The organism is Streptomyces sp. NPDC020996 (genome assembly GCF_040641355.1).
In the GTDB taxonomy this organism is placed as follows: Bacteria; Actinomycetota; Actinomycetes; order Streptomycetales; family Streptomycetaceae; genus Streptomyces.
The window spans coordinates 9,375-67,045 of sequence record NZ_JBFADM010000011.1; the positions used below are offsets into that span (position 1 = coordinate 9,375).

37 protein-coding genes and 1 pseudogene (1 of these 38 only partly in view) are annotated in these 57,671 nt (G+C 74.9%); 26 read left to right on the forward strand and 12 right to left on the reverse strand.

The features are described 5' to 3' along the window. Positions 1-190 precede the first annotated feature (190 nt). Positions 191-1,384 carry an MBL fold metallo-hydrolase gene (locus AB0G63_RS10705; RefSeq protein ID WP_360747469.1) on the forward strand — a complete coding sequence of 398 codons (1,194 nt, stop codon included), beginning with the start codon at positions 191-193 and terminating at the stop codon, positions 1,382-1,384. A 164-nt stretch (positions 1,385-1,548) separates the two neighbouring features. On the opposite strand, the pseudogene AB0G63_RS10710 reads toward AB0G63_RS10705, so the two are convergent. Continuing rightward, positions 1,549-1,783: pseudogene (locus AB0G63_RS10710) on the reverse strand (IS5/IS1182 family transposase); the annotation flags it as partial. A gap of 848 nt (positions 1,784-2,631) precedes the next feature. Here AB0G63_RS10710 and AB0G63_RS10715 point away from each other — a divergent pair. Beyond that, positions 2,632-4,188 (forward strand): ABC transporter substrate-binding protein, encoded by a 1,557-nt coding sequence (locus AB0G63_RS10715; RefSeq protein ID WP_360747472.1) that lies wholly within the window; start codon positions 2,632-2,634, stop codon positions 4,186-4,188. 148 nt (positions 4,189-4,336) lie between these two features. Here AB0G63_RS10715 and AB0G63_RS10720 read toward each other — a convergent pair whose 3' ends face one another. After that, a complete protein-coding gene (locus AB0G63_RS10720) occupies positions 4,337-5,887 on the reverse strand; it encodes a N,N-dimethylformamidase beta subunit family domain-containing protein (RefSeq protein ID WP_360747475.1) in 1,551 nt (516 codons plus the stop codon). A 425-nt stretch (positions 5,888-6,312) separates the two neighbouring features. Between AB0G63_RS10720 and AB0G63_RS10725 the strand changes: the two genes are divergently transcribed. The 4 genes from AB0G63_RS10725 (at position 6,313) to AB0G63_RS10740 (ending at position 22,663) form a co-directional block, all read left to right on the forward strand. Beyond that, positions 6,313-12,567: an amino acid adenylation domain-containing protein gene (locus tag AB0G63_RS10725; protein WP_360747478.1), complete on the forward strand. Its 6,255-nt coding sequence runs from the start codon at positions 6,313-6,315 to the stop codon at positions 12,565-12,567. 51 nt (positions 12,568-12,618) lie between these two features. Continuing rightward, entirely contained in the window at positions 12,619-19,968 is a 7,350-nt protein-coding gene (locus AB0G63_RS10730; protein WP_360747481.1) for an amino acid adenylation domain-containing protein, read from the forward strand. After that, a complete protein-coding gene (locus AB0G63_RS10735) occupies positions 19,965-21,350 on the forward strand; it encodes a cytochrome P450 (protein ID WP_360747484.1) in 1,386 nt (461 codons plus the stop codon). Before AB0G63_RS10730 ends, AB0G63_RS10735 begins: the two co-directional genes overlap by 4 nt. Positions 21,351-21,412: 62 nt before the next feature. Then, positions 21,413-22,663 carry an MFS transporter gene (locus AB0G63_RS10740; protein WP_360747486.1) on the forward strand — a complete coding sequence of 417 codons (1,251 nt, stop codon included), beginning with the start codon at positions 21,413-21,415 and terminating at the stop codon, positions 22,661-22,663. A 206-nt stretch (positions 22,664-22,869) separates the two neighbouring features. On the opposite strand, the gene AB0G63_RS10745 is transcribed toward AB0G63_RS10740, so the two are convergent. The 4 genes from AB0G63_RS10745 to AB0G63_RS10760 form a co-directional block, all read right to left on the reverse strand. Beyond that, on the reverse strand, positions 22,870-23,703 hold the full coding sequence (locus tag AB0G63_RS10745; RefSeq protein ID WP_360747489.1) for an oxidoreductase: 834 nt from the start codon (positions 23,701-23,703) through the stop codon (positions 22,870-22,872). Positions 23,704-24,018: 315 nt separating this feature from the next. Then, complete coding sequence (locus tag AB0G63_RS10750; protein WP_360747492.1) at positions 24,019-26,934, reverse strand: AAA family ATPase; 2,916 nt, start codon at positions 26,932-26,934, stop codon at positions 24,019-24,021. 179 nt (positions 26,935-27,113) lie between these two features. Continuing rightward, positions 27,114-27,311 (reverse strand): hypothetical protein, encoded by a 198-nt coding sequence (locus AB0G63_RS10755; RefSeq protein WP_360747495.1) that lies wholly within the window; start codon positions 27,309-27,311, stop codon positions 27,114-27,116. Positions 27,312-27,425: 114 nt separating this feature from the next. Continuing rightward, positions 27,426-30,593, reverse strand: coding sequence for a type 2 lanthipeptide synthetase LanM family protein (locus tag AB0G63_RS10760; protein ID WP_360747498.1), 3,168 nt, complete (start codon positions 30,591-30,593; stop codon positions 27,426-27,428). A gap of 530 nt (positions 30,594-31,123) precedes the next feature. Here AB0G63_RS10760 and AB0G63_RS10765 point away from each other — a divergent pair. Both AB0G63_RS10765 and AB0G63_RS10770 read left to right on the forward strand, forming a co-directional pair. Beyond that, entirely contained in the window at positions 31,124-31,735 is a 612-nt protein-coding gene (locus tag AB0G63_RS10765) for a response regulator transcription factor (protein WP_360747501.1), read from the forward strand. Next, positions 31,732-32,454 carry a LuxR C-terminal-related transcriptional regulator gene (locus AB0G63_RS10770; protein ID WP_360747504.1) on the forward strand — a complete coding sequence of 241 codons (723 nt, stop codon included), beginning with the start codon at positions 31,732-31,734 and terminating at the stop codon, positions 32,452-32,454. Before AB0G63_RS10765 ends, AB0G63_RS10770 begins: the two co-directional genes overlap by 4 nt. A gap of 188 nt (positions 32,455-32,642) precedes the next feature. Here the strand turns inward: AB0G63_RS10770 and AB0G63_RS10775 are convergent, their stop codons facing one another. From AB0G63_RS10775 to AB0G63_RS10785, 3 genes are all read right to left on the reverse strand, one after another. Further along, positions 32,643-33,383: a peptidase E gene (locus AB0G63_RS10775; protein WP_360747507.1), complete on the reverse strand. Its 741-nt coding sequence runs from the start codon at positions 33,381-33,383 to the stop codon at positions 32,643-32,645. A 140-nt stretch (positions 33,384-33,523) separates the two neighbouring features. Next, the gene (locus AB0G63_RS10780) at positions 33,524-34,306 is read right to left on the reverse strand and encodes a 4'-phosphopantetheinyl transferase superfamily protein (protein WP_360747510.1); all 783 of its coding nucleotides are present in this window, start codon (positions 34,304-34,306) and stop codon (positions 33,524-33,526) included. Continuing rightward, positions 34,299-34,487, reverse strand: a complete 189-nt coding sequence (locus AB0G63_RS10785; protein ID WP_360747833.1) for an MbtH family NRPS accessory protein — start codon at positions 34,485-34,487, stop codon at positions 34,299-34,301. Before AB0G63_RS10785 ends, AB0G63_RS10780 begins: the two co-directional genes overlap by 8 nt. A gap of 394 nt (positions 34,488-34,881) precedes the next feature. On the opposite strand from AB0G63_RS10785, the gene AB0G63_RS10790 reads away from it, so the two are divergent. The 11 genes from AB0G63_RS10790 to AB0G63_RS10840 all read left to right on the forward strand — a co-directional run bounded on the left by AB0G63_RS10790 (position 34,882) and on the right by AB0G63_RS10840 (position 48,123). After that, on the forward strand, positions 34,882-37,206 hold the full coding sequence (locus AB0G63_RS10790) for a lantibiotic dehydratase (RefSeq protein ID WP_360747513.1): 2,325 nt from the start codon (positions 34,882-34,884) through the stop codon (positions 37,204-37,206). After that, a complete protein-coding gene (locus AB0G63_RS10795) occupies positions 37,206-38,705 on the forward strand; it encodes an amino acid adenylation domain-containing protein (protein WP_360747515.1) in 1,500 nt (499 codons plus the stop codon). The genes AB0G63_RS10790 and AB0G63_RS10795 overlap by 1 nt, the downstream gene beginning before the upstream one ends. Continuing rightward, positions 38,702-39,820, forward strand: a complete 1,119-nt coding sequence (locus tag AB0G63_RS10800) for a pyridoxal-phosphate dependent enzyme (RefSeq protein ID WP_360747518.1) — start codon at positions 38,702-38,704, stop codon at positions 39,818-39,820. Before AB0G63_RS10795 ends, AB0G63_RS10800 begins: the two co-directional genes overlap by 4 nt. 32 nt (positions 39,821-39,852) lie before the next feature. Continuing rightward, positions 39,853-40,119, forward strand: a complete 267-nt coding sequence (locus tag AB0G63_RS10805) for an acyl carrier protein (protein ID WP_360747521.1) — start codon at positions 39,853-39,855, stop codon at positions 40,117-40,119. 108 nt (positions 40,120-40,227) lie between these two features. Continuing rightward, positions 40,228-42,582, forward strand: coding sequence for a lantibiotic dehydratase (locus tag AB0G63_RS10810; RefSeq protein WP_360747524.1), 2,355 nt, complete (start codon positions 40,228-40,230; stop codon positions 42,580-42,582). Positions 42,583-42,674: 92 nt separating this feature from the next. Further along, complete coding sequence (locus AB0G63_RS10815; protein ID WP_360747527.1) at positions 42,675-43,499, forward strand: DUF429 domain-containing protein; 825 nt, start codon at positions 42,675-42,677, stop codon at positions 43,497-43,499. Positions 43,500-43,978: 479 nt separating this feature from the next. Then, complete coding sequence (locus tag AB0G63_RS10820; protein ID WP_360747530.1) at positions 43,979-46,015, forward strand: ATP-binding protein; 2,037 nt, start codon at positions 43,979-43,981, stop codon at positions 46,013-46,015. Positions 46,016-46,098: 83 nt separating this feature from the next. Beyond that, positions 46,099-46,533 (forward strand): roadblock/LC7 domain-containing protein, encoded by a 435-nt coding sequence (locus AB0G63_RS10825; RefSeq protein WP_360747533.1) that lies wholly within the window; start codon positions 46,099-46,101, stop codon positions 46,531-46,533. Positions 46,534-46,535: 2 nt separating this feature from the next. Next, entirely contained in the window at positions 46,536-46,907 is a 372-nt protein-coding gene (locus tag AB0G63_RS10830) for a DUF742 domain-containing protein (protein ID WP_360747836.1), read from the forward strand. Continuing rightward, a complete protein-coding gene (locus AB0G63_RS10835; RefSeq protein WP_360747536.1) occupies positions 46,885-47,484 on the forward strand; it encodes an ATP/GTP-binding protein in 600 nt (199 codons plus the stop codon). The genes AB0G63_RS10830 and AB0G63_RS10835 overlap by 23 nt, the downstream gene beginning before the upstream one ends. A gap of 60 nt (positions 47,485-47,544) precedes the next feature. Continuing rightward, a complete protein-coding gene (locus AB0G63_RS10840) occupies positions 47,545-48,123 on the forward strand; it encodes a GAF domain-containing protein (RefSeq protein ID WP_360747539.1) in 579 nt (192 codons plus the stop codon). Positions 48,124-48,174: 51 nt separating this feature from the next. On the opposite strand, the gene AB0G63_RS10845 is transcribed toward AB0G63_RS10840, so the two are convergent. Next, entirely contained in the window at positions 48,175-48,825 is a 651-nt protein-coding gene (locus AB0G63_RS10845) for a GPP34 family phosphoprotein (protein ID WP_360747542.1), read from the reverse strand. A gap of 833 nt (positions 48,826-49,658) precedes the next feature. Between AB0G63_RS10845 and tdh the strand changes: the two genes are divergently transcribed. The 7 genes from tdh (at position 49,659) to AB0G63_RS10880 (ending at position 56,017) form a co-directional block, all read left to right on the forward strand. After that, positions 49,659-50,687 (forward strand): L-threonine 3-dehydrogenase, encoded by a 1,029-nt coding sequence (tdh, locus tag AB0G63_RS10850; protein ID WP_360747544.1) that lies wholly within the window; start codon positions 49,659-49,661, stop codon positions 50,685-50,687. 53 nt (positions 50,688-50,740) lie between these two features. After that, positions 50,741-51,934 carry a glycine C-acetyltransferase gene (locus AB0G63_RS10855; RefSeq protein ID WP_360747547.1) on the forward strand — a complete coding sequence of 398 codons (1,194 nt, stop codon included), beginning with the start codon at positions 50,741-50,743 and terminating at the stop codon, positions 51,932-51,934. Between the two features lie 72 nt (positions 51,935-52,006). Next, positions 52,007-52,909, forward strand: coding sequence for a LysR family transcriptional regulator (locus AB0G63_RS10860; protein WP_360747550.1), 903 nt, complete (start codon positions 52,007-52,009; stop codon positions 52,907-52,909). Positions 52,910-52,989: 80 nt separating this feature from the next. After that, positions 52,990-54,363: a radical SAM protein gene (locus tag AB0G63_RS10865; protein WP_360747553.1), complete on the forward strand. Its 1,374-nt coding sequence runs from the start codon at positions 52,990-52,992 to the stop codon at positions 54,361-54,363. 128 nt (positions 54,364-54,491) lie between these two features. After that, positions 54,492-55,076 carry an XRE family transcriptional regulator gene (locus AB0G63_RS10870; protein ID WP_360747556.1) on the forward strand — a complete coding sequence of 195 codons (585 nt, stop codon included), beginning with the start codon at positions 54,492-54,494 and terminating at the stop codon, positions 55,074-55,076. Continuing rightward, complete coding sequence (locus AB0G63_RS10875) at positions 55,073-55,615, forward strand: GNAT family N-acetyltransferase (RefSeq protein WP_360747559.1); 543 nt, start codon at positions 55,073-55,075, stop codon at positions 55,613-55,615. The genes AB0G63_RS10870 and AB0G63_RS10875 overlap by 4 nt, the downstream gene beginning before the upstream one ends. A 42-nt stretch (positions 55,616-55,657) precedes the next feature. Beyond that, positions 55,658-56,017 (forward strand): MmcQ/YjbR family DNA-binding protein, encoded by a 360-nt coding sequence (locus tag AB0G63_RS10880; protein WP_360747561.1) that lies wholly within the window; start codon positions 55,658-55,660, stop codon positions 56,015-56,017. A 237-nt stretch (positions 56,018-56,254) separates the two neighbouring features. Here the strand turns inward: AB0G63_RS10880 and AB0G63_RS10885 are convergent, their stop codons facing one another. Both AB0G63_RS10885 and AB0G63_RS10890 read right to left on the reverse strand, forming a co-directional pair. Continuing rightward, on the reverse strand, positions 56,255-57,175 hold the full coding sequence (locus AB0G63_RS10885; protein ID WP_360747564.1) for a transketolase: 921 nt from the start codon (positions 57,173-57,175) through the stop codon (positions 56,255-56,257). A 23-nt stretch (positions 57,176-57,198) separates the two neighbouring features. After that, positions 57,199-57,671: the 3' portion of a transketolase gene (locus AB0G63_RS10890; protein WP_360747567.1), read on the reverse strand. The gene runs 235 nt beyond the window's last position; 473 of the gene's 708 nt are visible here — the last part of the coding sequence; the start codon falls outside the window, past its right edge; the stop codon is at positions 57,199-57,201.

Here is a 57,671-nt window from a genome sequence, read left to right on the forward strand (position 1 = left end):
CGGGAACCTGCCGACGTGGAGCCGGCGGCCGCCCCCGACTGAAGCCGGCAGCGCCGGGGGGGGCCGGTCCGTACCGGCCGCCGCCGCATCTTTGGTCTTTCCTTGGAAAGCCCCCGCCGGGCCCGGCGAACAAAGCGTTGTCGGCGGGGCCGACCATAATGGAAGGCCTCCGATCCGACCTGGAGGTCCCGTGTCCGGTTCCCGTCCCCTGAGCTCCGGGCTCCGTGCGCTGCGGCCCGCGGCCTTCGGCGCGGACCCGAGCGGTGAGCGACTCGCGCGCATCCGCAGATCACCGCACTTCAAGGACGGCGTCTTCCAGAACCCCGGGGGCGTCGCGCGCACCCGGCCCTCCGGTTCGACGCTCGACTTCGCGAAGGTCTTCTTCGACAGGGACGAGCGGCCCCGCCGCGCTCCCCGGGGCACCGTCCCGGTGCACCCCACCACACTCGCCGACATCGCCGCGCCGCCCGCCACCGGACTCAGGGTGACCTGGATGGGCCACTCCGGCGTGCTCGCCGAGATCGACGGCCGACGGGTGCTGTTCGACCCGGTGTGGGGTGCGCGCTGCTCCCCGTTCTCCTTCGTCGGTCCCCGGCGGCTGCACCCGATGCCGTTGCCGCTGGCCGCCCTCGGCCCGGTCGACGTCGTCGTCATCTCGCACGACCACTACGACCACCTGGACATGCCCACGATCAAGGCGCTGGCGGGCACGGACACCCTGTTCGCCGTGCCGCTCGGCGTCGGCGCCCACCTCGAGCACTGGGGCGTCTCCGCGACCCGGCTGCGCGAGCTGGACTGGCACGAGGAGACGAGGGTGGGCGGGCTCACGCTCACCGCCACCCCGGCCCGCCACTTCTGCGGCCGCGGCCTGCGCAACACCCAGCACACCCTGTGGGCGTCCTGGGCCGTCGCCGGCGAGGAGCACCGGATCTACCACAGCGGCGACACCGGCTACTTCGAGGGCTTCAGGGACATCGGCGCCGCGCACGGCCCGTTCGACGTCACGATGATCCAGGTCGGCGCGTACAGCGAGTTCTGGCCGGACATCCACATGACGCCCGAGGAGGGCCTGCGGGCCCACCTGGACCTCCAGGGCGGCGCCCCGCACGGGGTGCTGCTGCCGATCCACTGGGGCACCTTCAACCTCGCCCCGCACGCCTGGGCCGAGCCGGGGGAGTGGACGCTGGCCGCGGCCGAGGAGGTCGGCCAGGCGGTGGCGTTCCCGCGGCCGGGTGAGCCGTTCGAGCCGACGGGGAAGCTGCCGGTGGAGGCGTGGTGGCGGGCGGTGTCCGGTCCGATCGCCCGTCCGTGGCGCCGTCCCCGGAGCGGTCAGGGTGTGGTCGAGACGAGCAGGGGCGATCTCGACCTTGCGGGTGAGCGGTGACGTCGGTCGGGGACGAGCTCGGCCAGATGGCACGGATGCTGGAGCGCCCCGAAGGTCCCTCCTCGGGCTGTCGTCCGCACCCGCATTGTGCCGCGCTGAGCTTGCACGAGGGGCGGCCTGGGCAGTGCTCGGCCGCGCTGCCCGGCCGGTGAGCGTTTCCGTCCTCACTCCGAGCCGGCCAGGTGAATGGTGAGGACGGCCCGGACGAGTTTGTGATCCGGCTGGGCTGGTTGAGCACCGCGGCTTGCGAAGGAGCCGCCAGGACTTGAGGGTGGCGACGGACTGCTCGACAGGAGCGCAGATCTTCGCGTGGGACCGGTCCACCGCCTTCTGGCCTGCGGACAGGGTCTCCCACCTGCCCCAGTACGGGGCGCGGACCGTGCCGCCGACGCCCCGGTAGGCCGGCCGCCCATCGGGCCCCGGTCGCCATGATCCTCCGCAAGCGCCAACCGCCTTTATGCCGTAAGAATCGTCGCACCGGAAATATCCCCGCTCGCCTGTCACGGCTCAGCGTCGTGAAAGCGCAACGCGACCGCGTCCGCCTTGAACCGCGGCGGACAGTTCACCATGACCACGAGATGTCCGTTCTCAGATCCTCAGGATCCAGTGTCTCGTGTCTCCGAGATCAGGGGTCAAGGCCCGTGGGCCCCGCCATGGCAATAGTCCCGGTCATAACAGAACCATCAGGCCCGGCATAAGACTTCACGGAAGGAGTGCGACCGGGCCCCACAGGAATCGGCGCACACACATAATTCGCTTGCCGTTTCCGCCACACAGCGAGGTGTACTGATGGATCTGGAGCTGCGCCGCCTGCGCATGCTGTGCGTAATCCGGGACTCCGGGAGCGTAGGGCGCGCAGCGCACCGGTGGTCCCGGCACTGCTGGACGTCCTGCGCGGCCTCTGCCCGGGCTTGAAGGTGTCCGTCTGCGGCCTGTATGCCACCGGTGACCTCCTCCGGGTGTCGGAGGCCGGTGAGCTCGACGCCGCATCAGGTGTCCCGTCGCCGGATTCCTGGTCGAACCATTGGCCGGAGATCAGCGGCATCTGCCGATCTGCCGCACTAAAGCCGTGGACGGCCCCGTGGCCGAACCTGCGCATCACCACGCCGCCCGTGTCCACCGAAACCTGTTGGCACGAGTTCCACACTGCAGAAATGGGCCGCATCCGGGCTGGGTGAAACCGTGAGGCGAATCCGGTGAGCTCCCGTTTCGATGGTGAACTTGAGACCCGGAGAGGACAAATACCGATGAGAACGGCCCGTATACGCATCCTTGCCTGCTTGCTCGCACTCACAGGAGTCGCAGCAACAGGCTGGCTACTGCTGCCGTCGGACGAGCAACCGGGAAAGGTGATCAAGGTCGGCACGACGGACGCCGCCACGTCCCTCGACCCGGCCGGCGGCTACGACGCCGGCTCCCTGGCCCTGTACAGCAACGTTTTTCAGACGCTGCTGACCCTCGAGACCGGCGGCGCCGAGCCCGTACCGGACGCGGCCAAGAGCTGCGCCTTCGTCGCCGCGGACCTGCGCACCTACCGCTGCGAACTGCGCGACGGGATCACCTTCCCCAGCGGACGCCCCATGACGGCCGAGGACGTGAAGTTCTCCTTCGAACGCGTCAAGAAGATCAACTCCGACGTCGGCCCGTCGGCCCTGCTCGACACCCTCACCTCGGTAGAGGCCGAAGGACGCATCGTCACCTTCAACCTGTCCGCCCCGGACACCACGTTCCCCTTCAAGGTGGCCACCGGGGCGGGCTCGATCGTCGACTCGACCAAATACCCGGACGACGCCCTGCGCGCCGGTAACGAGGTCGACGGCACGGGCCCGTACACCCTGAGCTCATACGTCAAGGGCGAAAAGGTGGTGCTGTCGCCCAACGCCCACTACAAGGGCGCCGCGAAGGGGTCCGGCCGGCCCGTCGAACTGCGCTACTACAGCACTCCCGGCGCCCTCGACAGCGCCTGGAAGAGCCGCAAGATCGACGTCGCCACCCGGCAACTGCCCCCCAAAACCCTCGCCGACCTGGATCCCAGCGACCCCGGACAACACGTATCGGAAACCACCAGCTCCGAAATCCGCAACCTCTATCTCAACGTCAGAGAAGGGAAACCGCTGCACGACCTCAGGGTCCGGCAAGCCCTGGCCTGGCTGATCGACCGTCCCCGACTCGCGGCCACCCTCTACGGGGGCACCGTCGACCCGCTCTACTCACTCATCCCTGCGGGCCTCATCGGCCACACCACCTCCTTCTTCGACCGCTATTCCAGTCCGGACATCGGCAAGGCGCGTCAACTGCTCACCGAGGCCGGTGTGACCCTGCCGGTGCACTTCACCTACAGCTATGCCGAGGGCCGCGGTGCCGCCGCCGAAGAGGCCGCGGAAATCAAACGGCAGCTCGAGACCGGCGGCCTGTTCAGAGTCAAACTCAAGGGTCACCACTGGACCGAGTTCCAGAAGCGCTGGGCGGGCGGCACGCTCGACGCCTACGCGGTCGGCTGGGTCGCCGACTACCCCGACCCGGACACCTTCGGCAGCCAGCTCGTCGGCACAGGCGGCACGATGAACACCGGTTACAGCAGCAGGACCGTGGACCGGACAATCGCCGTGAGCCAAGGCTACGCCGACCGGGCGAAGGCCGACGGCACCCTGACAAAGCTGCAAGAGACAATCGCTCACGATGTCCCGGTCATCCCCCTGTGGCAGGCGAAGGAGTACGTCGTCACCAGTGAAGACGTCGGCGGCGGCCAGTACTTGTTGGACGGCACGGGCGCATTCCGCCTGTGGCGCCTGACCTGGCTCTGACCATCAAGGTGCCGATCTGCATGCTCCCGTTCATCGACAGCCGCACCTGGGGGCCCGGAGTTGCGGATCGCGGTCGTCATCTGGACCGAGCGGACCTGCCACCGGCGCCGACGGCAACGACGCCTGGGCGCGTGACCGAGCCGGGCGGTCAGCTTCCGTAGATACGGCTCACGTTGTCGCGCGGGGCGGGCCGGGACCTGCGGGCCGGTCCCGTGGCGAAGCCGTTCAGCACGTTCTGCGTGACCTTGGTGACGAACTGCCTGGTGCGGGTGTCCATCGAGTGGTCGCGGCCGCCCTCGGCGGTCCCGGCCATCAGGCCCTCCACCCAGCGCATCGTTCCCGTCGCGAAGACTCCCGCGCCGCTGGGCGCCGTGTAGTACGCCGAGTCCGAGTGGCTGTGGCGGCCCTTGCACACCAGCGGGGAGTGGGCCACGATCTCGATCGGTGCCGGAGTCGGGAAGCCCGGGTCGACCCGGTCGTACTCGACCCCGACCAGGTGCGCGAAGCGGTCGCCCTTCCGCACCCCGGTGCCCCGGAAGACCCAGTGCCCGGCGTTCTCCACCCGGTAGGGCGCGTCGGTGGGGAAGCCCTCGTAGATCACGCCGGTCAGCGAGGACTCCGGGTCGGCACCGGGCCCGGCGCGGAAGTCGGTGGTGGCCATCGTCGGGTGCCGCTCGAGGTACGGGTCGAGGCGGTAGTCGGTCTTGTAGCAGACCACCGTGCGGATGTCGCCGCGCGGGCCGGGCTCCAGACGGATCCGCCGGAAGCAGGTGTTGGCGCCGAGGAAGGCCAGGTTGGTGCCCGCGTCACGGGCCGCCGTGACGTACCGGCGCTGCTCCGGCGTCCAGTACTCGTCGTGGCCGAGTGTCACCACCGTCCTCGCACCGCGCAGCACCCGGGGGTCGAGGTGGACGTCGACGCCGGTGGTGTACGCCAGCGGTATGCCCAGCCGCTCGGCCAGGACCACCGCCGCCCGCTCGTAGACCAGGAACTTCTCCGCGCCGGTCCCGTCGTACGGCCGGTCGAAGCTGACCGCCAGTGACCGGGAGGCGTACGAGCCGTCCGCGCCCGCGTAGAGGCTGTAACCGCCCCACCGGTTGTACGCCTGCCACGTCGCCGGGGCGTGCACGAGCAGGGTCCGGCCCACGGCCGTGGCGGAGCGGACGATCAGCGGGACGTAGCGCTGGTGGCCGCTGTCGGCGTCCAGCCGCAGCAGGTAGGCGCCCTCCGGCCAGCCTTGGGTGTTGACCGTCAGGCTGCGCTCCCAGCCGGCCCGCACGGTCCGGGTGTCCCGGCTCACCTTGCTGCCGCTCTGGATCCGCCCGCTGATCCGGCCGGACCGCCAGACCAGCCCGGCCTGCGCACCGCCGTACCAGCCCACCCGGAACGCCGAGACGCGGAAATTCGGTGCGGTGGTCGACACGGACAACCCGAACTCCTCACCGGGCCGGACGCTGATCCTGTCCGCGTACCCCTGGACCGCGTCGGCCGGACCGGCCGACGCGATCTGCCAGCCGGGCTCCGCCGCGACGCTTCGCCGCGCCGCACCGGGCGGGTGGGCACTCGGCGCGGCACGATCGCAGCCGCTCAGTACGGCGGCCGTCATCCCGGCGGCGCCCGCCGCCGCGGCACCGAGCAAGCGCCGCCGGCGAAGACCACCGGGACCCTGACGAGCCCGGCCGTCCGGATTGTCAGTCATCGCACCGATCCCGTCCGTTCCGTGCGCTTTCGTCCTGCCGCGACAGCCCGATCCTGTGTCAGCGCACACCACCGGGCAAACCCTGTCCGAGCCGTCCCGGCTGCGCGGCAGGCGCTGACCGGCTGGCCGGAGCCGGGCGTGGGCCTGCCGGTTCACCCCTTCGGCCGCTGCCCGGTCGGCGCAGGCACGACCGGAGCGGTGCCGTGGCCGGTCCCGCTGCCCACCGCAGCCCGCGCGGTAGGCAGGCCGCGCCGCCGGCGCACGAATCCCGGGCGCTGCCCGGCCGGAACGGCAGCCCGGTCTGCCGGTGGTGCTGCGTCTTCTTCCCTATGGGCCGCGCCGGGCCGGCGGCAGTCTGCTGCCACGACTCGGCTGGGAGGCTCACAGTGACAACAGGCCCGGCCCCCAAGGGGGCACCGAACTACGTGGACACCCGCACGGCATCCTTCGCCCAGCGCCGGCTGTGGTTCCTGGACCAGCTGGCGGGCTCCTCCACCGGATCGATGCTCCCGCTGGTGCTGCGGCTGCGCGGCCCCCTGGACGCGGGCCGGCTGGAGCGGTCGCTGTCCGGGATCGTGGACCGGCACGAGGTGCTGCGCACCCGGTTCACCGCCGTCGACGGCGAGCCGGTGCCGGTCGTCGACCCGCCGGCGGGCGTGATCCTCGAACACACCGAGGCGACCGGCCCGGCCGACCTGTTCGACCGCTGCCTCGGCCGCCCCGTGGACCTGTCCGCGCAGGCCCCGATCCGGGCGACGCTGGCCCGGGTGGCGCCCGAGGAGCACCTGCTGCTCGTCGAGGTGCACCACATCGCCGTGGACGGCTGGTCGTGGGGCGTCCTGCTGGACGAACTCGCCGCAGGCTACCGCGGCGAACCGGTCGCCCCGCCCGCGCTGCGGTACGCCGACCTCGCCCGCGCACAGGCCGAACGCCTCTCCGGCGAGCGCCTGGAGCGCCTGCTCGCGCACTGGCGGGACCGGCTCGCCGGGCTCGGTCCGCTCGACCTGCCCACCGACCGGCCACGCCCCCGCGTCTGGGACGGCTCCGGCGACGTCGTCCGCTTCGACCTGCCCGCCGACCTGGTCGCCGCCGTCGACGCGCTGGCCCGGTCCCGGCGCGCCACCCGCTACATGCTGCTGCTCACCGCCTACCAGGCCCTCCTCGGCCACTGGTCGGGCCGTACCGACGTCGCCGTGTGCAGCACGCTCGCCGACCGCGCCCAGCGCGGCGCCGACACGCTGATCGGCCCGCTCGTCAACACCGTCGTCCTGCGCACCGACCTGTCCGGCAGGCCCGGCTTCGCCGCGCTGCTCGACCGGGTGCGCGCCCGGGTCCCGGCCGACCTCGCGCACGCCGAGGCCCCCTTCGACCTCGTCGTCGGCGCACTCGGCGGCTCCCGCGACCTGTCCCGGCACCCGCTCGCCCAGGCGTCGTTCACCCTGCTCAACAACCCGATCCGCCCGATAAGGATGCCCGGCCTCGAGGTGACCCTCGTCGAGCCGCCGCTCGCCGAGACCCCGCTGGACGTCTTCCTGGACCTGACCCTGCGCACGGACGGCAGCATCGCCGCCGTCCTGCAGTACGCCACCGCGCTGTTCGACGCCGGCACGATGCGCGCCTTCGCCCGCGCCTACCCGGCGCTGCTGCGGGCCGTCCTGGCCGACCCCCACGCCCCCGTGCAGGACCTGGTCCGCGCCCTGCCCACCGGACCCGGGGCGCCGGCCCGTCCCCGCCCCGAGTGGCACCGGGCCGCCGACCGGCCGTCCGGGCCGCCGGCGCCGGTCGCCTTCTCGGGGCGGCCCGACGCGACCGCCCTGCGCTGCGGCGCCGACAGCGTCACCTACGCCGGACTGGACGCGATGACCGGCGGACTCGCCGTCGCGCTGCGCGCGGCCGGAGTCACCGCGGGCAGCCCCGTGGGCGTGCTGCTGCGCCGCGGACCGTGGTCGGTCGCCGCCATCGAGGGCATCTGGCGGGCGGGCGGGGCATACGTCCCCCTCGACCCCGAACTCCCCGCTGAAAGGCTGGAGTTCATGGCGCGGGAGGCCCGGCTCGGCTGTGTGGTCACCGACCCGGCGACGGCCGGCACCGCCGCCGGACTCGCCCCCGCCACGGTCGACGTCACCGCCGTCGCGCCGACCGCGGACGGCCCCCGCCACCGGCCCGACCCCCGCGAACTCGCGCACGTCATCTTCACCTCCGGATCCACCGGCCGGCCCAAGGCGGTCGGCGTCGAGCACGCGGCGCTCGCCTCCCACGTCGCCGCCGCCCGGCGACGCCTCGGCATCACCGCCGCCGACCGGGTGCTCGCCTTCGCCTCCTTCTCCTTCGACGCCTCCCTCGACCAGGTGCTGCCCGCCCTCACCACCGGCGCCACCGTCGTCATGCGCCCCGACGAACCCTGGCTGCCCACCCAGGTACCCGAGATCGTCCGCCGGCACGAGGTGACCGTCGTCAACGTGCCGCCCACCTACTGGTCGGAGCTGACGCTCTCGCTGGACCGCCGGCAGGCCGCGGACCTCGCCTCCCTGCGACTGCTCGTCCTCGGCGGCGAGGCCGTACCGGCCGACACCCTCGCCGCCTGGCGCGCCGCCGTCCCCTGGGTCCGCGTGTGCAACGCCTACGGCCCGACCGAGACCACCGTCACCGCCACCACGTACGACGCCGACGAGCCCCCCGAGGACAGCGTGCCCATCGGCAGACCCCTCGGCGACCGTCGGGTGTACGTGGTCGACGCCGACGGCGAACCCGTGCCGGTCGGCGTCTGCGGCGAACTCCTCATCGGCGGCACGGAAGTCGCCCGCGGCTACCTGAACCGGCCCGCGCTGACCGCCGAACGCTTCCTGCCCGACCCCTACGGGCCGCCCGGCGCCCGCCTGTACCGCACCGGCGACCTGGTGCGCTGGCGGGCCGACGGCGACCTGGAGTTCGTGGGCCGCACCGACGACCAGGTCAAGATCCGCGGCTTCCGGATCGAACTCGGCGAGATCGAGACCGTGTTGCGCGCCTGCCCGCTCGTGGGCGCCGCCGCCGCCCGCCCCGACCGCGCCACCGGACGCAGCCTGACCGGCTACGTCGTGCCGGCGCCGGACGCGCCGCGCGCGCCGGACCGGGCGGAGCTGCGCGCCTGGTGCGAGCGCCGGCTGCCGCACTACGCCATCCCCTCCGACTTCGTCGTCCTGGACGCGCTGCCGGTCGGCGTCTCCGGCAAGCTCGACCGCAACGCCCTGCCCGACCCGGTCCGCACCCGCGACGCCGACGACCCCGGGCTCACCGCGCCGCGCGACGAGACGGAGCGGATCGTCGCCGAGGTGTGGGCCGACGTCCTGGGCCTGGACCGGATCGGCATCGACGACAGCTTCTTCGACCTCGGCGGGCACTCGCTGCTCGCCACCATGGCGGTCTCCCGGATCGCCCAGCGGCTCGGCCGCGACATCGAACTGCGCACCGTGTTCGAGAACCCCACCGTCCGCGGCTTCGCCCCCCGGGTGAGCGCCGCGCGCGCCTCCGGGGCGGCCGAGCTGGTGCCCGTCGACCGCGACCGGCCGCTGCCGCTGTCCTTCGCCCAGGAACGCCTGTGGTTCCTGGACCGCACCTCCGACCGCGGCGACTCCTACCTGCTGTGGTACTGCTGGCGGGTGCGCGGCGGCCTGGACCGCACCGCCTGGCAGCAGGCCCTCGACGACCTGGTGGCCCGGCACGAGGTGCTGCGCACGGCGCTGGTCGAGTCCGACGGGCGTCCCGTGCAGCAGGTGTGCGACCCGGTGGGCGTCCCGCTCCACTGGGAGCCGGCTCCCGCCGGCCCGGACGAGCCGTCCCGCCTGGAGGCGGTGCGCCGGGCCGCCGCGGCGCTCGCCACCCGCCGCTTCGACCTCGCCCGGCCGCCCCTGCTGCGGGCCGGAGTGTGGGAGCTGGCCGACGACGACCACGTCGTCCTGCTCGCCCTGCACCATGCCGTCACCGACGGCTGGTCCAAGGGCGTCCTGCTGGACGAACTCGCCCGGCACTACGCGGCCCGCCGCACCGGCCGCGGCGCACAGCTGCCGCCGCTGCCCGTCCAGTACGCCGACTTCGCCGCCTGGCAGCGCGAGCGCGCCGACAGCGGCGGCCTGGAACCCCAACTGGCCTACTGGGAAAGCACGCTGGACGGCGCACCCGCCCTCGATCTGCCCACCGACCGGCCCCGCCCGGCGGTGTTCACCGGCCGGGGCGGCGCCGTCGAGGTGGACCTGCCCGCCCACCTGGTGGAGCGCGTGGACGCGCTCGCCCGGGCACGCGGCGCCAGCCGCTTCATGGTGCTGCTGGCGGTCGCCCAGGCGGTGCTCGCCCGCTGGACCGGGCAGGCGGACGTATCCGTCGGCACGCCCGTCGCCGGCCGCGGCCGGCTCGAACTGGAGCCGCTCGTCGGCTTCTTCGTCAACACCGTCGTGCTGCGCACGGACCTGTCCGGGCGGCCGACGTTCGCCGGCCTGGTGGACCGGGTGCGGGAGGTCGTCCTGGGCGCCTTCGACCACCAGGAGGTGCCCTTCGAACGGGTGGTGGAACGGCTGCGCCCGGAACGCGACCTGTCCCGCAACCCCCTGTTCCAGGTCATGGTGGATGTCCAGGACGCCTCCACGGGCGGCTCCGGCCTGCCGGGACTCGACGCGACCGACTTCACGCTGCCCTGGGGCTCGGCCAAGTTCGACCTGACCGCGACCTTCGTGGTCCGCCCGGACCGGTTCGCGCTCAACGTCGAGTACGCCGCCGACCTGTTCGACCCGGCCACCGCCACCCGGTTCGCCCACCACGTCGGCCGGCTGCTGGAGGCCTTCCTCGCCGATCCCGCGATCCGCGTCGACGAGGCACCGCTGCTCGCGGCGGCCGAGCGCGACCGGCTGCTGGCCGCGGCCGGGACGGACGCCGCGCCCGCACCCCGGTTCCGGGTCGCGGGCCGGGCGGACGCCACCGCCGTCGTCTGCGAGGACACCACCCTCGACCACGCTCGCCTGGACGCCCTGACCGGCGGGCTCGCCGCGGCGCTCGCCGGCGCGGGCGTGGCCGCGGGCGACGCCGTGGGGGTGTGCGTGGGCCGGGGCGTGTGGTCGGTGGTCGCGATGCTCGCCGTGTGGCGGGCGGGCGGCGTGTACGTGCCGCTCGATCCCCGGCTGCCCGAGGAACGGCTGCGCCACATGCTCCGGGAGGCCGGAGTACGGCACGTGGTGTCCGACGCCCGCACCCGGGACGCGGTGACGGCGCTCGGGGCGACGGCGGTCGACGTCCGCGACGTCCGGCCGGACCCCGACGGGCCCCGACACGACCCCGACCCCGGCTCCCTCGCCTACGTCATCTTCACCTCCGGCTCCACCGGGCTGCCCAAGGCCGTCGGCGTGGAACACCACGCGCTGGACGCCCATGTGGCCGCCGCCCGCGAGAGGTTCGCGCTCACCGCGCGGGACCGGGTGCTCACCTTCGCCTCGACCTCGTTCGACGCCTCCCTGGAGCAGATCCTCCCGGCGCTGAGCACCGGGGCGACGGTGATCGTCCGCCCGGACGAGATATGGACCCCCGAGCAACTCGCCGCCCGCGTCGCGCGGGAGCGGGTGACCGTCATGGAACTCACCCCGTCCTACTGGGCGGAACTGGTCGCCCGCCTGGACATGCTGGCGCCCCACCTCACCTCGCTGCGGCTGCTGGTCACCGGAGGGGAGGCGCTGCCCGCCGACCCGTTGGAGCGCTGGTTCGCCCACCTGCCCTCGGTCCCGGTGATCAACACCTACGGGCCCACCGAGGCGGTGATCTCCGCGACCGCCCACACCGTGCACGCCGCGCCGCCCGGCCGGGTGCCCATCGGCCGCGCCCTGGGCAGCCGCCGCACCTACGTGGTGGACCCCCTCGGTGAGCCAGTCCCGGACGGCGTCCCCGGCGAACTCCTCGTCGGCGGGCCGGAGTTGGCGCGGGGGTACCTGGGGCGGCCCGCGCTGACCGCCGAGCGGTTCGTGCCCGACCCGTTCGGCCGGCCCGGCGGGCGCCTGTACCGCACCGGCGACGTGGTACGCCGACTGCCCTCGGGAGAACTGGAGTTCCTCGGCCGCAACGACGACCAGGTCAAGATCCGCGGATTCCGCGTCGAACCCGCGGAGGCCGAGGCGGCGCTGCGCCGGCACCCCGGAGTCACCGGCGCGGCGGTCGTCGTCCGCACCCTGCACGGCGAGGCCGCCCTGGTGGGGTACGCCGCGGGCAGCGGACTGTCGGAGGAGTCCCTGGCCACGCACTGCCGGGCGCACCTGCCGCACTACCTGGTCCCGTCCGCGTTCGTGCTGCTCGACGCCCTGCCGCTGACCGTGCAGGGCAAGCTGGACACCGCGGCCCTGCCCGAGCCCGCCGCCCGCGCACCGCACGCCTTCGTGGCGCCGCGCACCCCCGCCGAGACGGTCGTCGCACAGGTGTGGTGCGAGGTGCTCGACGTGCCCCGGGTCGGCGTCCACGACGACTTCTTCGCGCTGGGCGGCCACTCCCTGCGGGCGGTCGCGGTCGCCTCCCGGCTGCGCACCGCCTTCGACTGCCCGCTGGCCGTCCGCGACCTCTTCGAGCACCCCACCGTGGAGCGGCTGGCCGCCGAGGTGGAGCGCCGGCTGCTGGAGCTGATCTCCCAGATGAGCGACGACGAGATCGACATTTCGCTCACCGCCGACTTCTGAGGGCGCCACCGCCCCGGCCCATTCCCCCAGTTCTGAGATCGGAGTGCCCTCATGACCACATCCGACGTGCGACCCGGCCCCCTGTCCCCGGCAGCCTCCCCGGCGTCCCCGGCGAACGGCCTGTCGCCGGCCGCCCGACGGCTGCTGGAGCAGCGGCTGCGCGGCCACGGCGCCGTACGGGACGACGGGCCCCGCCGGGTCCGTCCCCGCCCGGACCGGATCCCGCTGTCCGCGGCCCAGCAGCGCCTGTACTTCCTCGACCGGCTCGACCCCGGCGCCCACACCTACCTGCTGCCCGCCGCCTGGCGGTTCACCGGCCCGCTGGACGTCCCTGCCCTGCGCGCCGCCGTCGCCGACCTGGTCGCCCGGCACGAGCAGCTGCGGGTCGTCTTCCCCGAGCACGAGGGCATCCCGTACCAGCGCGTCCTGCCCGCCGGCCAGGCGGACCTGGACCTGGTGGAGGCGACCGGACCGGCCGGCGACGCCCGCGAACGGCGCCTCGCCGCCGCCGTGCACGCCGCCGCCACCCGCCGCTTCGACCTGGCCCGCGAGCCCGCCTTCCGGGCCACCCTGGTCCGCGCCGCCGACGACGACCACGTCCTGGTCCTCGCCATGCACCACATCGTGTCCGACGGGTGGTCCCTCGGCCTGATCGTCCGCGACCTCACCGAGCTGTACCGGGCCCGCACCGGGGGCCGCAGCGCGCGGCTGCCCGAACTGCCCTTCGACTACACCGACTACGCCCTCTGGCAGCGCGAGAGCGACCAGTCCGCGGCGCTGGAGCACTGGCGCACCCGGCTGGCCGGTCTCACCCCGCTGGACCTGCCCACGGACCACCCCCGCCCCGACACCCCCGGCAGCCTCGGCGCCACCCACACCCTCACGCTGTCCCCCGAACTGACCGAAGCGCTCGACGCCCTCGGCCGGCAGGCCGGCACCACGCCGTACATGACGGTGCTGGCCGCCTTCCAGGCCGCGCTGGCCTTCCACAGCGGACAGCGCGACATCGCCGTCGGCACCGTCGTCGCCAACCGGGAGCGGGCCGAGACCGAGCAGCTCGTCGGATTCTTCGTCAACACCCTCGTGCTGCGCGGCGACTTCTCCGACGACCCGACCCCGGCCACGCTGCTCGCGCGCACCCGGGAGCGGGTGCTGGAGGCGTTCTCGCACCAGTCGCTGCCGTTCGAGCAGGTCGTCGACGCGCTCAGCCCGGACCGCGACCTCGCCCGCAACCCGCTCGTCCAGGTCCTCTACACGCACACCGACGCCACCGGCGCGGACCTCGCACTGGGCGAGGCGGACGGGACGCCGTACCGGATCGACCTCACCACCGCCAAGTTCGACCTCACCCTGGACCTGCGCGACGGCGACGGGCGCACCGACCTCGTCTTCGTGTACCGGCCCGAGCTGTTCGAGGAGTCCTCCGTCGCCGCCCTGGCCCGGCACACCGCCGCCCTGCTGGAGGCGTTCCGCGCCACCCCCGACCTGCCGCTCAGCGCCGTCGACCCCCTCACCCCGGCCGAACGCGCCCACCTGCTCGGACCCGACGGGCCCGCGAACACCGGCCACTCCCTCGCGCCCGCCCCGCGCACCGCCCCGGACCGGCTCGCCGAGCACGTCCGCCGCACCCCGCACGCGGCCGCCGTCAGCGGATCGGGACGCACCCTGACGTACGCCGGGCTCGACGCCGCCGCGAGCGGCCTGGCGCGCCGGCTGCGCGCCGCCGGGGTGACCCCCGGCTCCCTCGTCGGCGTCTGCCTCGACCGCACACCCGACCTGGCCGTGGCGCTGCTCGCCGTGTGGCGGGCCGGCGCCGCCTACCTGCCGCTCGACCCCTCCCACCCGCCGGCCCGCCGCGCCTTCACCGTCACCGACTCCGGCATCGACCTGGTCGTCACCGACACCGCCACCCGCCCCGCCGTGGAGGACCTGCCCGTCCGGCTCGTCGTCCTCGACGCCGAGCCGGCCGACGCGCCGGAGGACGCGACGGACGTGCCGGACGTGCCGGACGCGACGGACCCGGGCGACGACAGGCTGCCGCGGTCCGACGACCTCGCCTACGTCATCTACACCTCCGGCTCCACCGGCCGCCCCAAGGGCGTCGAACTCACCCACGCCAACCTGGCCTGGCTGCTCGACGCCGCCGACCGGCACTTCGACTTCGGGCCCGCCGACGTGTGGACGCTGATGCACTCACCCGCCTTCGACTTCTCCGTGTGGGAACTGTGGGCGCCGCTCACCAGCGGCGGACGCGTCGTCGTCCTCACCGGCGACGAGGTGCGCGACCCGGCCGCCGTGCACCGGGTGCTGCGCGAGGAGCGGGTCACCGTCCTCAACCAGACCCCGGCCGCCTTCAAGGGCCTGCGCGCCCATCTCGCCGACGCCGGCGCCTCCTTCCCGGACCTCGCGCTGCGCACGGTCGTCTTCGGCGGCGACGCCTTCGACGTCCGCGACTACCGCGACTGGTTCACCGCCCCCGGGCCCCGGCCCGCCCTGGTGAACATGTACGGCATCACCGAGACCACCGTGCACGTCACCATCCGCACCATCACCGAGGAGGACGTCCACGGGACGGTCCGCTCACCCATCGGCCGGCCGCTCGCCGGACAGCACGGCTACGTCCTCGACCCCTGGGGCCGGCTCGTGCCGCACGGCAGCGTGGGCGAGCTGTACGTCGCCGGCGGCGGCGTGGCCCGCGGCTACCGCAACCGCCCCGAACTGACCGCCGAACGCTTCCTGGACGACCCCTTCGGCGCGCCCGGCGCCCGCATGTACCGCACCGGCGACCTGGTCCGGGTGCTGCCCGACGGTCAGCTGGCCTACGTCGGCCGCGCCGACCACCAGGTGAAGATCCGCGGCTACCGCATCGAACCCGGCGAGATCGAGACCGCCCTGCGCGCCCTGCCCGGCGTCGCCGACGTGGCCGTGGTGGCCCGCCGCGACGGCGGCACCGCCCGCCTGGTCGCCCACGTCGTCACCCCCGAGGGCCGCCCGCTCGACCCGCCCGCCCTGCGCGCGGGCCTCAGGCTGACCCTGCCCGACTACATGGTCCCGGCCCTGTTCGTCCGCCACGAGCGGCTGCCGCTGACCGCCAACGGCAAGGTGGACCGGGCCGCGCTCACCGCCGTCGCACCCGCCGCCACGCAGCGGCGCACGCACGTCCCGCCCGAGGGGCCGGTGGAGCAGGCGCTGGCCGGGGTGTGGGGCCAGGTGCTCGGGGCCGAACACGTCAGCCGCACCGACAACTTCTTCGACCTGGGCGGCGACTCCATCCTGGCCCTGCGCCTGGTCGGCCTCGGCCGTCTGGCCGGGCTCGGCTTCACCGTCGCCGACGTCTTCCGCGCCCGCACCCTGGCCGACCTGGCCGCACTCGTCACCGACGCGGCCGACGCCCCGGAACCGGTCGAACCCTTCTCCCAGCTCGACCCCGCCGACGCCGGCCGGCTGCCCGACGGGCTCGCGGACGCCTACCCGCTCACCATGCTCCAGGCGGGCATGCTGCACGAGATGCTCGCCGACCCCCGCCGCGGCGCCTACCACAACGTCACCGACCTGAAGATCACCGTGCCCGAGGGCTTCGACCTCGACGCCTTCCAGGCCGCCGTGGACGCGGTGGTCGCCGGACACCCCATCCTGCGCACCTCGGTCGACCTCGTCACCTACCGCGAACCCCTCCAGCTCGTCCACCGCACCGCCCACCTGCCCGTCGGCTACACCGACCTGCGCGGACTGGACCGCGAGGAACAGCGGGCACGGCTGCGCCGGTTCGTCGACGAGGAGTTCGAGCGCCGCTTCGACCTCGCCGCCGCGCCCCTGGTCCGCATCCACCTGCACCACATCACCGACCACGACCTGCGGCTCGTCCTCACCGACTGCCACGTCGTGCTGGACGGCTGGAGCCTGACCTCCCTCGTCGCCGACCTGCTCGCCCTGCACCGCGAGGCCGTCGCCCACCGCACCGCCCCCCGGCCGCCCGAGGCCCCGGCCTTCGCCGAGTACGTCGCCCTGGAACGCGCGGCCCTCGGCAGCGAGGAGTCCCTGGACTACTGGCGCGAACGGCTCGCCGAGCTGCGCCCGGTGACCTTCCGCCGGCGCCCCGCGGGCGAGTCCGACGGACGGCCGCCCGTGCACGAGGTCCGCCGCTCCTACGCCCACCTCGCCGAGGGCATCGGCGCGCTGGCCAGGAAGGCCGGCGTGCCCCGCCGTACCGTGCTGATCACGGCCTTCCACCACACCATGAGCCTGTTCGCCGACCGCGACGACAGCGTCTCCGGCCACAGCATCGGCCTGGTCACCAACGGCCGGCCCGAGGTGCCCGGCGCCGACCGGATGCGCGGACTGTTCCTGAACACCGTGCCGTTCGGCGTGCCCCGCCCGCGCGCCGACTGGCTCGCCTACCTGCGGGACGTCTTCGCCGCCGAGCAGGAGATGCTCCCGCACCGCAGGGTGCCGCTCGTCCGCATCGCCCAACTGCGGCCCACCGAGCCCAGTCTGACCGACGCGGTGTTCAACTACGTCAACTTCCACCGGCTTTCGCACGACTCCTGGGACGACTCCCTGGAGATCGCCCGCACCATGTTCCCGCTGCTGGTGAACGCGAGCGTCAACGCCTTCACCCTGGACGCCGATCCCGCGTTCGTCGCACCCGCCACCGCCGAGCAACTGGCCGACGTGTACTGCGCCCAGCTCGCGGCCATGGTGGCCGAGCCGCAGGCCCGGGTCACCCGGCCCGCGCTCACCGGCGCCGCCCGTGCCACCGCCCTCGACGTGTGGGCGCGCGGACCGGAACTCCCCTCCTCCCCGCTGCTGTTCCACCAGCACGTCGCCGGCCACGCCGCCCGGACCCCGCACGCGGTCGCCGTCGAGCACCGGGGTCAGCCGCTGACCTACGGCGAACTGCACGAGCAGGCTGGGCAGTTGGCGCGCCGGCTGCGGCGGCTCGGGGTGGGCCCGGAGACGGTGGTCGGCATCTGCGTCGAACGCGGCCCCGACCTGGTGCGCGCTGCTCTCGGCGTGCTCCGCTCAGGTGGCGCCTTCCTGCCGCTGGACCCGCAACACCCCACCGAGCGGCTGGCGTTCATGGCCGAGGACAGCGGAATGCGGGTGCTGCTGACCCAGCGGGCGCTCGACGGGACCGTGCCCTTCGGCGGACCCGTGATCCACCTGGACGCCCCCGCGCAGCCGGTGGACCCGGTCCCCGGCGCGGAGCCGGGCGCCTCCGGCGCGGAGCCGGACGCCTCCGGCGCGGAGCCCGACGCCGACACCCTCGCCTACATCATCTACACCTCCGGCTCCACCGGCACCCCCAAGGGCGTCGCGATACCGCACCGGGGCCTGTCCAACATGATCGAGGGCCAGCGCGACCTGGTGCGCCCCACCCCCGAGGACCGGGTGCTGCAGTTCGCCTCCTTCGGCTTCGACGCCTCGATCCTGGAACTGACCTGGTCCCTGGCCAACGGCGGCCGGCTGGTCACCGCGCCCAAGGAGGAGCTGCGCCCCGGCCCCGACCTGGCCCGCACCCTGCGCGAGGCGCACGTCACCTGCGCCATGCTGCCGCCCAGCGCCCTCGCCGTGCTCGGCGACGACGACTTCCCCGAACTGCGGGTGCTCCAGGTGGCCGGTGAGGCGTGCCCGGCCGAACTGGCCGACGTATGGGCCCGCGGCCGGCGCTTCCACAACGTCTACGGCCTGACCGAGACCTCCGTGTGGTCCGTCGCCGCCGAACTCAGCCCCGGCCAGGGCACCCCGCCCATCGGCACGCCCATCCGCAACACCCGCATCCACGTCCTGGACGACGACCTCCAGCCGGTCCCGGTCGGCGTACCCGGTGAGATCTACCTGGGCGGGCAGGCCGTGGGCCGCGGCTACCTCGGCCGGCCCGCGCTCACCGCCGCCACCTACGTCCCCGACCCCTACGGCGCGCCCGGCGAACGGCTGTGCCGCACCGGCGACCTCGGCACCCACCGGCCCGACGGCTCGGTGGAGTGGCTCGGGCGCCGCGACTCGCAGGTGAAGCTGCGCGGCTTCCGCATCGAACTCGGCGAGATCGAGCACGCGCTGCGGCAGCTGCCGGAGGTCCGCCAGGCCGTCGTCCTGCACCGCACCGACCTGCCCGGCGAACCGGCCCTGGTCGCCTACCTCGTCGTACACGGCCCGGAGCGGCCCGCCCCCGAGGAACTGCGCCGCGCGCTGCGGTCCTCGCTGCCCGCCTACATGCTGCCCGCCCGGTTCGTCGTCCTCGACGAGATGCCGGTCAACCGCAGCGGCAAGATCGACAAGCGGGCCCTGCCGCTCCCGCCGGCCGAACTCGACCGGCGCGACGCCGAGTACGTGGCCCCGGCCACCCCGGCGGAGAAGATCCTCGCCGAGATCTGGCGCGAGGTGCTCGGACTGTCCCGCATCGGCGTCCACGACGACTTCTTCCGCATCGGCGGCAGCTCGCTGTCCACCGTCCGGGTCTCCCTGATGGCCGCCGGGCGCGGGCTCGCGGTCTCCGTCGGCGACCTGATCGAGCACCCGACCATCGCCCAGCTCGCCGCGCACGCCACCCGGACCGCGGGGGAGGGGCTGCCCGCCGCCGTCACCTCCGAGGTGCGGCTGCGCCCCGGCACGGGGGAGCCCCTGTGGTGCGTGCACCCCACCGGCGGCAGCGCCGCCTGGTTCGTGCCGCTCGCCCGCGCCCTGCCGCCCGGCAGGCCCGTGCACGCCTTCCAGGCGCGCGGGCTGCTCGGCGGGATCGACCCGAGCACGGTGAGCGGCATCGCCGCCAACTACGTCGCCGAGATCACCGAACGGGAGGGCACGGGCCCGCACGCCCTGCTCGGCTGGTCCATGGGCGCCAACATCGCCCTGGAGATGGCCACCCAGCTGCACCGCGCCGGGCACCAGACCGCGCCGCTGGTCCTGATCGAGCCGTACCTGCCCAACAGCGCCGCCCGCGCCCGGCTGAACGGCGTCACCCAGGACCTGCGCACCGCCCAGCGCCTGCGCGACAGGCTGCGCGGGATGCCGCCGTCCCCGCAGCGCGACCGTGCCACGGCGGAACTGACCGCCACCCTGCTCGGCGCCGGCATGAGCCCCGCCGAGGCGGCCCTGGTCGAGGGCGCGCCGATCGAGGTGTGGCACTCGCTGCTGGCCGCCCTCGCCGCCTACGAGGTCCGCCCCTACCCCGGCCACATCCACCTCGTGGTCGGCAGCGAGGCCGCCGGACTGCCGCGCGGCCGCACGATGCCCGGTCTGGACGTCGACTACGACACCTACGTCGAACGCTGGCGCGAGACGGCCGGCGGCGGGCTCACCCTGCACATCAGCGACGGCGACCACATGTCGATGATGGCCGAGCCGAGGGTGGCCGGCATCGCCGCACTGGTCGCCGCCCTCGAGACGGAGACCACCCGATGACCACCCTGGCCCCCACCCCCACCCCGACCCCGACCCCCACCCCGGCCTCGGCCTCGGGCTCCGTCCCGGCCCCGGCCCCGGGCTCCATCCCGGGCTCCATCCCGGGCTCGGCCTCGGGCTCGGCCCCGGCCCCGGGCTCCATCCCGGCCCCGGGCCCGGCATCGGCCCCCGTCTTCGTGGAGCGGTACCTGCTCTCGCCGGACATGGTCGCCGACCCCTACGGGCACCTCGACGCCCTGCGTGAGCATGCGCCGGTGCACTGGAGCCCGATGCACCACGCATGGCTCGTCAGCGGCTACGACCAGGTGATGCGCTGCCTGCGCGACCCCGCCGTCTCCGCCGACCGGGTACGGCCCCTGATGGACGCCGTCCCGCAGGGCGCCCGCGAGGACGCCGAACGGGCCTTCGGGATCCTGTCCCGCTGGATGGTGTTCAACGACCCGCCGCAGCACCGCAGACTGCGCCAGGTCTTCCAGGAGGCGTTCGCCGCGCGGGCGGTGGCCCGCTACCGCACCTTCACCGAGAAGGCCACCCGCGCCGTCCTGGCCCGCAAGGCGCTCCCCGGCCGCGACGGCGACCTCATGGCCGACGTGGCGAAGCCGCTGCCCGCGCTGGTCTTCGCCCGCTGGCTCGGCATCCCGCGCACCGACGCCCCCTCCTTCTGGTACTGGAACGCCCGCGTCGCCGACCTCGTCCTCGGCACGGCGCAGGAGGAGAGCGAGTTCCGGGCCTCCCTGCAGGCGCTCGTGAGCCTGGAGGACTACCTCGCCGGCCTCGTCGCCCGGCGCCGCGCCGAACCCGCCGACGACCTGATCAGCCAGGTGCTGCGGGAGGGCCGGGTGGGCGAGTCGGTCACCGAGGAGGAGTTCGTCGGCATGCTCACCCAGATGGCGTTCGCCGGCGGGGAGACCACCAGCAACCTGATCGCGAACACCGTCCTGGCCCTGCACACCCGCCCCGGCGCCCTCGCGGCCGTCCGCGAGGACCCCCGGCTGGCGCAGGGCGCGGTGGAGGAGACACTGCGGCTGGACGGGCCGTCGAAGATGTCGATCCGCACCGCCGCCCGCGACTTCGAACTCGACGGCCGCACGCTGCGCGCCGGTGACCGGATCTTCCTGGTCACGGCCGCCGCCAACCGCGACCCGGCCCGCTTCCCCGACCCCGGCCGGTTCGACGTCCGGCGCACCGGCGCCACCCACCTCGGCTTCGGCTTCGGCGCCCACTTCTGCATCGGCGCCGCACTGGCCCGGCTGGTCGCCGTGGCCGCCGTCGAAACCCTGGTCCGCGACCACCCGGACCTCACCCTGGACGACCCCGCCCGGCTCGCCTGGCAGCCCTCCCTCCTCAACCGCAGTCTCACCGCCCTGCCCGTCCGCTACTGACCGGCACCCGGACGCGTCCGCACCACGACGCGACGACGCGACGACACGACGAAAGGCACACCATGGCCACCACCCTCGCCGGAGCCGGTCCGCGGCTGTGGGCACCCGCCCGGCACCGGCCCTTCCAACTCCTCTGGCTGGGACAGTCGTTGTCCCTGCTCGGCGACGGCTTCAGCGTCGTCGCCTTCTCCTGGATCACCCTCGGCCTGACCGGATCGACCCTCACCCTCGGCTACGTCCTCGCCTTCCAGGCCGTACCGCGGGCCCTGCTCACCCTGGTCGGCGGTACCCTCGGCGACTCGCTGTCCACCCGCACCCTGATGATCGCCTCCAGCTGGACCCGGGCCGGGCTGATGACCGGGGTCGGCGTGGCCGGCCTGACCGGGCAGCTGACGGTGTGGATGCTGTGCGCGGCGGCGGCCGCGTTCGGCGCCGTCGACGCCTTCTTCCAACCGGCCCGCGTGTCCATCCTGCCCTCGGTGGTGGACGAGAGCCTGCTGACCCCGGCCAACGCGCTGCTGGGCGCCGGGTCGAGGACCGCGGCCGTCGTCGGACCGGCCGTCGGCGGCCTGGTCATCGCCATGACCCAGGCACCGGTGGCGTTCCTCGTCGACGCCGTCTGCTTCGCCCTGTGCGGCTGGTGCGTGGCGGGCATCCGCACCCGGCCCCGGCCGGACCGCGGTGAGAAGGCCGCCGCGCCGCAACCGCAGGCGTCCCTGGCCGCCCGGATCCGCGAGGGCGTGACCTTCACCCTGCGCGACCCCCGGCTCCGCACCGTCGTCGCCCTCGACACCGCCGTCAACTTCTGTTACGCCGGGCCCTTCACGGTCGGTTTCGCCACCCTCGCCGACCAGGTGCTGCGCGGCGGCTCCACCACGCTGGGCGTGCTGAACGGCTCCCTCGCCGGCGGCGCCATGCTCGGCACGCTGGCGGGCGGCGCCCTCGGCGGGCGGCCCCGGGTCGGCCTGCTGGTGGCCGCCCTGGCCGGCTGGCTGGCCGCCGGCATGGCCGTGCTCGGCCTGGTCCACAGCACCCCGGCCGTCGTGGCGACGGTGCTCGCCATGGGCTTCGCCATCGGGTTCCAGGGCGTGTTCGGGCTCAGCTGGATCCAGCGGAACATCCCCCAGGACGTGCTCAGCCGGGTCGTGTCGGTCGACATGGTCCTCGGCTACGCCGCCGCCCCGCTGTCCCTGATCGTGTGCGGCGCGCTGGCCCGCGTCGGCGCCCTCGCCCTGTTCGGAGCGGTGGCCGCGGTCCTCGCCCTCACCGGCCTCGCGGTCCTCGCCTCCCGCCCGGTGCGCGAGATGCGCTGACGCTCCGCCGGTCGTGCCCGGGGTGCCGTGTTGTGCCGTCGGTCGGCTGCGGCGCCGTCGTGGCCGGTCGCGCAGTTTCCCGCGCCCCTTCGGGGCGCTGCCCGACCGCAGCGGACTTCGCCCGACCTGCTCCAGGTCAGGCGGTGCGCGGAGCGGGCCCCGGCACCCGCCGGAGCCCGCTCCGCACCGTTGTCAGTCGTCAGTTGTCAGTCGTCGAAGTCGGTGGAGCGGGCGAGCTTCTCCCAGGTGCCGAGTTCGGTACGGGCACGGTCGAGGTGGCCGGTGATCACGTCGGCGGCGTCGTTGCCGAGCGGCAGCCGCAGCGGCGGTTCGTCGGCCTCCAGAGCGGTGAGCACGGCGGCCGCGGCCTTGGCCGGGTCCCCGGGTTCCCGGCCGCTTCCGCCCGGCAGCGCGGAAAGGAGCGGGCCCACGGTGTCCTGGTAGGCGTCCATGGCCGCGGGGGGCCGCAGCGCCGCGGCGTCGGCGAAGCCGGTACGGAACGCGCCGGGCTCGACGATCAGCACCCGGATGCCGTGCGGGGCGACCTCCGCGGCCAGGGCCTCGGAGAGCCCCTCCAGGGCGAACTTGCCGGCGCAGTAGGCGCCGACTCCGGCGAAGGCGAGCCGTCCACCCATGCTGCTGAGCTGCACGATGGCGCCCGAGCGCTGGCGGCGCATGTGCGGCAGCGCGGCCCGGGTGAGCGCGGCGGGGCCGAAGAAGTGCAGGTCCATCAGGTCCCGCAGGTCCGCGTCGGTGGTCTCCTCGACCGCCCCCACCATGCCCCGCCCGGCGTTGTTGACCAGGACATCGATCCGGCCGTGCCGGGCTGCCACGCCGTCGACCGCGGCCTGGGCGCCCGCGATGTCGGTGACGTCCAGCGGCAGTGCCTCGACCTGGCCCGGGTGTGCGGCGACCAGCTCGTCGAGCAGCGCGGTGCGGCGGGCGGCGGCGACCACGAGGTCACCCGCGGCCACCGCCGCCTCGGTTATCGCCCGGCCGAACCCGCTGCTCGCCCCGGTGACCAGCCATACCTTGTCCATGTTGTTCTCCTTGCTGCCGGGCGCTCCGCCGTCCCCGGCGGTCTGTCGTGAACTACCTTGCAGGGCAAACCAGTTGCCCGCCCAAGATTCGCTCTGGAACCCGGTGATCAGGTATGTTCACGGACAGGACCGCCGCGAAGCGCCCCTGAGCGCGGTCGGTGCGGCGCCGCTGCCACATGTCCGGTGAGGACAGAGCCGCCCTGAAGGGGCGCGGGGAACTGCGCGACCGGCCACGACTCTGCGGCAGACGACCGATGGCATGGCGCGGCATTCCTTGCGGAGCGCTCGGCGGCACCGCCGGCGGAGCGCTCACGCTCAGGTGTCGCGCAACGCGGCGGAGCGGGCGCACAGGTCCGTGCGGTTGGCGGCGCCCGTCTTCGTGATCAGGCTCGCGATGTGCTTCTCCGCCGTGCGCGGTGAGATGAACAGCCGGTCGGCGATGTCCTTGTTGGTCAGCCGCTCCGCGAGCAGCCGGAACACCTCGAACTCCCGCACGGTGACGCCCTGGGCGCGCAGTTGGTCGGGGATGCCGCTGGTGCCGGTGCGGTGCTGGTGGACGGAGGCGCCGAGCCGGCGCAGCCCGGCCCGGCAGGCGCCCGTGACGGCCTGCACGTCCCGGTCGTGGAAGTAGTGCTCCGCCCGCCGCAGCCAGCCCACCGGATCGCCCCAGCCGTCCTGGTGCGCCGCGTCCGCGATCAGCCGCAGTCCGAGGTGCCGGGCCAGCGGATACGGCTCGGCCACCGTCAGCGCCGACTCCACCGTCGCCGCCGCCCGCTCGCCCGCGCCCTCGCGGCCCAGCAGGACGGCGTCGGCGAGCAGCACGAACTGGCGGTTCCAGCGCATCCGGGCGACCGCGGTGTCGGTGATCTCCTCGTGCCGGGCCCGGTCCGCGTCCCCGGCGAGCACGTCCAGCAGCAGTCCCAGGCCGTGGGTGCCGCTGAGGTGGTAGGTGGAGGGGTTGCCCGCCTCGATCTCCAGCACCTGCCGGACCTCCTCGCGGGCGAGTTCGCGGTCCTCCTCCAGCAGCGCGCAGAAGACGCGGGCCAGACCGCGGCTGAGCGGTTCCTCCTGCGAACCGGCGCCGTCCCACTCCGCGAACGCCGCCAGCGCCCGCTCCATCGCGGCCCGGTCGCCGTGGTGGGCCTCCAGGACGGCCTGTGCCATCAGGACGTACCGCACGGCGGGCGCGAGGCGCAGCCGACGTACGACGGCCAGGCACTCGGCGGCGGCGGACCGGGCGGTGTCGTAGTCGCCGCGCAGCACCGCGTCGAGGACGAGGATGCCGTCCACGGTGTGGACGATGTTCACCGAGCCGAGCCGCAGCGCCTCCTCCCGGGCCGCCAGCAGCCCCGAGGCGTCGCCGTCGGCGAGCCAGGCGTTGCCGCCGAGCCGGGTGGCCGCGTACATGCGCTGCAGGGGAAGGCGATGGCGTTCCGCCGTGGCCAGGGCCTGTTCGAGCATCGCCTCCGACTCCTCCGGGTCCCGCTTGCGGGCCACGGTCGCGAGGAGTTCCAGTGCCTGGCAGGCGACGACGGGCAGCCCGTACCGTTCGGCGGTGTCGGCGGCGGACCGGGCGAGTTTCTCGGCGTGCTGGGTGCGGTCGGGGCCGGGCGTGTCGAGGGCCAGGTAGGCGGCCGTGACGTCGACGGCCGCGGTGGCCGGCTCGTCCGGGGCGGCCGCCAGCACCTCGCGGGCGCGGGCTGTCTGCCGGTTGCCGTCGCTCCACCGGCCCGCGGTGTGGGCGACCTTGGCCAGCCGGGTGTGCAGCGTGGCCAGGCGGACGGGGCTCAGCCCGGAGCCGTCCAGCGCGTGCAGGTCCTCGGCCAGGTCGAAGGCGCGGGCGAAGTCGCCGGCCTCGGCCAGGGCCGGCAGCAGGTTCTCCAGCACCGCGGCCCGCGCCTGCGGGTCGCCCGCGTCGGCCAGCAGGCGCTCGGCCCGGCCGAGCAGGGTCACGGCGGAGCCGAGCGCCCCCGCCGCCAGCGCCCGCCCGCCGGCGTCCGCGAACAGCAGGCCGGCCTGCACCTTGTCGCCGGCCTCGCCGCGCAGCCCGGCGGCCAGCGTGCACCAGTCGCCGGTCAGACCGGGGTGCAGTTCCTCGATCGCCTCCGCGCCCCGCCGGGCCAGCTCCGCGCGCCGGGTCGGGGTCATCTGCGTGAAGAGGGCCTCCACGGTGAGCGAATGCCGGAAGGAGTACCAGTCGGGGGCCGGTTCGTCGGGAACCACCAGCCGCGCGGCCACACCCGCGTGCAGATGGCTGAGCAGGGCCCGGTCGTCGACGCCGGTCATGCGCTGCAGCACCGTGAGCGGGAAGCGCCGGCCGAGCACGGCGGCGGCCGACAGCAGGGTCAGGCCCTGCGCGCCCAGCCGGTCGATACGGCGCAGTATGCCGCGCGCCAGCGTGGACGAAACGTCACTGCGGAGGTCGCCGACGGCCCGCCAGCCCTCCGGGCCCTGCACCAGCGTGCCGGCCCCGATCATCGACTGCAGCAGTTCCTCGATCAGGTACGGGCTTCCCGAACTGTCCTCCCACAGCCGCTCCAGCACCGCCGCGGGCACCTCGTCCGGGCCGTCGGCACCGAGCTGGGCCGCTATCATCTCGTACGCCTGGGGGCGGGTCAGCGGCGGCAGTTCCACCAGGGTGGCGGCGCCGCGCCGGCGGGCGGACTGCGCGAGGTCGAGGGCGTCGCTGAAATCCGTCCGGACCGTGGCCAGCAGCAGTACGGGCGTGTACTCGAGGTTGTCCACCAGGTATTCGAGGACGCCGAGCGTTTCCGGGTCGGCGTCGTGCAGATCCTCCAGCAGCAGCAACTGGCCCTGCCCGCGCCCGGCGGCGATGAGCAGACGCAGCACCGCCTCGCCCAGGATCACCATGGAACTGCTGTCCCGTTCCCCGGTGTTCCACTCGGGGATCAGCCGCCCCAGAACCGGCCGGTAGGGGCCGAGGGCGAGGTCGTCCATGGGTTCGCCGCCGCGGAACAGCGACATCAGGGCTTCGGTCAGCGGCCGGAACGGTACGGCCGGACCCGTGGTGCTGCTGCGGCCCCGCAGCACCCGCATCCCGGCGCCCAGCGCCTCCCCGACGGCCTCCGCGGCGACCCGCGACTTGCCGACGCCCGCTTCTCCCATCAGGAAGACGACACCGCCGCGGCCCTGTCGCGCATCGGCCAGGGCACGTTCGAGCAGGGCCAGTTGGGAGCCCCGTCCGACCAGGGAAGGCGCATGGGAACGCATGAGCGCAGATAGTAATCGGAACACCGGGCCCCGCGGCAGATCGCAAGGCCCCCGAACGGTCCGCGGCTGCCGCCGCTTCAGCCGATCGCCGCCACCGCCGCTTCAGCCCCGTGCCGACACGGCGGCGCGGGCCCGCCAGGCGGGCCCGCGCCATCGTCCGCGTCAGGACTGACGGTGTGTCACTGGGGTGCGGAGACCGAGGTGTCGAGCGTGCTGAGGGTGATGACGATGCCGCTGGTGAGCACCATGCCGGCGAGGACGCGGGCGCGGGCGCAGGCGCGGTTGCGGCCCTTGAGCGTGATCCCGCCCGCGGCGTCCTGCTCGTCGGCGGCGGTCTCGGTGACGTCGGCGGCGGTGGAGGCGAGGTGCTTGTCCATGACGGTGAGGTCCCCTTCTGGCGTTCGTGCGGTCGAGCACGGTGGGAGGTGGCGGTGGTGCCGTGGTGCCGTGGTGCCGTGGTGCAGAGGAGCGGAGGAGCGTGAGCGGTGCGATCAGTGACCCGGCTGTCCCAGGAGCAGGACGGACGGGACGGTTTCGGGGTGGGCCAGGCGGAGCAGTCCGTAGCCGATGCCGGACAGTCCGGTCAGCAGCCCGGGGGAGGGAACGTGGTCGGGGGTGGCGCAGCGGTGGCTCTGCGCCTCGACGAGCGCGAGCACCTGTCCGGTACGCCGGCTCAGCGTCGCGGCGGCGGTCGCGTCGCCGCGCCGGGCGAGCACGGCCAGGGCCTCCAGCGTGCCGAGGGTGCCCTGCCCGAGACTCAGACCGGGGCCGACCTCGACGTCCGCCAGTCCGGCCGCGAGTCCGGCCGGCAGCGCGCCGGCGGCGGGCAGCGCGGCGGCCGCCGCCACACCGGCGGACCCGGAGATCCAGGAAGGGTCCGCGTGCGCGGCCGGCACGTCCCGGACCGCGGCGCGCAGCAGGGCGTCGGCGGCGTCCGCGTGCGCGGCGGCGCGCTCCGGGCGACGGCCGGCGTAGCGCCGCAGCGCCCAGCCGATCCCGGCCGCCCCGTCGGCGAAACCCGGGCCGCGGACCGGGGCCGCGCTCGCGTCGGCGGCACTCGCGCCGTGATCCGCGGCCCCGGTTTCGCCGACGGTCCGGTCCGGCCCGCAGGCCGTCACCAGCAGCAGGTCCGCCACGGTGTCCGCCAGCCGCAGGGCCTCGGGCGACCCCGTCGCTTCGTGTACGGCGACGGCGGCGGCCAGCGCCCCGGCCGTGCCGGCGGCCAGCCCCGGGTCGGCGCAGGCGGCCACCGCGTGCCCGAGCGCGGTGAGCGCGTCGGGCAGGCACCCCGTCAGATCCTCTCCGAGCAGCGCCGACAGCCTCGGCAGCGCGTAGACGATGCCGGCCAGCCCGTCGTAGGCGCCGGGGCCGGCCGCCGCGCTCAGCTCGGGGTCGGCGGCCAGCGCCTTCATCAGGGCGGGCAGCGGCAGGACCGCCTCCCGCGCCAGCGCGGCGTACCGCCCGGCCCCGGTCAGCGCGTCCGTCTGGGCCAGGAACAACGCCACGCCGCAGTAGCCCTGTCCCAGCCCGGCGCCCATCGGCAGCACGGCCCAGTGCGGTCCCGAGACCTGCTCCAGGCCCAGCCAGTTGGTGCGGCCGCCGCCGTGTATCGCGCGGGCGGCGATCTCGTCGGCGATCCCGCACACGGCGGCCAGCAGCCGCGAGGTGTCGGGCACGACCTCCGGGACCGGAGCGAGGGCGAGTTCGGACCGCCGCGCCAGGGGTGAACCGGCACTCCGCGCCGCCAGCGTGGCCGAGATGATCCACTCCTGGTCGTGGCAGTCGACCTCGTCCATCCGGGCGAGCTTCGCACCGACCGCGGCCAGGCTCGCCACGGGCAGCACCTCCGGCAGCCAGGTGCCGTCGGCCGTCCGGACCCCGGTACCGGACGGCCGATGCACGAACAGCGGTACGTCGCCGCGCCACAGGTCGGCGGTCTCCTGCTCGACGAGCCGCCGGCGTGCCTCGTCGTGCTCGGACTCGGTCCACAGCACCGCGAACACGCCCTCCCGGGCGAGCGCGTCCCCGAGCAGGGACGGGTGCGTGGACTCCTCCAGCAGCGTGGCGTACAGGCGGGTGGAGCGGACGATGAGCCGGGCCGGGCTGTCGGCATGCATGCCCAACGGCCCTTCCGGACCCAGCAGTTCGGGACCGTGTGCGGCGAGGGCCGCGTAGCCGGTGCGGAATCCCTCCAGCAGCGCCGCCCGGTGGTCGGCCGCCTCCAGGGGCGCCCCGTCGGGCAGCGGCTGGTTCTGCGCGGCGGGGCTGGGCAGCGGTGCCCGTACGGCCCGCATCGTGTCCCTGCCGCTGTCCTCCCAGCGCAGGCCCTCGCTCGGGAAGGTGCCGTCGGTGGACCGGCCGAGCGCGGAGATGTCCAGCGCGCCGTGCTCGCCGATCAGCAGGTGGGGCAGCAGGCAGGTGCGGTGCACGGAGGCGTGCAGGGCGTCCGCTGCCGGGTCGGCGCCGGCCGTCATGGCCTGCGGCAGCCCGGTGTGCAGCAGCGTCTCGGCGTCCACCAGGACCGGCTGGTCGCCGCAGGCGATGACGTTCTCGTAGTGCATGTCGGCGCCGTCCACCGCGTACAGCATGGCCAGCAGCGCACCTTGGCGCCGGTAGAAGGCGTTGGTCTCGGCCATCGACCGGCACCAGCGGTGCTCCACGAACTCCAGCCAGCCGTAAGCCGGCCGGCGCACACTGCGCGGCGAGCGCAGCGCCAGACCGGGCACCTTGGCGTTGAGCCAGGCCACCAGGTCGTCGAGCAGGGCGTGCTGGCCGAGCGGGCGGGGCTTGTAGACGACCCGGTCCCCGTCGGCGAAGCGCAGGATCGCGACCGCCCGGTTGCCCTGGTGGGCGTCACCGAGCCCGAGGTCGACCCCGGCCAGCGCACCGGGCTCGCGCCCGCCGAGCAGGCCGGCGACCAGGTCGTCCCGGTCGGCCCGGAACCGCGCCACCAGCTCCGCCGCCGCGTCCGCCGCGTCCAGCGCGGTCTGGCCGAGCATCCGGGCCAGCACCGGGTAGGCGGCGACGAGCGCGGAAAGACCCTGCCGGGTGCCGGTCGCGGCGACGAACGAGGCGAACCGCTCGCTCGGGTCCGCTCCGGCGAGCCGCCGGGCACGCCGGGCGAGGGAGAGTTCGTGGACCAGGGTGCGGGCGGCCTGCCGGACCAGCTGCTCGGTCAGCCGCCGCTCGAACGCCGCCTGCCACACCGCCTGTTCGGCGACGGGAACGCCCGGCAGGAGACCGGCGAGGCGGTCCGCGGCCGGGGTGACGAACGGCCGTACGACGGTGGCGAAGACCTCGGGACCCACACCGTCCGCGGCCGGCTCGACCGCGGCCGGGCTCTCCGGGGCGGCGTCCAGGGCCGCTTCCGCGTACCCGGCCCACTCGGGCTTGGCCGCGCGGGCGGCGAGCAGCTCGGCGGGTTCCGCCACGAGAGCCGCCGCGGTCGCCGCGTCCACCCGGAGGTGGGCCAGCCGCAGCGCGAAGCCCTCGCTGTCCCCGGCGGCCCAGGGAGCGCGCCCGGAGGCGGCGGAGCGGGCGGACGCCGCCGGGAGGCCGGGGGCGGCGAGCCGTTCCGCGAGGGACAGCGCCGGGGCCCACCAGGCGAGCGGCAGGCCGGCGCTCCGGGGAGTCGGGAGGCTGGTGGCGGTCTCAGTCACGTCACCGAAGGTGGCAGACGCCCTACGACCCCCACATGGGGAAGTGACCCCCATATTCCCTGCCGACCCGCCCCACCGGGTGGGGAACGACCGCCGCGGCGACACCGCGCGGTGCGGACGACCGCAGGCCGCACCGGGGAGAACCGCACGTCAGCGCCCCTGCCCGGGGTCCTGGGCAGGGGGCGGCCCGACCACCGTACGAGCCTGCCCGGGGGCGCCGCGTACGGGTGTGTCCCGCCCGCTCCGGGCGGCCCGACCCCCATCCCCGCCCGCCGCGCCTGCCTCGTACGGGTGTCCGCCGCGCCGCCCACCGCCGGACCCGGCCTCAGCAGGCCTGAGCAGGCCCGGACAGGCCCGCCGCGCGCGGGGCGACCGGAGCCGGGCCGCCCGCCCGGTGGGAGGGGGACGGAAAAGGTGGGGACCGACTACCGATGCTCCCGCGGCCCCGCCGGGCGCACGGTGTCGTGCAGAACCCCCCAGACCGCCCGCCGTGCTCACCACCGGGCGGACGACCTTCCAAGGAGCAGCAGATGGGAGCACCTGTACCCGTCGGTGTGGTCGCCCTCGACCCGGTGCTGGAAGCCGGCACCCGCAGTACCCTCCTCGCCTGCCCGGAACTGACCCTCTGCGAGCCCGGCGTCGCCCGGGTCGCGGTACTGACCGTGGACCGGCTCGGACCGGCCGAACTCGACATGGTGCGCGTCACCCGCGCCCACCCGCAGCGCCCCGCCGTCGTCCTGGTGGCCGGCGCCCTCGCCTCCGGCGACGCCCTGCACGCCCTCGCCGCCGGCGCCCGCGGCCTGCTGCTGCGCCGCGAGGCCGACGCGTCCCGCCTCGGCCACGCGGTGCTGGCCGCCGCCGAGGACGACTGCACCCTCCCGACGGACCTGCTGGAACAGGTCCTGGACCGCCCGGCCGACGCCCGGCACGGCAGCGGCGGCTGGGCCGGCGGCACCCTGTCGGACCGGGAGCGGTCGGTGCTGCGCCTGGTCGCCGACGGGCACGAGACGGCGGAGATCGCCCAGCGCCTCGCCTACTCGCCGCGCACCGTCACGACCGTCGTGCACGACATCACGCAGCGCTTCCGGCTGCGCAACCGCGCGCACGCGGTCGCCTACGCACTCCGGGCGGGTCTGCTGTGACGCCCACCCTGGCGCCCGCGGCGCCGCTCGCGCCCTCCGCGCCCCTGGAACCCGCGCCGGCCGGGCCTCTCGCGTCCGCCGCACCCGCCGGGCCGCCCGCCGTGCGCGTCGCGTCCGGCGAGGCCGCCGTGGCCCCCGCTTCGGCGGCCCTGCGCGTGCTGCCCGCACGCGGCGCGGACCGGGTCCGCGCACTCGCCCGCCGCGCGGGCCTGAGCTGCGTCGAGGGGCACCCGGAGGCGGGGACCGTCACCGTGGTCGTCGCACAGGACGTCGAGGAGGCCCTGCGCGGCCCGTGGACCGCCGGACCGCTGCTGCTGGTGTGCGACACCGTCAGCCGTACCGGCCTGCTGCGGGCGCTGCGCGCGGGCGCGGTGGTCCTGCGGAGCGAGGACCTCACGCCGGAGACCCTGACGGCGGCCGTCCGGCGCGCCGGGCACCCGCACCCGTGCATCCCGTACCCGGAACTGTCCCACCTGCTGAACGGCGGCCCGCCGCCCGGCCGGCCGGACCGGAGCGGCAGCAGGCCACCCACCCTGACGGCACGTCAGACCTCCGTGCTGCGCCTCATGGCCGAGGGACACGCCAACGCGGACATCGCGCGGCTGCTGGACTGCTCCGAACACACCGTGAAGAACGTCATCTACGAGATCATGGCGCGCCTTCAGGCCCGCAACCGGGCGCACGCGGTCGCCCACGCGGTACGCCACGGGCTGGTCTGACCGGCCGCCGGCCGCCGGCCGCCTGACGTCGGCTGTCGGCTGCCGGACGACGGCCGCTGGATGCCGGCCGTCGGTCGTCGGGCGTCGCGGCCGCCGGACGACGCAGACGCGGGGCGCGGGGGACGGGAGACACGGCCGGCGAGCACGCCGCACCCGGCGCCCCGCGCGGCCCGTCGCGGTGGACCGCGTCAGAACCGGGGCGTGGGCAGCAGCCGCGGTTCGATCCGCTCCTCCACGGCCCCGTCGCCCCCGCGGCTGACCAAGTAGGCTCCCTTGCCCGGCAGTTCCGTCACGGCCTCGACCAACTCGGTGCCCCGGTAGACCAGGCCCACCCCGTCGTCGGTGCAGTGGGCCGTACGGAAGGCTCCCTCGGCGACCAGCCGGTGGATCAGCGGGCGCCGGCCCGGGTCGGAGTCGTAGTGCACGCCGTTGCCGAACGGCAACAGGCCCAACCCGTCGCTGAACGGCCGCAGTCCGGGCCCGAAGGAGTCGGTCGCGCCGCCCTCGAACCAGCAGAGCGAACCCGCGCTGACCCCGGCGAGCACCACGCCCGCCCGCCACGCGCGCCGCATGATCGCGTCCAGGCCGTGCACCCGCCACACGGCGAGCAGGTTGGCCACCGAACCGCCCATCACCCAGACGACGTCGTGGTCCAGGACCGTGCCCTCGACGTCCTCGACGTTCGGCATGGGGAACAGGTACAGGGGGGTGAGGTCGAAGCCCGCCGCCCGGGCGGCCTCCGCCACCCGTGCCGTCACGTGCTCGGCGTCACCGGTCGCCGTGCCGACGTACAGGACGCGCGGACGCCTGCCGTGCACGCCGGAGAGGTCGACCGCGTGGTGGACCAGGGCATCGAAGAGCAGCCGGGTCCGCGTGCCGACGCGGTGCCCTCCGGAGGTGGCGAGGATGGTCGGTACGGCAGCGGTCACGCGCGCGATCGTAGCGCGCCCGCCTCGGCCCCCGGGGGGAATCCGGGGAGGCGGAGCGCGCGCCAGCGTAAGCCCCTGGGCACACAGGAGAGCGGGGACCGGCCACCGGGCCGGTCCCCGCTCTCCTGTGTCGGGCGCTCTCACTCCGTCCGCAGGGCCACCGCCGCCGCGTACCCCGCCGGGACGAGGACGTCCCGCAGGGTCCACTCCGGCGCCGGAGCGGCCGGCCGCGGGCCGGTGCCGACGTAGTCCAGCGCCGGATCGCGCACCAGCCCGGTCCCCAGGCCCTTGAGGTAGGCCTCCTTGCGGACCCAGGTGCGGGTGAACGCCGCCGGGCGCTCGTGCGCGGGGAGCCGCGCCAGCTCCGCCGCCTCCGCCGCGTGCAGCGCGGACTGCGCGCCGAGCACCGCCTGAGCGGTGGCCAGCCCTTCCACGTCGACACCGACCGGGGTCGGGGCGAGCGCCACCATCACCAGGTCCCCGCTGTGCGACAGCGAGAAGTGCACCCCGCGGGTGCGCAGCGCGGGCCGGCCGTGCGGCCCCCCGCAGCCCGCGCACGGCTCGCGCACCAGCGGCAGCGCGTCGGCGGGGACGCCCAGCAGCAGGCTCAGCACGCCGCGCAGGGTCGCGTGCGCCACCACGTACGCGTCGCGGTCCCGGGGCCGGTGGAAGGCGCCGGCCCGCGCCCGCTCGTCGGCGTCCAGCAGCTCCTGCGCCCGCCGCAGCGCGAGACGGTCCTGCCGTCCCACCTCGGCCAGGTACAGCTCCACCGGCCGGCGCGGCGTGCGCGGGCCCGGGGGGCGGCCGCCGGAGTTCAGTCCGGACAGATCCACGACGTCCGGGCACAGCCGGCCGGGCGGCGGCTCCGCCGGCGGGGCGTGCGCCGAAAGGGCGAGCGGCGGACCCGGGCGGGCCTCAGACATCGGCCCCGGCCAGCCGACGGCGCAGGCTGAGCGGGCGCATGTCCGTCCAGACGACGTCGATGTGGTCCAGGCACTCCTGCCGGGTGCCTCGCCGGCCCTCCGGATGCCAGCCGGCCGGCAGCTCGCGGTCCGCCCGCCAGATCGAGTACTGCTCCTCGTCGTTGCGCACCACGAGGTACACGTCCTCGGCGCCCGGGCGGACCTCCTCGCCGCCCGTGCCGGTCGCGGAATCGGTTTGCGTCACGGTGACCTCCCGCAGGTGATGGGGCCGGCCCGCGGGTCAGGGCCGACGGGGTCAGCGTGCCCGCCGCCGGCCGCGCCGGTCAGGGACGAACACGCCGAACCCGAGGCACGCGTTGCTGCCGGATCTTCTCTGGTGACGGACGGCCGCGGCGCGGGACCGTGCTGTCCGGTCGCGGGGCGCCCGGCACCCCCGGCGGCACCCGCCGCCCGGCACCCCGGCGGCAAGCGCCCTCGGCACCCCGGAGGCGCTTGCCCCCGGCACCCCGGTGGCGCCCGCCGCCCGGCCGAGCCGCGCGATTCCCGCGCACCCCCCGTTTCGGAAGGAGCACGCGATGTCGGACGAGCACGCACCTGTCCTGCTGCCGGGCGGAGGCTGGCGGCTGTGGGAGCAGTTCGCGCTGCGCGGCCCCGGCTTCCCCGCCGACGGCGTGCTGCGCCTGGCCCCGCCCGGACTCGCCGAGGCCGCCGACAAGTTCGCCCCCGGCGCCGAGCTGTCCGGAACCGAGTGGCAGGCCTTCGCCGACGACCTCGCCACGGCCGCCGTCCGCACCGCCCGGCACCTTCAGGAGATCGCCGCCCAGCCCCGCTTCCAGGCGGCCCTCGCCTGGCAGAACCCGGCCGTCCTGCGCACCGGCATCGCGCCGTTCCTGCGCTGGAACCCCGGCACGGACAGCCGCAGCAGCATGCCCCGCCAGCGCGAGGAACTGGTCGCGCACTACTGGCAGCGCTTCTGCGTCAAGAACGACACCATCGGGTTCTTCGGCCCGGTCGGCTGGGGCCGCTGGGACCTGTCCGCGCCGGGAGCCGTCGCCGTGGACCCCGGGCGGAACTTCCTCGCCGCGCACGAGGTGTACTTCTCCGGCTGGGCGATCGACGCCCTCGCGAAGGTGCTCGCCGAGGACCCCGAGCTGATGCGCTGGATCCCACCGCGCCGGGTGTCCTTCGTGCGCTGCGCCGACGGCACGGTCCACGTCCCCGGCCGCCCCGCCCAGCCGATCGGCGCGGCCGAGCTGGCCGTGCTGAAGCTGTGCGACGGCGCCCGGCACCCGGCCGCCATCGCCGCCGAGCTGGGCCGGGACACGGACGAAGTGACCCGTACCGTGGGCGAGTTGGTGAAGCGCCGCTGGGTGCAGTGGCGCCTGGAGGTGCCGGCCGCGACCCACCCCGACCGCGCCCTGCGCCGCATCCTCGAACGCGTCCCCGACGAGGCCGCCCGCACACGGGCCCTGGACCGGCTCGCCGTGCTGGAACGCGGCCGGGACGCCGTACGCGCCGCCGGCGCCGACGCCGCCGCGCTGACCGCCGCGATCGGCGCCCTGGAGGCCGACTTCGCCGCCCTCACCGACAGCGAGGCGCAGCGGGCCAAGGGCGAACGGACCGCGCCGTGCCGGGGACTGGTGTACTCCGACGCCCGGCGGGCGGCGACCGCCACGGCCGGCGCCGGACTGCTGGCCCACCTGGAGCCGCTTCAGCTGTGCCTGACGGCCGCCCGCTGGATGACCAACCGCTTCGCCGACGCCGTCCGCGTCCGCCTGCGCACCGTGTACGACCGGCTCAGCGCCGCCGGCGAACCGGTGGACCTGGGCACGCTGTGGCTGCACACCCTGCCCTCGCCGCACCCCGACGCCGGCCGGCTGATCGACGCCGTCCAGGCCGAGCTGCGCGCCAAGTGGGCCCGCGTCCTGGACCTTCCGGCCGGCGTGCGCCGGGTCAAGCTGGCCACGGCCGACCTGGCCGAACGGGTGCGCCAGGAGTTCGACGAGCCCGGCGACGGCTGGTCGCTGGCCCGGTACGTCAGCCCCGACGTGCTGGTCATCGCCGACGACGAGGCCGCCCTCGCCCGGGGCGACGTGCAACTCGTCCTCGGGGAGATGCACTGCGCGCTGAACACGATGGGCGCGTCCCTGTTCGTGCACCAGCATCCCGACCCCGGCGTGCTGCTCGCCGAGACCACCCGCGACTTCCCCGGCCCGCGACTGCTGCCCATGCTGCCCAAGGAGCTGCCGCTGAAGTGGTCCACCCGCAGCAGGCCCTCGCTGGACCGGCCCGAGGACCACTACGTGGCCCTGGTCGACCAGACCGGCGACCCGCACCGCCCGCGCACGCTGCTCGGCGCCGACGTCACGGTCGAGGACCGGGCCGGCCGGCTGACCGCGGTGCTCCCCGACGGCACCGCGTACGACCTGCTCGACGTCTACGCCAACACCCTCACTCAGCGGGTCATGGACCGCTTCACCCTCCGCCCGGAGGGCGCCCACACCCCCCGGATCACCGTCGACCGCATGATCGTCGCCCGCGAGACCTGGCAACTGCCCGTCGCCGAGGTCGACTTCGCCGACGAGAAGGCGGAGGCCGCCCGCTTCGTGCGCGCCCGGCACTGGCAGCGCCGGCACGAGCTGCCCCGCTTCGTGTTCGTGGTCTCGCCGACCGAACCCCGCCCGTTCTACGTCGACTTCGACAGCCCCGTGTACGTCACCATCCTCGCCAAGGCGGCCCGGCGGCTCGCCCGCAAGAACCCGGAGGCCCGGCTCAAGGTCAGCGAGATGCTGCCCACCCCCGAGCAGGCCTGGCTCACCGACGCCGAGGGCCGCCGCTACACCAGCGAACTCCGCTTCGTCGCCGTCGACCGGACCGTCACCGGTGAGGGGGACGCGTGATGCGCACCATCGCCGACGACATCGCCGCACACGCCGCCCGGCACCCCGACCGCGTCGCGCTGAGCACCCCGGCGGGCGAGGTGACGTACGGCCGGCTCGCCGCCCGGATCGAGGAGATCGCCGGCCTGCTGCGGGCGCACGGCGCCGGCCCGGAGACGGTCTGCGCCGTGGCCGTCGAGCACGGCACCGACGCCGTCGCGGCCATGGCCGCGGTGCTGCGCTGCGGCGCCGCCTTCCTCACCCTGGACGTCGGCCAGCCCCGCGACCGGCTGACCGACTTCGTCCGCAGCGCAGGCGCCCGCCTGCTGCTGACCCGCGCGGCCCTCGCCCCGGCCCTCGACCTGGGTGTCCCGCCGGTCCTCCTGGACCGGCCGGGGGCCGTCCAGGGCCTGCCGCCGGGCCCGCCGCCGGGGCCGGTCGACCCGCGCGCGCTCGCCTACGTCAGCCACACCTCCGGCAGCACCGGCCGGCCCAACGCCGTCCTGGTCGAACACCGCGCCCTCGACGCCTACCTGCGCGACACCGCCGAGGCGTTCGGCCTCGGCCCGGACACGGTGGCCCTCCAGACGGCACCGCTCGGCTACGACGCCTCGATCCGGGACACCTTCGCACCGCTGCTGGCCGGGGCCCGCCTGGTGATCGTGGACCGCGCCCGGCTGCTGCGCCCCGAGGAGTTCGCCGACACCGTCCGCGAGCACCGGGTCACGGCCCTGCTCAGTGTCACCCCCTTCTTCCTGTCCCACCTCGCGGCGCAGCCGCAGCTCACCGACCCGCTGGCCGGCGTCACCCTGGTCGCGTCCAGCGGCGAGTCCCTGCGGCCGTTCCTCGCCGCCGGCGGACGCGGAATCGTCCCCGGCCGGCTCGTCAACCAGTACGGCCCGACCGAGTGCACGATGACCACCACCCGCTACAGCGTCCCCGCCTCCCCGGACCCCTCCGCCGACCTGGTGGGCACGCCCCGCGCCGGCGCCGTGGTCCGGGTGCTGGACGCGGACCTGGCCCAGGTCCCCGACGGCACGGTCGGCGAGGTGTACATCGGGGGAGTGGGCGTGGCCCGCGGCTACGGGGGGCGCCCGGCCCGCACGGCCGAGTGCTTCGTACCGGACCCCTACGGCCCGCCCGGCGCCCGCCTGTACCGCACGGGCGACCTCGGCTGGTGGGGGCCCGGGGGACTGCACTACGCCGGCCGCACCGACCGGCAGGTCAAGATCCGCGGCTACCGCGTGGACCCGGCGGAGGTCGAGGGCTGCCTGCTGGCGCACCCGGGTGTCACCGGGGCGGTGGTGACGGCGCACACCGACGACCGGGGGCGCGTGCACCTGCTCGCCCACCTCACCGGCGACCTGTCCGGCACCACCGACGCCGAGCTGCGCGGCCACCTCGCCCGGTCCCTGCCGCCGCACCTGATGCCGCGCCGGTTCGTGCGCCTCGACACCCTGCCCACCACCCGCGGCGGCAAGGCGGACCGCCGGCTCCTGGCCACGGGGAGCACCGCATGACCGCCCTCGACCTGCGTCGCGCCGCGACGACCCCGCAGTTGTCCTCCGCGGCCTCGCACCTGTCCCCCGCAGGGTCTCAGCTGTCCGCCACGGCGCCGAAGCCGGGCGTCGTCGCCGGCCGAGGGCTCGGCGTCGCCGACCTGCGTGACGCCGCCGCCCGCATCGCCCCCTACGTCGTCCGCACGCCGCTGCTCCGCGGTCCGGCGGCCGCCGTCCTCGGGCCCGGCCTGCTGCTGAAGGCCGAACACCTCCAGCACGGCGGCTCCTTCAAGATGCGGGGTGCGGCCAACGCGGTCCTCGCCCTGGGCGCCGACCGGATCGTCACCGGCTCCTCCGGCAACCACGCGCTCGCGCTGGCCCGGCTGGCGCGCACGCTCGGCATCCGGCTCACCGTCGTCCTCGCGGCGGGAGCGGCACCGGCGAAGGCCGCCGCCGTCCGCGCCCTCGGCGCCGAGACCGTCCAGGTGGACGGAGGGGTGGCCGAGCGCGAGGAACGCGCCCGCGCCCTGGCGGCCGAGCGGAACGCCGTCCTGATCCCGTCGTCCGACCACCCGCTGGTGGTCGCCGGGGCGGGCACGGTCGGCACCGAACTGCTCGCCGACGCACCCGACACCGAGACCGTCTACGTGCCCACGGGCGGCGGCGGGCTGCTCGCCGGGGTCTGCCTCGCCGCCCTGCACCGCCCGGTACGGGTGGTCGGCGTGGAACCGTCCGGCACCCCGCGCTACGCCCGCTCCCTGGCCGCCGGCCGCCGCGTCCAGCTGCCGCCCGGCACGACGGTCGCCGACGGTCTGCGCGGCCAGTGTCCCGGGGCCGTCCCCTATCCGATCGTCCGCGACCGCGTCGACGAGCTGATCGCCGTCGACGACGACGAAATCCTCGCCGCCGCCGACCTGTTGGCGCGGCACGGCGTCGATGCCGAACCGAGCGGCGCGGTCGCCCTGGCCGGAGCGCTGCGCGCCGGCCGCCGCGAACGGGCCGTGGCCATCGTCTCGGGCGGCAACACCCCCGCCCGTCTGCACACCCTCCACCGCGACCCCACCCGCACCCACACCCACACCGACACCCACACCGACACCGACACCGACACCGACAACGTCACCATCACCGACTGACACCGCGTCATCTCACCGAAGGAGCAGAGGACATGACCACGAACACCGCCACCGCCACCGCCGCCGCCCAGAACACGGTCGACGTCCTGGTCGGCATCTTCCGGGACGTGCTGCGCCTGCCCGAGCTGACGGCCGACACCGACTTCTACGAGGCGGGCGGCGACTCGCTCACCGCCTTCCAGATCACCGGCCGGCTGCAGGAGATCCTCGGCGCGGACGTCCCCGTCTCGCTGGTCTTCGCCTACCCCACGCCGCAGGAACTGGCCGAGGTCGTCGACGCGGACTACGGCACCGCCTGACCGCTCGGCCCGCCGAACCGTACCGCCCGTATCGCCTGTACCGCCCCTCCCCGCGTCGGCCGCGTCGGCCCGTACCGTCCATCCGCGCCACCCAAGGAGAGCCGTGCCATGACCGAAGACCTCGTGCCGTCCCTCGGCCGCTGGCGGCTGTGGGAGCAGTTCGCCCTGCGCGGGCCCGGCTTCCCCGCCGACGGCGTGCTGCGGCTGGCTCCCGCCGGGCTGGCGCAGGCGGCCGACAAGTTCGCCGCCGACGACCCCCTCGACGGCGACCGCTGGGAGGACTTCTCCCGGCTCTTCGCGGACGCCGCCGTGGAGACCGCGCACACCCTCCAGGACATCGCCCGCACGCCGGCCTTCCGCGAGGCGGTGGCCTGGCAGAACCGGCCGGTGCTCAGCTCCGGCATCGCGCCGTTCCTGCGCTGGACCCCGGGCAAGGACAGCCGCAGCAGCATGCCCCGCCAGCGCGAGGAACTGGTCGCGCACTACTGGCAGCGGTTCTGCGTCAAGAACGACACGATCGGGTTCTTCGGCCCGGTCGGCTGGGGCCGCTGGGACCCGGCCGCGCGGGGTCTCGTCGTCGACACCGGCGAGGGGCTGACCGAGGCGTCGACCGTGTACTGGGCCAGCTGGGGCATCGACGCGCTGGCGCGGACCCTGGACGCCGACCCCGGCCTGCGGGAGTGGATCGCCCCGCGCCGCGTGCCGTTCGTCGCCCTCGACGGGGACCGGGTCCGGATACCGGGCCGGCGCCCGGTGACCGTGTCCGCCGAGGCTGCGGCCGTCCTCGCCCGCTGCGACGGCGTCCGGCCCGCCCGCTCCATCGCGGAGGAACTGCCCGGCACCGACGTGCCCGCCGTACTGGCCGACCTGGTGGCCCGCCGCTGGGTGGTGTGGCGTCTGGAGGTCCCCGCCGGCACCCATCCGGACCGCGACCTGCGGGCGTGGCTGGAAGGCGTCGGCGCGAGCGAGCCACGCCGGCGGGGCCTCGCGGCACTGGACCGGCTGGAGCGGGGCCGCGCACGGGTGGCGGCGGCCCGTGACGTGGACGGCCTGGTCGACGCCATGGCCGAGCTGGAGCGGGAGTTCACCGCGCTCACCGCCACGGCCGCCGTGCGCGAGAAGTCCGCGTCGACGGCGCCCTGCCGCGCGCTGGTCTACTCCGACACCCGCCGCTCCGCCACCGTCCGGCTCGGCCCGGCCGTCCTCGACGCGCTGCGCCCGCTGCGGCTGCTGATGGACAGCGCCGGCTGGCTCACCTCCCGGCTCGCCGCGGCGGTCACGGCCGAGACCCGCCGGGTGTACGACCGCCTCGCCGCCGAGGGCCCGGTCGATCTGGCGTCGTTCTGGTTCGGGTGCCTGCCCGTGCTGCACGGCCCCGCGCGCGCCACCGCCGACGAACTCCAGCGGGAGTTCGCCAAGCGCTGGCAGCGCATCCTGGCGGCGCCGGCGGACGCCCGCCGGGTGACCGCGCGGTCGGCGGACATCGAAGCGGCCGTGCGCGCGGAGTTCGGCGACACGGCCGGCGGCTGGACGGCCGCCCGCTATCTGAGCCCGGACCTGATGATCGCCGCAGACGGGGCGGAGGCGGTGGCACGCGGCGACTTCACCGTCGTACTCGGCGAACTCCACGTCGCCTCCAACACGCTGGGCGCGTCCCTGTTCACCCATCAGCACCCGGACGTGTCCGAGCTGTTCCGGCTGACCGACCGCGACCATCCGGGCCCGCGCCTGATGCCCCTGATCCCCAAGGAGCACCGGGCGCGCCTCTCGGCGCGGGTCCGCCACACGCTGGTACGCCCCCAGGACCACCAGGTCGCCCTGGCCGACCTCACCGCCGACCCGGCCCGCACCCGGGTCGTGCGCTCCGCCGACGCAACGGTCGAGGAACACGGCGGCGACCTCGTCGTACGGCTCCCCGACGGCTCGCGGTTCCCGGCGGTCGACGTGCTCTCCCACGTCCTCACCACCCTGGCGATGGACCTCGTCCGGGTGCTGCCGCAGGCGGAGCACACCCCCCGGGTCACCGTCGACCGCATGGTGATCGCCCGGGAGACCTGGCGGCCGTCCGCGGCGTGCGCGGGGTTCGCCGACGAGAAGGACGAGGCCCGGCGCTTCGTCGGGGCCCGCCGCTGGCGCACCGAACTGGGCCTGCCGCGCTACGTGTTCGTCGTCTCCCCGACGGAGTCCCGGCCCTTCTACGTAGACTTCGACAGCCCGGTCTACGTCACCATCCTCGCCAAGGCCCTGCGCCGCCTGGCCCGCAAGGACCCGGAGGCCGTCGTCACGATCACCGAGATGCTGCCGACGCCGGAGCAGACCTGGCTCAGCGACGACCAGGGCCGCCGGTACACCTCGGAGTTGAGGTTCGTGGCCCACGACACGGCACCGGACGCCTCGGGCGATCCGCTGGACCGGTTCGAGAAGGGAGGCGGAGGGGAACCCGACCCGGTAGCGGCGGGCTGACCCGCTCGCGCGCCCGACGGCACGAGACCGGACGGCGGGTGAGAGAGACCGTGGGGGACGCAGACCGTGGCGGACAGAACGGACGGCAGCCCGTGGACAGTGGAGAGAGGCCGGACGGTCCGGCGGCGCGGACGGTGACGCTCGGCGTCGACCTCGCCGCGAGTGCGCGGCGCACCGCCGTGTGCCGGGCGGTCTGGACGGGGGAGGGCCTGTCGACGGCGGAGTTCGTCGTGCCCGACGAGGACGAGGACCTGCTGGCGATGGTCCGGGAGGCCGGCAAGACCGGCCTGGACTGCCCGCTCGGCTGGCCCTCGGACTTCGTCGCCACGATCGTCGCACACCACCGGGGCCTGCGGCTGCCGCCCCCGGCACGCTTCGCGGAACGGACGGACGGCAGGCCCGGCCTCGATCCCCTGCGGTACCGGCTGACGGACGACCTGACGTGGAAGGCGACCGCGACGCGTCCTCCGCTGTCCGTCTCCACCGACCTCCTCGGAGTCGTGGCCCTGCGCGCCGCCCGTCTCCTGGACGCCCTGGCCGCGGCCGGAGCGCCCGTGCCGCGGGACGGGTCGGGCGCCGTCGCCGAGGTCTACCCCGCCGCCGCGCTGCGACTGTGGGGCATCCGCCTCGACCGCAGTTACAAGAGCGCCGCGCCCGAGGCCCGCTCGGCCCGGGAGCACATCGTCCGTTCGCTGGAGGCGGGCCTGGCCCGCGGGCTCCCCGAGCCGCTGCGCGCCCGGTGCGCCGACAGCCACGACCATCTCGACGCCCTGGTCTGCGCGCTGGTGGCGCGCGCGGTGCTGGCCGGGGACACCCGGTGGCCGCGGTCCCCCGAGGAGCGCGCGGCCGCCCGGCGGGAGGGGTGGATCCATCTGCCGGGACCCGATCTCGGCGCGCTGTGCCGGAGTGCGGGCTGACGGCGCCGGGATCCGCGCCGAGGAGCGTCGAGCGCCGCGACCCTCGCTGAACACGCTCAGTGATATTCAGGGGAGGGGTTGGGTGTCGTCGGCGGGCTCGGACGGTCCGTCGGTCATTACCGGACGGCCGGGCGGGAGCGGGGGCGGAAGGCGGGACGGTGAGGGCCGGGGAGCGGGAGCTGCCGCCCCTCACCTTTCCGTCGTGACCGCTTCCGAACAGGTCTGATCGTTCGACTGCGTCTCCTGAGCGAGCCGCGGAAGGGTTCCTCGGTCTGTCGTGCGAGAGCTCATACCAGAGCGGGACGCTTCCCGGGAGACTTTGCCGACTGCCCACCGCGCACGATCCTCAGGCAACTACTGTGAGTGTCCGTCGGGCGACGTGGGGCCGAATCGCCGGCCCCTCGGCCGACACCCATGGCGCATGCCCGGACAGCGCAGACCGTGCGCCCCGGCACCGACGGACCAGTACGAGGACACCGATGTCTCAGCTTCGCGCACCGGCCGCACGCGCAGACCGCCGCGAGGGCGGGCGGCACGGACGGCCGGTCGCCCGACCCGTGCCCGCGTCGCCCGAGACCCGGATACGGCCCCAGCTGCTGCGGCTCGCCGTGCTGCCACCCGTCGCGGTCGCGCTCGGCGCGGGCGCCGCGGTCCTGTTCACCGTCCGCTCCACCGGCGCCCGGCCCGGCCCCGCGCTGTGGGGCGTGCTCGCCGGCGCCGCGTCGGTCGCCGTCGCCGGCATCCTGGTCGCGGCCGTGGCCGCCGACCGCGCCGCCCGCTCCGTCAGCGACCGCGTCGGCGCCCTGCGCCGCAGCACCACCCGCGGCGAGGCCGACCTGCGGGCCGTCGTCGAGACGCTGCGCCGCGGCGACGGCCCGCCCGAGCGCAAGCCGCGCAGCGGACCGCCCGAAGGCGCCGACGACTTCGAACTGCTCGCCGCCGACCTCGCCCGCGCCCACGACGGCGCCGTCACCGCCGTCGTCCAGGCCGCCCAGCTCTCCAGCCAGACGGGCAGCGAGCAGAAGCTCGAGGTGTTCCTCAACCTCGCCCGGCGCCTGCAGTCACTGGTGCACCGCGAGATCTCCATCCTCGACGAGCTGGAGAGCGAGATCGAGGACCCCGACCTGCTCAAGGGCCTCTTCCACGTCGACCACCTCGCCACCCGCGTCCGCCGCCACGCTGAGAACCTGGCCGTGCTCGGCGGCGCCGTCTCGCGCCGGCAGTGGAGCCACCCGGTCCCCATGACCGAGGTGCTGCGCTCCGCCATCGCCGAGGTGGAGCAGTACTCCCGGGTCAAGCTCGTGCCCCCGATCGAAGGCGAACTGCTCGGGCACGCGGTCGCCGACGTCATCCACCTGCTGGCCGAACTCGTGGAGAACGCCACGGTGTTCTCCGCCCCGCACACCCAGGTCCTGCTGCGGGCCGGCCTCGTCACCGCCGGTCTCGCCGTCGAGGTCGAGGACCGCGGACTCGGCCTGCCCGCCGGCGAGCAGGCCAAGATGAACGCCCTGCTCGCCGACCCCGACCAGGTGAACGTCGCCGGCCTGCTGGCGGACGGCCGTATCGGGCTGTTCGTCGTCTCGCAGCTGGCCCGGCGGCACGGCATCACCGTCCGGCTGCAGACCAACATCTACGGCGGCGTGCAGGCCGTGCTCGTCGTGCCGCAAGCCCTGTTGGGCACGGCGCCGGGCGTCCCCGGCGCCGGGGCGCGGCCACCGGGCGGCGAGGCGCAGCCGGAGGCGGCCGTACCGCAGGGGGCCGCGCAGCCGCCGACGCTGCCGCCCGGTTCTGGTTCCGGTACGGGTGCCGGAACCGGTGGCGGCGCCGTAGGACAGCGCGGCGCGCCCGCGCACACCGCACCGCGGCACTCCGGGGAGACCGCGCGTTCCGCGCCCCACGTGCCGGACGGGTGCGCACCCGAACCGCTGCCGGTGCGCAGCGCCGACCAGGAGCGGCCCACCCCCGCGGACGCGCTGCCCGGCATCAGGCCCGACGTCCGGCACCTCCTCGCCGAGCACATGGGCACCCCGCCCAGGCCCCGCGTCGGCACCGTCCGCGGCACCATGGGCAAACCGCGACTGCCCCGGCGCCGCGCCCAGGAGCACCTCGCCCCCCAACTGCGCGACGGCCCGCTGCCGCGCCAGGACACCGAGCACGTCGCCGGCCACGACCCGGGCCTGATGGCCGCGTTCCAGCGCGGCGTCGGCCTCGCCGAGGCGCAGCAGCACCTGGACGCCGACTCCCTGACGCTCACTCACCCGACCTCACACCCCTGGACGCCACCACACCCGACGCCGCTCGACATGGGCGCGCCCGACATGGGCGCGCCCGACATGGGGGCACCCGACATGGGGTCGCCATACATGGCCGCACCGCACATGGCAGCTCCGCACATGGCCGCGCCGGACAGAGCGTCGGCCCCCACCGACCCGCCCAGCGGCGAGCCCGCACCGATGGAGGCGCCGGGCGGCACCGACCACCTCACCCGGCACGACGGGAGCGCGCCGGCCGGATGAACAGCCCCCTTCCCGCTACCGACCCCGCCCCCAGCGCCCCCGGCGCTCCCGCGGACCTTCGCACCCCAAGGAGTCGATCCACCATGGCGACCGACGCGCCGACCAGCCACGCAACCGATCTCGACTGGCTGATGAGCGGCCTCGTGCAGCGCGTACCGCACACGACCAGCGCGGTACTCCTGTCCTGCGACGGACTCGTGAAGTCGGTGCACGGCCTCGATGCCGACAGCGCCGACCACATGGCCGCACTGGCCGCCGGCCTGCACTCCCTCGGCCGCAGCGCCGGCATCCGCTTCGGCGACGGCGGGGACGTCCGGCAGGTCGTCGTCGAACTCGACTCGACCCTGCTGTTCGTGACCACCGCCGGATCCGGCACCTGTCTCGCCGTGCTGGCGGGCCGTGAGGCCGACGCGGCGGTGCTCGGCTACGAGATGTCGATGCTGGTCAAGAGCGTCCGCCCCTACCTGGTCACCGCGCCCAGGCGGCACGCCGTCGAACCCACGGCGACGAGGCCTTGAGCGTGGTGGCGGCCGGCGACGGGCCGTGGCTGGACGACGCGGCCGGACGCCTCGTGCGCCCCTTCACGGTCAGCAACGGCCGCACCCGGCCCACCATCGCCCTGGACCTCATGTCACAGGTGATGGTCACCGGAGCCGGTCCCCTCGGCCATCTCGGGCCGGAACACGCGCAGGCGCTCGACCTGTGCCGCGCGCCCGTTCCGGTCGCCGAGGTCGCCGCCCATCTCAGGCTGCCGGCCGCGGTCACCAAGGTGCTGCTGTCGGACCTCGTCGACTGCGGGGCGCTGACCGCCAAACCACCCGCGTTCCACGACAACCCCACTGACCGGGCCCTTCTGGAGGCAGTGCTCGATGGACTACGACGACAGCTGTGACCCGTTTCCGAAAGCGCTGAAGATCCTGGTCGCGGGCGGGTTCGGGGCCGGCAAGACCACCTTCGTGGGGGCGGTCAGCGAGATCCCGCCGCTCAGCACGGAGGAACTGCTCACCACGGTCAGCGCCGCGACCGACAGCCTCGACGGGGTCGAGAAGAAGGCCGAGACGACGGTGGCCATGGACTTCGGCCGCATCACCCTCGACCGGGAACACGTCCTGTACCTGTTCGGCACGCCCGGGCAGAAGCGGTTCTGGTTCATGTGGGACGAGTTGTCCGAAGGCGCGCTCGGCGCGGTCGTCCTCGCCGACACCCGGCGCCTGGAGGAGTGCTTCGCGGCCGTCGACTTCTTCGAGCAGCGCGGCCTCGGCTTCATCGTCGCGATCAACGAGTTCGACGGCGCCCACCGCTACGACCCCGAGGAGGTGCGCGCCGCCATCGACCTGGCCGCCGGGATACCGGTCGTGCGCTGTGACGCCCGCATCTCCAGCTCCGGCGTGCAGACGCTGCTCACCCTGGTCCGGCACCTCATCGCCCAGGCCAAGGCGCCCGCGCCGAGCCAGGGCGCCCACACGTGAAACCCGCACACCCCCCATGGAGCCCCGCATGACACGCGTCCACCGGGACGGAGCCCGCACATGAGGTACGACCCGTCGCTCCCGGCCGCTCGTCTGCTGCTCACCCCGGAGGACAAGGATGCCCCGGCACGGACCCGGCACCTGCGCCGTCTCGGCCTCGGCGAGCACCCGGATCCCGCGCTGGACGCCTACGCGGACCGTCTCGCCGAGTTCAGCGGCGCGTCGTACTCCATGGTCAACTTCATCGACGAGGAACGGCAGTTCTTCGCGGGCCTGCACGTTCCGGCCGGCGGGCCGCCGGTGGTGAGGGCCGACGGCAGCAGGCCGGAATGGGGCCGTCTGCTGCCCCGCGACCACGGGTTCTGCCCCCATGTGGTGGTCCGGCGCAAGGCGCTGGCCCTGGAGGACGTCCGCGACTACCCGCGGTTCGCCGGCAACCCGGTCGTCGACGAGTTCGGCGTGCGCTCCTACCTGGGCGCGCCGCTCGTCGACGGCACGGGGATGGTGCTCGGCACGGTGTGCGTCGCCGACGTGCGGCCGCGGGCCTGGGGGCAGCCCGGCCTGGAGACCATCAAGTCGGCGGCGGCGGAACTCGTCGCACGTCTGGAGCGACGGCGGGCCGACGGGCTTCCGCTGTGACGCGGAGGGCACGGAGGGTGCGGAGGGGCCGGCCGGGCGTCCGGCGGCCCGTCACTGGCCTCGCCAGAGATTGGCGTAGGCGGACTCCTCGACGGCCCGCCGCTGCCGTACCGCCTCCAGTTCCATCACCGCGTCGCCGACGGCGGCCAGTACCGTCGTGACCACGTCGTCGGCGTCGGTGACGTCGTCGGGGAGGGGAGCGGTCGAACCGGTTGGGCCGGTCGAACCGGTCGGACCGGTCGGCCGGTCCAGGAGGCCGGCGGCGGCAGCCAGCGCGGCGAGGACGGGTTCACCCGCCGCGCGGCGCGCCTCGGCGCGACTGCGGGCCGGCGAGTCGACCAGCACCGTCCGCCCGGTGCGCAGCGGAATGCGGCGGCCACGCGGCCGGGTCGTCAGCCCCTCGCGCTCCATGGCGTCGGCATAGGCCGCGGACAGTCCGCGCCCCCGGCGCCACAGCCAGTCCTCGACGGACTCGTACGGCTCCTGCCGCACGAGCGAGGACGCGGCCCGGTCCAGGAGAGGGTCGCCCGTCACCGACTGCGCGGCGGGCACGAGACGGTCACCGTCCACGAAGAGGGCCAGGGCGTCGACGAGGTCGAGCACCTCGGCGCCGGCGAGTGCGAGCGAGAGGTCGCCCTGTTCCACCGGGTGGCCCGGTGTCACGTCCAGGGCGAGGATCGCGAGGTCCCGTGCGGTGTTCATGAGCGGCTCCACGTCGGTCGTCCGGGTGCGGTGCGCGGGGGGAGCGGCCGACCCGCGCGGACCGGTCCTCCCGCGTCGATTGTCGCCGCCGGCCGGGCGCGGTGCCGCGCGTACACGGACACGCCCGCCGCGAACACGGTCCGTCGCGTCCGGCAGGGACGCACCGAACGGAGGTGTCCCGGCCGAACGCGGCGCGGGTGACGAAAGGGCGGAACGCCGTCGCGCCACCGCGTTGGCGGTCGGCAGGAGGCAGGAGGCAGGAGGCAGGAGGCGGCAGGCGGCAGGCGGCAGGGGAAATCTCGCGTCCGGGCGGGCTGCTGCCGTGTGGGTGGGCGGACGGGCCGGAAGCTGTCGCGCGGGCGGCCGACAAACGCTCCCGCGCGCGGAAGGCCGCCGAGCGGGCGGCGGGCGGAACCTGCCGCGCGGGCGGTGCCGAACGGGCGGAAGTCTTCCCCTACGGACGCACGCGCAACCGCCGCGTGGGCGGGCCGAGGGCTGCCGCACGAGTGGCGGGAGACGTCTGCCGCGCAGGCGGCGGGCGGGCGGAAGGCCTCCGCGCGGGCGGCGGTGGCCAGGCGGGACCCGCCACGTGGGCGAAACCTGCCGCGTGGGCGGGCGGGACCTGCCGCATGCGCGGAAGGCGGTGCGGAAGGCTGCCGCAGGCGAGCGGCGGCGACGGTGGGTGTGAAGGAAAGCTGCGGCGCGGCTTAAGAAAAGATCGATGGACCCGGAGGGCCGCCGTGCGGCAGATTGCGGGGCGATCCCACTCGCCTGCCCGGAAGCGGCCGCCTCGGCATGCCCGCGCCCGGACCTCACCCACAGGAGCCGTAGCGTTGAAGGCGCTGGTCAAGCAGAAGGCGGAACCCGGCCTGTGGCTCGCGGACGTGCCCGAGCCCGCGATAGGACCCGGCGACGTACTGATCAAGGTCCTGCGGACCGGCATCTGCGGCACCGACCTGCACATCCGGGCCTGGGACGGCTGGGCGCGGCAGGCGATCCGCACCCCGCTGGTGGTCGGGCACGAGTTCGTCGGCGAGGTCGTCGAGACCGGACGCGACGTCACCGACATCCAGGCCGGCGACCTGGTGAGCGGCGAGGGCCACCTGGTGTGCGGCAAGTGCCGCAACTGCCTGGCCGGGCGCCGTCACCTGTGCCGGGCCACCGTCGGGCTCGGCGTCGGCCGCGACGGCGCCTTCGCCCAGTACGTCGCCCTGCCCGCCGGCAACGTCTGGGTGCACCGCGTCCCCGTCGACCTCGACGTCGCCGCGATCTTCGACCCGTTCGGCAACGCCGTGCACACGGCCCTGTCGTTCCCGCTCGTCGGCGAGGACGTCCTGATCACCGGCGCCGGACCGATCGGCCTGATGGCGGCGGCCGTGGCCCGCCACGCGGGAGCCCGCAACGTCGTCATCACCGATGTCAGCGAGGAGCGGCTGGACCTCGCGCGCAAGATCGGCGTGACCCTCGCGCTGAACGTGTCGAAGGCGGACATCGCCGACGGGCAGCGGGAGCTGGGGCTGCGCGAGGGCTTCGACATCGGCCTGGAGATGTCCGGGCGGCCCGAGGCCATGCGGGACATGATCGCCAACATGACGCACGGCGGCCGGATCGCCGTGCTCGGCCTGCCCGCTCAGGAGTTCCCCGTCGACTGGGCCCGGATCGTCACCTCGATGATCACCATCAAGGGCATCTACGGCCGTGAGATGTTCGAGACCTGGTACGCGATGTCGGTGCTGCTCGAAGGCGGTCTCGACCTCGCCCCCGTGATCACCGGCCGCTACGGCTACCGTGACTTCGAGGCGGCCTTCGCCGACGCGGCGAGCGGCACCGGCGGCAAGATCATCCTCGACTGGACCGTCTGATCCCCTTCCTCCGTCGGCACCTTTCCTCCGTCGGCACCTTCAGGAGCCCCCTCATGTTCGACTCCGTCCGAGACGACCTGCGCACCACCCTCGACGAGATCCGCACCGCCGGGCTGCACAAGCCCGAGCGGGTGATCGGCACCCCGCAGTCCGCGACCGTGCAGGTCACCGCGGGCGGCCGGCCCGGCGAGGTGCTCAACTTCTGCGCCAACAACTACCTGGGCCTGGCCGACCACCCCGAGGTGATCGCCGCCGCGCACGAGGCACTGGACCGCTGGGGCTACGGCATGGCGTCCGTGCGCTTCATCTGCGGCACCCAGGAGGTGCACAAGGAGCTGGAGGCACGCCTGTCGGCGTTCCTCGGCCAGGAGGACACGATCCTGTACTCCTCCTGCTTCGACGCCAACGGCGGCGTCTTCGAGACGCTGCTCGGTCCGGAGGACGCGGTCATCTCCGACGCGCTCAACCACGCGTCGATCATCGACGGCATCCGCCTGTCGAAGGCCCGCCGCTTCCGCTACGCCAACCGTGATCTGGCGGACCTGGAGACGCGGCTGAAGGAGGCGGCCGGCGCGCGCCGCCGCCTGGTCGTCACCGACGGCGTCTTCTCCATGGACGGTTACGTCGCCCCGCTGCGCGAGATCTGCGACCTCGCCGACCGCTACGACGCCATGGTCATGGTCGACGACTCGCACGCCGTCGGCTTCGTCGGCCCCGGCGGCCGCGGCACGCCCGAGCTGCACGGCGTCATGGACCGCGTCGACATCGTCACCGGCACCCTGGGCAAGGCGCTCGGCGGCGCCTCCGGCGGCTACGTGGCCGCCCGCGCCGAGATCGTCGCCCTGCTGCGGCAGCGCTCGCGCCCGTACCTGTTCTCCAACACGCTCGCCCCGGTGATCGCCGCCGCCTCCCTGAAGGTGCTCGACCTGCTGGAGTCGGCGGACGACCTGCGGGTGCGGCTGGCGGAGAACACGGCGCTGTTCCGCCGCCGGATGACCGAGGCGGGCTTCGAGATCCTCCCCGGCGACCATCCCATCGCGCCCGTGATGATCGGCGACGCGTCGAAGGCGGCCCGGCTCGCGGAACTCCTCCTGGAACGCGGCGTGTACGTGATCGGCTTCTCCTACCCGGTCGTCCCGCAGGGCCAGGCCCGCATCCGCGTCCAGCTGTCCGCCGCGCACTCCGCCGACGACGTCGACCGCGCCGTCGACGCGTTCGTCGCGGCGCGGGCGGAACTGGACGGCTGACGGCTGACGGTGGCCGTCGTCATAGGCGGGGCCGCCGACTGACCGGCCGGACCCCTTGCGATAATCGCATCCATGATCGAGGCGCGGCGGCTCCACATCCTCCGTGCGGTGGCCGACCACCGCACGGTGACGGCGGCTGCCGCCGCGCTGTATCTCACCCCCTCCGCGGTCTCCCAGCAGCTCACGGCCCTGGAACAGGAGACGGGCCACCGCCTGGTGGAGCGCGGCGCGAAGGGCGTACGGCTGACCCCGGCCGGCGAGATCCTGCTCAGCCACACCAACGCGGTCCTCGCCCAGCTGGAGCGGGCGGAGGCCGAGCTGGCGGCGTACGGCTCGGGCGCGGCGGGCACGGTCACCGTCGCCGCCTTCGCGACCGGCATCGCCCAGGTCGTCGCGCCCGCCGTGGCCCGCCTCGCCGACTCCGCGCCCGGCATCCGCATCCGGGTGCGGGACGCCGAGGGCGACGCCAGCCTGCCGATGGTGCTCGACCGGCAGGTCGACGTCGCGGTCGCCGTCGAGTACCGCGGGGCGCCGTCGGCGGACGATCCGCGGCTGACCCACGTGCCGCTGTACGCCGAACCCTTCGACGCGGTGGTCCCGGTGAGCCACCGGCTGGCCGACGCGGACGAGATTCCCCTCGCCGGCCTGGCCAAGGACCCGTGGATCGGCCCCTACCCCGGCAATCCGTGCCATGACGTGGTGGTCCTGGCCTGTGAGACCGCGGGGTTCCAGCCCCGCCTGGAGCACTCCTCGGACGACTTCCGCGCCGTCGTCGCCCTGGCGTCGGCCGACGCGGGCGTCGCCCTGGTCCCGCGCTCGGCGCTGCGGGGCACGGACCTGGCCGGGGTGGTCGTCCGCCCGGTCGACGGGGTCGCGCCCACCCGCCGGGTCTTCGCGGCCGTCCGGCGCGGGGCGGAGGAGCATCCGCTGATCCGGCCGGTGCTCGAGGCGCTGCGGGCGGCGGCACGGGCGTAGGGCCTGTCCGAGCACTTCCCTCCCGGGGCCCTCCTGGGCCTGCGGGAACCGGCGGCCGGTCGAACGCAGTCTCGGACGTCATGCGTGTGACGATGATCCTCCCGGCCCTGACCGAGGCGACCAGCCCGCTGTTCCGGCCCGTCAAGTACTCGCTGTTCCCGCCTCTGGGCCTCGCGACCCTCGCGGGCTACCTGGACCCCGGCGACGAGGTCACGCTCCACGACGAACACGTGGAGCGCCTCGACCTCGACGCCCTGGGCACCCCCGACCTGCTGGTGATCCAGCCGTACATCACCTCGGCCCGGCGCAGCTACGAGATAGCCGACCACTTCCGGGCCCGGGGCGTCCACGTCGCGATGGGAGGCCTGCACGTCACCTCGCTCCCCGACGAGGCGGCGGCGCACGCCGACACGATCTTCACCGGCCCCGGCGAGGACACCTGGCCGCTGTTCCTGAAGGACTTCCGCGACGGCGCCCCCGCCCGCCGCTACGACTCCACACGGCGCACTCTCGCCGGACTGCCGCCGGTGCGCCGTGACCTGATCAAGCGTCACCTGTATCTGGTCCCCAACTCGATCGTCGTCTCGCGCGGTTGCCCGCACCACTGCGACTTCTGCTACAAGGACGCCTTCTTCGAGGGCGGCAAGTCCTTCTACACTCAGGCCGTCGACGACGCCCTCGCCGAGATCGACCGCCTTCCCGGCCGGCACCTCTACTTCCTCGACGACCACCTGTTCGGCAACCGCCGTTTCGCCGAGGCCCTGTTCGACGGCATGCGCGGGTCGGGCCGGCTGTGGCAGGCGGCGGCCACGGTCAACGCCATCCTCAAGCCGGGGCTGTTGGAGCGGGCCGTGGAGGCGGGGCTGCGCAGCCTGTTCGTCGGCTTCGAGACGGTCAACGACGCGAATCTCGCCGAGCGCCGCAAGGACCAGAACGTCGGCGCCGACTACGCGGCGGTGGTACGGCGGGTGCACGACGCCGGGGTCATGGTCAACGCCAGCTTCGTGTTCGGGCTGGACCAGGACGGCCCCGACGTCTTCGACCGCACGGTGGACTGGGCGGTCGCGCAGGGCATCGAGACTGCGACCTTCCACATCATGACGCCGTACCCCTCGACCGGCCTGTGGCGGCAGCTCCACTCCGAGGGGCGCATCCTCCACCGCGACTGGGACCTCTACGACACCCGTCATGTGGTCTACCGGCCGCAGGGCATGACGGCACGTCAGCTGGAGGACGGCTACTGGCGGGCGTACCGCGAGTTCTACCGCTGGTCGAACATCTGGCGCGGATCGGCCGCCCAGCCCGGCCGGCACGAGCGGCTGCGGCACCTGGCGTACGCCGGCGGCTGGAAGAAGTTCGAGCCGGCGTGGGACCTGCTGATCCGGTCGAAGCGGGTGGTACGGGCGCTCCCGGCGCTGGAACACACGCTCGCGGCGTTCGGCGGACGGGACTGACGGGCCCGTTCGGCGGACGGGAGTGACGCGCCCGTTCGGGGGACCGGCGTGACGAGCCCGCTCGGCGGGCGGGAACGACGGGGCCCACACCCCACCCGGCGTCTCGAATCCGGGATATCATCCCGGATGTGAAACATCATGTTCTCGACACGGAGCCCGACCCCGTCGACGCCCGCCTGGGCGCCCGGCTGGCCGAACTGCGGGCCGAGCGGGGCTGGTCGCTCGGGGAGCTGGCCGAGCGCAGCGGAGTCAGCCGGTCGACCCTGTCCCGGGCCGAGCGGGCGGAGATCAGCCCGACCGCCGCCCTCCTCAACCGCCTGTGCAACGTCTACGGGCGAACCATGTCGCAGCTGCTCAGCGAGGTGGAGGGGGAGCACGCGCTGCTGGTGCCCGCCGCCGACCAGCCGGTGTGGCGGGACCGGGACTCCGGCTTCGTACGGCGTTCCGTGTCACCGCCGCACGCCGGGCTGCGCGGCGAACTGGTCGAGGGGCGGCTCACCGCCGGCGCCGACATCGCCTACGACCGGCCGCCGGTGCCCGGCCTGGAACAGCACATCTGGGTCCTGGAGGGAGCGCTGGAGGTGACGGCGCAGGACGTCGAGCACCGTCTCGGCACCGGCGACTGCCTGCGGCTGCGGGTGTGGGGGCCGACGCGGTTCCGGTGCCCCGGTCCCGAGGGCGTGCGGTACGTGCTGGCGGTGGTGCTGCCGTGATCGTGCGACGGCTGGACCGGGCCGCACTGGCGGCACGCGTCGAGGAACTGGCCGACCTGCTGGTGGACACCGTGCACGGCGGCGCCTCGATCGGCTTCCTCGCGCCGCTCGACCGGGCGGCGGCCCTCGACTGGTGGACGGAGCGCGCCGCGGAGGCGGCCGGCGGACGGCTGGCGGTGTGGGCGGCGTGCGAGGGGGACCGGACGCTCGGCACCGTCAGCCTGGTCTTCCCGGACAAGCCCAACAGCCGCCACCGCGCCGAACTGGTCAAGCTGATGGTGCACCGCGACGCCCGCGGCCGGGGCCTCGGCCGCCGGCTGCTGACCACCGCCGAGGAGGCGGCCGCCGCCGCGGGCATCACCCTGCTGCACCTGGACACCGAGACCGACAGCCTCGCCGAGCACCTCTACCGCTCGGCCGGCTGGACCCGCGTCGGCGCGATCCCGGACTACGCGGCCGCCCCCGACGGCGCGCTGCGGCCGACCTCGGTCTACTACAAGCGGCTCGGCGCCGCCGAGCCGGCCGGGGCACCGCTGTGACCAGGTGACTCGATGTCAGTGCCAGGGACTACGGTGCGAGACATGCCGGACGCCGAAGACGTACGCCGTATCGCCCTGTCCCTGCCGGACACGACGGAGAAGACCGCCTGGAACATGCCCACGTTCCGGGTGGCGGGGAAGATGTTCGCCACGCTGCCCGAGAACGAGACCTCCATCGCCGTGCGCTGCCCCAAGGAGGAGCGCGACGAACTGGTCCTGGCCGAGCCGGGGAAGTTCTGGATCGCCGGCCACGAGGCGCAGTTCGCCTGGGTGCGGGTGCGCCTGGCCGCGCTGGAGGACGAGGAGGAGCTGCGCGACATCCTGGCCGACTCCTGGCGCCAGGCCGCCCCGCCGCGCCTGCTCGACGCCCACCCCGCACTGGGGCTGCCGGCCGCGGAGTGAGACGCGGGGCGTTGTCAGTGCCGCGTGTCATCATCCGAAGGCCAGTGTGGCAGCCGGTGCGGAGGGGGCTCCGGCTGCCACCCGCGCACGTACCCGAGCCGGTCGTGAAGCCGCCGCCGTGGCGCATCCCGCCGCGACGCACGCCCGGCGGGACGAACGTGCGGACCCCGGGGGCGCGAACGCCCGGACCTCGGGGCGCGAACGCCCGGAGCCGCGGCTCGGCGCACGCTCACGCCGTCACGCCCCCGCCGTCACCCGCCCGCCGGCGACGAAGCCGGCGATCCGTTCCCGCAGGGAGCCCGCGTCCAGGCCGTGGGCGGCGACGTGCTCCTCGATACGGCCGTAGCGGCGCAGTTCGCGGCGGCCCACGCCCAGGCCCAGCACCCGGTGGGGCAGATCGGCCAGCGCGTCGTTCGCGGCGGCCGTCGACGTGCCCGCCAGGTACGGCTCGACCAGGACGACGTCGGTCCCGGCCGCCTCGGTGGCCCGGCGCAGCGCGGCCGAGTCGAAGGGCCGCACGGTCGTCGCGTACAGCACGGTCACGTCCAGCCCCTCCGTGGCCGTGAGCACCTCGTCCAGGACCGGCCCGACGGCGACGACCACACCGCGGCCGCCCTCGCGGACGGTGCGGAAGCCCCGCCCGTCCACCTCGCGCGGCCGGTCGTTCGACTGCAGGGACAGCCGGACGTACACCTTGTCGTCGCCCGCGGCGACCGCGTGCCGCAGCAGGGTCTCGGCCTCGTCCGGATGCCCCGGCACGTGCACGGTCCAGCCGTCAAGGGTGTCCAGCAGCGCCACGTCGCCCGGCGCCATGTGCGTGTATCCACCGGCCGGCCAGTCGAAGGACGCCGCCGCGCTCACCAGCACCGCGCCGACCCCCTGGTGCCCGAGGTCCAGCTTGACCTGCTCGAAGGGCCGCTCGACGAGGAAGGAGGCGAACGTGTGCAGCACGGGCCGCAGCCCCGTCAGCGCCAGCCCGGCGCCGGTCCCGACCAGGAGCTGCTCACGGATGCCGACGTTGACGACCCGGTCCGGGTGCCGGCGCAGTGCCTCGGTGAAGCCGTCCTTGCCGACCTCGGCGATGACGACCGCGACGCGCGGATCCTCGTCCAGCAGCCTGGTGGCGACGTCGGTGAACCGGTCGCGCATGGTGTCCATGAAGATCAGAGCCTTTCTGTCGGTCAGGAGTACTTCGGCTCCACCCGGGCGACCACCACGTGCGGGCGGCCCGGATGCGGGGCGGTGAACGCGTCGTACAGCGCCTGGTGGTCGCGGCCGTCGACGGTGACCGCGGACCAGCCCGCGGCCTCGAAGCGGGCCGCGATGCCGCCCGGCCGGGCGTGGCTGGCGGAGGCGTTGTCGACGACGACCGTGTGCAGCTGCCCGAGGCCGGCCGGTCCGGCGAAGGCGATCGCCTCGTGATTGCTGCCCTCGTCCAGCTCGGCGTCCCCGATCAGCACCCAGACGCGCGGCTCGTGCAGGCCCTGCGCGCGCAGCCCCAGCGCCGTGCCGACGGCGATCGGCAGCCCGTGCCCGAGCGACCCGCTGCCGATCTCGGCGCCCGGCACGAGCAACCGGTCGGGGTGGTGCCCGAGCGGGGAGTCGTAGGAGCCGAAGCCCGGCAGCCACTCCACGGGCACGAAGCCCTTCGCGG

Coding starts and splice junctions, on each gene's coding strand:
- AB0G63_RS10825 (WP_360747533.1), top strand. CDS start 46,099: ATGGCGACCGACGCGCCGACCAGCCACGCAACCGATCTCGACTGGCTG.
- AB0G63_RS10730 (WP_360747481.1), top strand. CDS start 12,619: ATGACCACATCCGACGTGCGACCCGGCCCCCTGTCCCCGGCAGCCTCC.
- AB0G63_RS10735 (WP_360747484.1), top strand. CDS start 19,965: ATGACCACCCTGGCCCCCACCCCCACCCCGACCCCGACCCCCACCCCG.
- AB0G63_RS10855 (WP_360747547.1), top strand. CDS start 50,741: ATGTTCGACTCCGTCCGAGACGACCTGCGCACCACCCTCGACGAGATC.
- AB0G63_RS10755 (WP_360747495.1), bottom strand. CDS start 27,311: ATGGACAAGCACCTCGCCTCCACCGCCGCCGACGTCACCGAGACCGCC.
- AB0G63_RS10780 (WP_360747510.1), bottom strand. CDS start 34,306: ATGTCTGAGGCCCGCCCGGGTCCGCCGCTCGCCCTTTCGGCGCACGCC.
- AB0G63_RS10745 (WP_360747489.1), bottom strand. CDS start 23,703: ATGGACAAGGTATGGCTGGTCACCGGGGCGAGCAGCGGGTTCGGCCGG.
- AB0G63_RS10720 (WP_360747475.1), bottom strand. CDS start 5,887: ATGACTGACAATCCGGACGGCCGGGCTCGTCAGGGTCCCGGTGGTCTT.
- AB0G63_RS10715 (WP_360747472.1), top strand. CDS start 2,632: ATGAGAACGGCCCGTATACGCATCCTTGCCTGCTTGCTCGCACTCACA.
- AB0G63_RS10865 (WP_360747553.1), top strand. CDS start 52,990: ATGCGTGTGACGATGATCCTCCCGGCCCTGACCGAGGCGACCAGCCCG.
- AB0G63_RS10840 (WP_360747539.1), top strand. CDS start 47,545: ATGAGGTACGACCCGTCGCTCCCGGCCGCTCGTCTGCTGCTCACCCCG.
- AB0G63_RS10845 (WP_360747542.1), bottom strand. CDS start 48,825: ATGAACACCGCACGGGACCTCGCGATCCTCGCCCTGGACGTGACACCG.
- AB0G63_RS10820 (WP_360747530.1), top strand. CDS start 43,979: ATGTCTCAGCTTCGCGCACCGGCCGCACGCGCAGACCGCCGCGAGGGC.
- AB0G63_RS10800 (WP_360747518.1), top strand. CDS start 38,702: ATGACCGCCCTCGACCTGCGTCGCGCCGCGACGACCCCGCAGTTGTCC.
- AB0G63_RS10795 (WP_360747515.1), top strand. CDS start 37,206: ATGCGCACCATCGCCGACGACATCGCCGCACACGCCGCCCGGCACCCC.
- AB0G63_RS10835 (WP_360747536.1), top strand. CDS start 46,885: ATGGACTACGACGACAGCTGTGACCCGTTTCCGAAAGCGCTGAAGATC.
- AB0G63_RS10810 (WP_360747524.1), top strand. CDS start 40,228: ATGACCGAAGACCTCGTGCCGTCCCTCGGCCGCTGGCGGCTGTGGGAG.
- AB0G63_RS10805 (WP_360747521.1), top strand. CDS start 39,853: ATGACCACGAACACCGCCACCGCCACCGCCGCCGCCCAGAACACGGTC.
- AB0G63_RS10750 (WP_360747492.1), bottom strand. CDS start 26,934: ATGCGTTCCCATGCGCCTTCCCTGGTCGGACGGGGCTCCCAACTGGCC.
- AB0G63_RS10765 (WP_360747501.1), top strand. CDS start 31,124: ATGGGAGCACCTGTACCCGTCGGTGTGGTCGCCCTCGACCCGGTGCTG.
- AB0G63_RS10790 (WP_360747513.1), top strand. CDS start 34,882: ATGTCGGACGAGCACGCACCTGTCCTGCTGCCGGGCGGAGGCTGGCGG.
- AB0G63_RS10740 (WP_360747486.1), top strand. CDS start 21,413: ATGGCCACCACCCTCGCCGGAGCCGGTCCGCGGCTGTGGGCACCCGCC.
- AB0G63_RS10860 (WP_360747550.1), top strand. CDS start 52,007: ATGATCGAGGCGCGGCGGCTCCACATCCTCCGTGCGGTGGCCGACCAC.
- AB0G63_RS10880 (WP_360747561.1), top strand. CDS start 55,658: ATGCCGGACGCCGAAGACGTACGCCGTATCGCCCTGTCCCTGCCGGAC.
- AB0G63_RS10885 (WP_360747564.1), bottom strand. CDS start 57,175: ATGGACACCATGCGCGACCGGTTCACCGACGTCGCCACCAGGCTGCTG.